Here is a 57671-nt window from a genome sequence, read left to right on the forward strand (position 1 = left end):
CGCATCGGTATTCCGTAGGGCTTGCCGTCGACGACCGCGCTGTTGAACACCGACGGCAGGAACTTGTCCTTCAGGCCGGGGTCCTGCTTGATGAAGTCGTCCAGCGGCGTCAGCAGGCCCGCCTTGACGAACGGCTGGATGGAGCCGCCGCCCCAGTTGAAGAAGATGTCCGGCGCCTGGGGGGTGTTGATGATCGTCTGCAGCTTCTGCTGGTAGTCCGCGCCGGGGATGGTGTCGAGGACGGCCTTCACGTCCGACGTCTTGTTGAAGGTGTCGACGATCTGCTTCTCGACCTTGTTGCTGGCGTCCCCGTAGACCAGCACATGGATCCTGCCGTCGTTCGCCGATCCCCCGCCGCTGCCGTTTCCGCAGGCCGCGACGGTGCCCACCAGGGCGAGCGTCGCGGCGCAGGCGAGCGTCCGCGCCATCCGTGTACGCATGGTCCTCTGCCTTCCGAAAGTTTCGACGTACATGCCGAAAGTCATGCGGCTGGACAGTAGGGCGGAAGGGAGGACGTGGTCAACGGTCGTGCACGCGCGCAGCCAAACCGTTACCGCGAACGAGGGGCTCTTCTGCGGCGCGCGGCGCCAAGGGAAGCCGGGCCACCTCTGCGGCCGGAGCGGGGAAGGTCGTCACCCAGGAGTCCGACTGTTTCGACGCAGATCAACGGTCGTTCGAAGGCTTCCGCGGGTTCCGTCGGGCGTAGCGACGGGCGATCGGCTCGGCGCTCAGCCCGTGGAGGACGATGCTGGCGAGGACGGTCATCACCATCGCCGGGGAGATGAACTCCGCCTGCCGCGCGGGCAGCTCGACGACCGCGAGCGCCCCGAACACGATCGAAGTCACCCCGCGTGGCCCCATCCACCCCAGGAACAGCCTGTCGGCGAACCCGATGTCGGTGCCCGTCAGGGAGAGCAGCACGGGCACCAGGCGCACCAGCACCACGGCGACGAGTCCGTAGAGCACCACGGCGACGGGCACGTCGCCCCCGAACACCTCGTTGACGATCTGCCCGAAGACGAACCACAGCGCGAGGGAGAGCAGGGTGACCAGGTCGTCGGTCATCTCCACGGCGGTCTCGGGCAGGTGCCGCATCGCCGGGGCGAAGCTGACACCGGCCACGAACGAGGCCACGAACCCGTTGCCGCCCACGGCGCCGGACAGGGTGTACGCGGCGACGGGCACGGCGAACACGCCCAGCCGCACCGCGGTCGGGCGGGTCCACCCGTGCCGCCAGGACCTGCCCAGCAGCCATCCGCTCGTCCCGCCCACCACGACCCCGGTGGCGAGGGCCCACGCCGACGCGACGACCGCCGTCAGCAGCGCGTCGACATAGTCGGTGTGCGTTCCGTGTGCCTCGACGCCCAGAGTGATGCACAGCAGGAACACCGGGGAGAGGATGCCGTCGTTGAGCCCTCCCTCGACGTTCAGCACCTCCCGCAGCCGGCCGGGGATCCGGCGGTCGCGGACGACGGACGCGGTCGGCGCGAGGTCGAGTGGCACGACGACGGTCGCCAGGACGGCGAGCAGCCACAGGGGCTGGGCGGGGAAGAACAGGTACCCGACCGCGAAGGCCGCGCCGAGGGTGAGCGGCAGGGCGATGCCCAGCAGCCGTACGAACAGGCCCCGGTCCCGTCTGATGACCGACAGGGGGACCTCAACGGCGTCGACGAACAGCAGCAGCGCGAGCACGACCTCGACGGCGTGCTCGAACGCCTTCGTGTCGAAGTCGAAGTGCAGCGGCGGATCCGACCCGGCGGTCAGCGCGACGCCGGCCCCGATCATGGCGATGGGCGCGGTGATGCTCCACCGGGAGAGCCGGTGCGCGAGCAGCGACCAGACGAACAGGATTCCCGCGATGACCGCTACGGCGAGCACGGCGCCCCGCCTTCCCAGACTGCACGCTCCGATTCCGCGCAGAGCCTAGGACACGTGATCCACTTCCCGGCCCCGCCACTGCCCGGCACGCACGGAAAACCGCCCGGGCAGTGGCGTCACGACGGGCGCGAGCGGCTCAGGTGGTGGTGCCGGGGTCGGTGCGGGTGGCCGCGTCCAGCCGCCCGACCAGGTCGCGCAGGACGGGGCCGTACTCGGGGTGGGCCAGTGCGTGGGCCATCTGGGCGACGAGGTAGTCGGCCGGGTTCCCGGTGTCGTACCAGGTGCCCCGGATGACCTGCCCGTAGACGGCGCGGTCCGCGGCGTAGGCGTTGATCGCGTCGGTCAGGTAGACCTCGCCGACCGGGCGGCCGCCGTCCCGGGCCTCGTACCAGCGGCGGGTCTGCTCGCGCAGTTCGTCCACGATGCCCGGGGTGACCACGTAGCCGCCGATGGCCGCGAACGCCGAGGGGGCGTCGGCCGGCTCGGGCTTCTCCACCAGGCCGGTGATGCGCACCTGGCCCTGGCCCAGGTCCTCCTTGACGATGGGCACGCCGTAGCGCCGTGAGTCGGCGGGGGCCATGGGCATGAGCGCCAGGACCGGGCAGCCGGTCTGCTCGTAGGCGCGGATCAGCTGCTGGGCGCGCGGCACCTCGGCGACGAACACGTCGTCGGGCCACAGGACGAGGACCGGCTCGTCACCGAAGGCACGGGCGGCGTTGAGGACGGGGGTGCCGTTGCCGTACGGGCCGTGCTGGTCGAGGTAGGTGATGTGGCCCTCGCGGGCCAGCTCGGCGACCTCCTCGACCGCGTCGGCGTACGCCGTCTTGCCGTCGGCCCGCAGCTGCCGCACCAGGGCCGGATTGGGCCGGAAGTGGTCCTGGATCAGGGACTTTCCGCCGGAGACGACGATGGTGATGTCGGTGATCCCGGAGTCCACCAGCTCCCGCACCGTGTGCTCGATGACCGGCTTGTCGCCGACCGGGAGCATCTCCTTGGGGATGGCTTTGGTCAGGGGCAGCAGGCGGGAGCCGAGCCCGGCGGCGGGGATCACGGCCCTGCGGATCGTCGGGGGCATCAGGTCTTCCTCGGTCGGTCGGACGACGCGCCGCGCCGGCCGGCACGGTACATCCCGACGCTACGCCGGAACCGCCCCCGTTTCACCGAACCGGCACCCCCGGCGAGAGATGAGCCGCGACACGCCGGATCGTCCCGGGGTTGCCCTCGCAGAGGTGGGCCCGCGTCCCCGCCCCCGGCTCAGAACCAGTGCACGCAGTGCGGGGGGTGCTCGGTGCGGAAGAGGGTGTCGGCGTGGGTGGGCGCGGCCGGGTGGTGGGCCCGGATGTGGCCGGCGCGTATGAGGGTGCTCGGGGTGGTGCCGCCCAGGTAGAGGGAGCCCAAGTCGGCCACGTCCAGGGTGAGGTCGGGCTCCCGGTCCGTCGGGACGCAGTCGGCCTTGCCGTCCCGGACGGTCAGCAGATGGCGGCCGTGCTCGCCGAGGAACGGGTCCTCCACGTCGAGGACGAGCTCACCGTCGGTGAGCCAGCCGCGTGCGGTCAGCGCGCGCGGGACGTCCAGCAGCCGCACCCAGAGCCAGTCGGTGTCGCCGCTCACCTCGCCGGCCCGGAAGTCCGCGAGCTGCCAGCGCAGCGGGTGGCCGGGCGGGAAGTGCTTGAACACGACCTCGGTGACCAGGTCGTGCGCGAGCAGGAACCGGGCCAGGGCGGTGAAGACGGCGTCGTCGGTGGCGATGGTCTCGTCGACGGTCAGGGTGGCGGGCTCGCCGAGCGCGTAGCTGGCGTAGCCGTCCGGTACGCCGTCGGCGTCGCGGTGCACGGCGACGTAGCGCTGCGCCGGGGACACCGGCGGCTGACCCGCGCCCGACTCCCACCAGCGGTGCGGCCGGGACAGCGCGCCGGGCCGGCTGCGGCGGTACCGGTCGTAGACCTCCTCCAGGAGATCACCGCACTCGGCGCGCCTCAGCACCTCGACCCGGCCGGCGTCCGCGCCGTCGGCCGTCCCTCGCGCCCGGGGCGCGGCGAGGGCGGCCCGGTGACGCGGCACCGTCAGCCGCTGGGTGTAGGTCGCCGGTCCGTACCCGAACCGGCCGTAGATGGGCGCCTCGGAGGCCAGCAGCACGGACAGGAACTCCCCTCGGGCCCGCAGCTCGGCGAGCTGGTGCCGCATCATCGCGCTGAGCACGCCCCGGCGTCGGTGCGAGGGCACCACCCCGACGGCCGTCACCCCGGCGGCGGAGACGACGAAGCCACCGGGCAGGGTGAGCTCGAAGGAGTACGCACCGGCGGTGCCGACGGGCCGCCCGTCCGCCTCCACGGCGAGCAGGTTGCGGTCCATCTCGAGCGCCGACCACCACACGCCGCGGCCCTCTACCGGTGTCTCCGGGAATCGCGCGAAGGCGGCATGGAGCGTGTCGACGAAGACGTCCTGGTCCTGATCGGTCGTGGGACGAATCTCCACAGCTGCCGCGCCCTCCCCCGGGATTTTGGGCACCACGGCTCGTCGTGCCCCGCCACAGTGCAGCGTCGACCCGTGACAGGGGTCAAGCGAATTACGGCCCGTCGCCGGTGGTGGGGCACCGCGGCGCATGCCCCGCCCGCCGGTCACGGCTCCCGGTGCACGGCGCGGAAGGTCTCCAGCACCTGGAGCAGCGTGCGGGTGTCCTCGCGTCGCGTGCCCGGGGCGACCGTGGCCAGCAGGTCACCGACCGGCACCGGCTCGCGTCCGGACAGCGCGTCGGCCAGGCGGCGCACCTCGTGGTGGTCGAGAGGGGTGCGGGTCTCGTGACCGTTCGCCGCGCAGAGGGTGCCGGCGGGCGCGTCCGGGGCCCACCGGATGCGCGCGTGCCGGTCGCCGCGCACCCGGTCGGCGTCCGTGAGGGCGCGGGGGGTGGCGGCGGGCGGTACGGGTTCGAAGCCTCCCGCGGTCCAGCGGCGCAGGGAGAGCACGGTGACGCGGCGGCCCATCGCCACGGGGCCGGCGAACGCGTGCAGGGCGTGCACGGCGGTGGTGAACGCCTCGGGAAGCGCGGGCGCGAGCAAGCCGCCGCGGCCGGGGCCGGGCGCGGTCAGGGCGGCGTCCGGCGTGGCCGCCAGCGTGTCCAGGCCGCCGTGGCCCGCGAGCCGGGCCGGGTCGAGGTCGGCGAGCAGGTCCTCGACTTCGTAGCCCGTGTGGTGCTCGTCCCGGGGCACGCCGACGTTCACGCTGGTCGCGGGGGCGGCTCCGGCGCTCTCGCCGACGTGGTAGTAGTCGGCCGGCCAGTACAGCAGCTCGCCGGGGCCGACGTCGGCGTACAGCGACGCGGCGGTGTGGCGGGCGTAGTCGGTCTTCGTGGACACGGCCTCGTCCCACGGCCTGCCCGGCCAGAACCGCATCCGCTTGCGGCCGCGCAGGCCGAACATGAAGGTGGCGAAGCGGTCCTTGTGCACGCCGACCGGGCTGTGCTCGTACGTGCCGTGGAACAGGGTGGTGATCGCGCCGGTCAACGGCAGGCCGACGGCCCGCCAGAGGGGGTCGAAAAAGGCGCGCTCGCGGCACCACAGCGCGGGGTCGAAGGCGTGGAATCCGTTGACGACCAGGGCGTGCCGGCGGCCGTCCAGACGGGCGGCGAGCCGCGCGTCGTACGCGTCGAAGGAGCCGTCCTCGGCGGTCGGCAACACCCCGTCGGGGGCGTCGCGTTGGACCTGTTCGACGGTGAACTGCACATTGGGCGGCATACGGCCGTCGACGCGCGCCGGACGGCTGCCGGCCACGGCGGCCCGGAACACCTCCGACGCGTCGAAGGGCGCCGGAGTCACGGAACGGAACAGCACCGGGCGCCGGTCCCAGTACCGCTCGACGAGGGTGTCCCAGGAGAACTCCGCCTCGACCGCCAGGATCGCTTCCTCACTCATGCCGTGTCCGTCCTCCCGGCCGTGTCCACGCCCCGCAGGGTGTGCAGTTTCTCCAGCAGGGCGAGGACCTGGTGCTCGCGCCCGGGCCCCGCTGCGGCGCACAGGTCCGCCACCGTGCGGGTGCCGTGCTCCCGCAGCAGGTCCAGGACCCGTTCGCCGAGCGCGCCGCGCAGGGAGAAGGCGTGGCCGTCGACGGCCCAGACGCAGCCCTGGCCCTCGTCGAGGGCCATGCGCACGACGGGCGAGGCGGGCCGCAGACGGTCGCCGGGAGCGAGGCGGACCGGGGGCCGTGGCGCGGGGGCGGGTTCCAGGGCGGCGGCGCTGACCCTGCGGGCCCACAGGACACGCAGGACGACCCCGAGCCGGTCCTCGCCGGTCACCTCGCGCAGAGCGGCCCCCGTCTCCCCCAGTTCGGGCACCTCGGGCGCCCGCGCCTCGTCATCGGAGGGCGGATACGGCAGGTAGGGCACCCGGTCGTGGCCGCGCCGCTCGTGCAGCATCCCGGCGACGACGTCCTTCACGGCCTCGGTCAGCAGACGGGCGTCGGACGGCACCAGCAGCCGCAGCGCCAGGGTCCGCGGACCGTAGCGCAGGGCGTGCGGTCGTCCCGCCGGCCAGTGCAGCAGCTCCCCGGCCCGGGCTGTCGTCGTGGGTCCGTCCTGGTCGCCGGCCGGGACGGCGGTGACGCTGCCGCGCAGCACCCAGACCAGAGCCGCGTGCACCGGCTCCCGCCGCAGGCCGTCGCCGTCCGTGATGCCCTGGCCCAGGGCGAGTTCGGTGACGACCGGCAGCACGGGGTGCCCGATCCGCTCCCACAGGGGTACGACCAGCTCGCGCACCTGGGTCCACAGGGTGTGGTCGAGCAGGAGCGGCTGCTCGACGGCGAGCAGCCGGCCGGTGCCGTTCAGGCGGGCGTCGAGGCGCTCGGCGTACTGCTCGGCCGTGCCGTCCTCGGGGCCGGGCAGCAGGTCGCCCGGGGCCCGGATGCGCCCGCCCTCGACGAGGAACCGCACGTCGGGCAGGGCCCGGAACCGGGTGCCGGCCCGGAACGGGTGCGCCGCCTCGACCATGACCCCGTACGCGCGGTCGGCGCCGAGGGCCCGCGGCCCGCCCGGCGCGGGCAGCACGGCGGGTGCCCGCAGCCAGTGCCGGGCGGCGAAGTCGTCCCAGGCGGCGGTCAACCGCTCGGGGGCAGGTAGCGGCGACGCAGGCGCGCGGCGTAGCGGGCGAGCGGTTCCATCCCCAGGCTGCGGCGCAGTTCGTCCACCCGGTCGGGCTGTTCGATGGGACACGGCTCCAACTGCCCTTCAGCCATGCGGAACTTGGTCCCGTACACCTGCGGCCTGCCTTCACCGACGCGGAGCGCGTCGGTGACGTACGCGACCTGACGCCACGGCAGGTCACCGTCCACGGCGGCCTGTTCGACGAGGTCCAGGCACGCGTGCTGAAAGGCCGACGGCCCTTCCGCGTGCTGGACGAGCCGGCAGGCGGCGGCCGCGGCCGCCGGGCCGACGAGGGCATGTCCCGGCCAGCCGTGCGTCGCCACGACGTCCGCCAGCCAGCGCATGCCCGCCTCGGTCAGGGCACGCAGCCGCTTCTCCGTCTCCTCGTCGGCGAAGCCGGAGGCGACCCAGCGTTCGCGCAGGGCCGCGTCCGTCCGGTCGGTGCGCAGCAGCCGGCGCCGCACCTCCGGCACCGGAGCGGGACGGACGAAGGGCTCCGTGCGGATCCGTACCGTGTCGCCGGCCCAGCTGTACACGATCCGCCGCCCCGCTGCCGCCCAGGTGAAGCGGACCTCGCCGGTGTGGCGGTCGGTGACCTGGACGCGGACGCCGTCGCCGTGGAACGTGCCGGGCCCTGCGGTGTCATGGGCGTAGGCGACGGCGTCGCGCAGTGCCACACCCAGCCCGGCCAGGTCGCGGCCGCGGTCGTCCGCGACGGCCGGGGACGGCGGCCAGGCGGGGTGCGGGTCGCCGGGCAGGGGAAGGTGTGTCGTCTCCTCGGTGCGGAGCAGGGGGCCGCCGTGCGCGGAGCGGAAGAAGTAGGGGACGTCCCCGGCGTCGAGCTGGGTGCTCTCGGCCGGGCCGAATCCGGTGGCGGATCCGGGAGCGGTCGCGGTGAGCCGGTCGGCGAGGGCCTCCGTGTACGCCGCCGTCGGCTTGAGCAGCACGCGCACATACGTGTCCGCCGGGGCCTGGCGGAGGAAGGCGCGGACGCGGTCGTGGTGGCGCGACATCAGCGTCCACGCGTCGAACATGCCGCGCAGGAAGGAGGGCAGGTACGGCCCGTAGCCGGTGCGGCCCCACCTGTCGGACACGACGGTGCGGGAGCCGGCGCGGGTGCAGGGCCGGCGTCGCCGTACGAGCCGCAGGCCTGCGTCGGCGGTCTCGGTGAAGCAGGCCACCGGTCCGTCGACCGTGCACCAGCGGGCTCTGTCCTCCAGTCCGGGGTGATGGTGGTCCCCGGCGGCGGTGTCGGCGACGAGCCCGGTGTCGTACAGGCGCGGCAGCGGCGTGAGGAAGATCTCCAGGTCGACCGGGTGGAACAGGGGCTCGGGGTCCTCCGGCCGGGTCCCGGCCAGGAGGTTGCCCTCGCCGAGGTCGGCGATGCCGAAGCGGAACGCGGCGGCGGCGAGGGAGCCCGCCCGGTGCCAGAACCGTTCCGCCTGCCGGCGTCCGAGGCGGGTGCCGTACAGCCGCCGGGTGGGCACCGAGCGGATCACGCCCCACTGCGCGGGCGGCTCGATCCACTCCTGCCAGGTGTAGTGCCGTCCGTCGGGGCCGGTGCCCGGTGTGCAGCGCAGCACGGGCAGGCGGACGGGGCCGGACGCGGGCGGGAGGCTGTTGAGGAGGGCGAACACGGACGTGTCCGGGGTGAGGAACAGGACTTCGCCGCCTGCCGGGCGTGGCTTGTAGGCGATGCTGCCGCCGCCGCTCAGACGCACCCGCAGCACCCGGCGCCGGCCGTTGTGGGTCTCTCCGTCCTGTGCTTCGATGCCCGTCACCGGCAGCCGCAGCGAAGGCCGGCCGAACCAGGAGGTGCCGGTGGACGGGTCGCCGGAGAGGCCGATGTCCCGGGCGAGGCGCTCCAGGAACCGGTCCAGAAAAGCCGTCCAGCGGGCGCACTCCTCCTCGGCCGGGTAGGCGGCACCCGCGGCGCACGCGGTGAACGCCTCGCTCACCAGCGGCCCGAACAGCGCGCCGGCGGTGACGTCGAGGACGCCCGGGGCGAGCAGCCCGGCGGTGCGGTCCGCGGTACGGGCGGTGGTGCGGCGGCACCAGGCGTCAAGGGTGTCCAGCAGCGTGCCGAGCGGGGCGAAACGGGGCGTGGCGAGCGCCGCCGCCAGCAGTTCGGCGTCCCTCTCACCGGCCGGGAAGCGGTCGTGGGCGAGCAAGCCGTCCTCGAGCGGCCGCAGCACCGGCGGGAACAAGGGGCCGGCGGTGCCCGCCCGCACGGCCTCGATCACCTTGCGGACGGCGGTGCCGTGCACCGGGGCGCTTCCCCGACCGGTCGGCGCGACGGACTCCCACAGGACCTCGGTCATGGCGTCCTTCCTGCGAGGTGCCGTCCCGCCGGAAGCGGGACGGCACCCGGTTGCCGTGCCGTGGCGGCCGGTGTCCCGGCCGCGGCCGGCGTCAGATGCAGTAGACGCGGATACAGGTGCCGGGCGTCGCTCCGGAGCGGGCCGGGATCTCCTGCTCCAGCTCGCCGATGACGAGGTCGAGCTCCTCCTCGGCGGAGGCGAGGGCTTCGGTGCGGGACTGGCCTTCGTGGGTGGTGGCCTGGTTCACGGTGGTCCTCCTGGATCGTCAAGAGACACTCGGTGATGCCGCGACAACCCGGCCGAGCTTAGGCAGCCGCAGACGCGGGAAACAGAGGCGGAAGCGATGACTTCTCGCCAATTACCGACCGTGCGGAAAACAAGAAAAAGGGGGGACAGGTTCCGCTCGAAGGGGCGGACCGAGTTCCGCTCACTGCCCTTGCGGCGCCCCTGCGGGAGCGGTCTGGCCGAGGCCACGGGCCGAGGGCGTGCCGGCGCCTCTCAGCCCACCCACTCGCGCAGCAGGCGCTCCCGCTCCGCCCGGCCGGGCGAGCCGCCTTCCCAGGCGCGACCCCACTGCGACATCGCCGCCAGCGTGGTGGCCATCGTCGCGGCGCCCTCGGTGAGGCGGGCCAGCAGGGCGCGCGAGAGGTCGGCCTCCGCCGGGGAGTAGCCGACGGCCGCGGCGGTGTACGCCGTCAGCTCGTGGTCGCCGCCGGGTGTTCCCACGCGCAGAGTCATCACCGGCGGGGTGTCGTCCGTCAGCGCCGGACCCATGGGCATGGCCAGGTTCGCGACCGTGTCCACGGCGAAGTCCCGCACCGCGCCGATCTGCCGCTTCAGGGTCTTCACCGGCACGTCCGCCACGGTCAGGGCACGCACGTCCTCCCACAGGAAGAAGCCGGACTGCCGGTCGCCGAGGGCCACCACGCCCTCCGGGGTCAGACGCACCCCGGGCGCCAGACCGGAGGGCTTCGCGCCCAGGTACACGTCGCCCTCGGCGATCCAGAACAGGCCCACCATGGCCATGGCTTGCTCACTTCCCCCCGAACGGCGAGGCGCCGTCGTGTCACACAGCAAAGGATCAGGTCGTCCTCAGCAACGTGCCGACGACCCGGGAAGTTCCCCTGGCCGTCGCCGGCTCACACCGGTTCGGGCTGCGGCTCCGGTTGCCGCACGGGAACGGCCGCCGGTTCCCAGAGTCTGGTGGTGCGGACGTAGCCGTAGATCACCGAGCCCATGGCCAGGAGGAGAAGCGGCCCGAACAGAGCCGCGTGCCCGGCCAGTTCCCGCGGCAGAAAGCGGTACGACAGCAGCAGCGCGGTGAAGACCGTGGCGCCGTGGGCGACCAGTCCGATGCCCGGGCGGTCCCAGCCGCGGTCGAAAGCGCGCAGTCCCCCTTCGACGGTGAGCGCGAACACCACGCCGGCGACGAGGTCCACGCCGTAGTGATAGCCGAAGCCCAGCGTGGCGCAGAGGGTGGCGACGAGCCAGAACGCTCCCGCGTGACGCAGGAGCCGTGGGCCCTTCCGGGAATGGATGAAGATCGCGGTCGCCCACGCCGTGTGCAGGCTGGGCATGCAGTTGCGGGGGGTGAGGTCGTCGTAGGGCACCGGGTGCAGGGCGGTGATCTGCGGCGGTGTGTGGGGCCACAGGTTGGCCACCGCCCACTGCACGCCGCCGGTGCCGGAGGCGCCCGGGCCGTAGGCGAAGACCGGGCCGACCACGGGGAAGATCATGTACACGGCCGGGCCGAGGAGGCCGATCAGCAGGAAGGTGCGCACCAGGTGATGACGGGGGAAGCGGCGCTCGGCCGCCACGTTCCGCAGCTGGTACAGCGCGACGACGATCGCGGCCACCGCCAGCTGCGCGTAGACGACGGCGAGGAGATGGGTGCCGATCGGACCGGTGGCCTCCAGGAGCCGCCCGGCCAGCCACGACGGGTTGCCCAGTGCGTGATCGGCGGTCGCCACGTACGGGTCGAGCACCGTCGGATGGGCCTTCGCCGTGACCAGCAGCCAGGTGTCGCCCGTCTTGCGGCCGGCCACCAGGAGCAGCCCCAGCCCGACGCCCTTCAGCAGAAGGACGCGTTCGGCGCCGGTGCGGCGGGTGACGGCGATGACCGCACAGCCCAGCATCACCCACAGCGCGCCGTTGCCGAAGGTGTGCCCGTCGGTCATCTTGACGCCGGCCGCCCACCGCACGAGCACGAAGACGATGTCGATGCCGATCGCGACACCGGCCGCGATGAAGCGCTGCCGCCAGGTGAGCACCACCATCATCAGCGCCAGCCCGCCGTACAGCGGCCCCGGTTTCGGCGCGAATACCATGCCGTTCAGCTGGTCGGTGATCGGTCCCGGCTGGCCGTAGTGGCGCGCGGCGACCTCCAGCGCGACGAGGAGTCCCAGAGCCGCCAGAGCCGCCGCGGCCCACAGCATCACTCGCCGTTGACGCCCCGCGGTCAACGAACTGCTGTCGTCTGTGCGCGGAAGTTTCCGCAACTCTTCGGATATCAATCTATTTGGCCAATTTGTTCGTTATGGATTCACTGGGTGGGGGCGATGAGTTCCCTCACCGCGAGTCCGGACATGGTATGGGAGGGCTGCGGGGGGCTTTTCTCCGGTCGGGGATCACGGGCGGCTTCTCGACGGTCGGGGATCACGGGCGGCTTCTCGACGGTCAGGGATGCGGGTGGGAGCTGGTCCGGTACCGGCTGCGGAATTCGGCCAGCAGCTCGTCGGTCACCTCGGCTCCGGCGCTGACCGCGGCGTGCACGTCGCGGAAGTAGTTCTCGTAGCCGGCGGGCGTGTACAGGCACAGGGCGCGGGCGGTGACCGGGCCCGCGTTGCGGAAGCCGTGGGGGGTGCCGCGCGTCGCGGCCAGCAGGTCCCCGGGACCGGCGGTGACCTCCCCGTCCCCGGTGTGGAGCGTCAACTCGCCCTCGAGCACGTAGAAGTACTCGTCGTGCCCCTCGTGCACGTGCGGTCTGGCGCCGACGGTTCCGGGCGCGAGGCTGAACTCCTCGAAGGCGAAGTGCCCGCCCGTGTGCTCACCGGTCAGACGGAAGAAGTGCGCGACACCGGCGACGTCGATGAGCTCGCCCTCCGTGGGGCGGCGCAGCAGCGGGCGGGCCGCGGCCCGGGAGTGATCATCTGTCATGCGCGCATTGTGGCCCAGTACCGTGTCCCGCGTCCCCGAGTGGCCTGACCCCGCCCCCCGGCAGGCCGGCCACGGTCGGGAGCACCGCCGCGTACCGGCCGGCCACGCCCCTCCCGCACCGTGACGCCCGCGGGGCCGCCGCGTCGCACGGCTCACCCCGCGGGCGTCTCCGTCACGGCTCACGCCGCGGGGTGGAGGCACGGCTCACGCCCGGTGGACGTCGGCACGGCTCACTCCGTGTGGACCTCCAGTGCCGCGCGCACCGCCGACTCCAGCGCTCCCTCGATCCAGGCCGGTTTGACCGAGGTGTGGTCGCCCGCGAAGTGCAGCGGCCCCTCGGGTGCCGGAATGGAGGGGAGCAGTTCCGTGTGCTGCCCCGGCAGGAGGACGGACGCCTCGCCGTAGGCGTACGGGTCGCGCAGCCAGCTCTGGGTGCGGCCCGCGCCCGTGTAGAAGACCTCGATCCGCTGGCCGTACACCTCCTGCAGGCCGCACAGGGCGTGCGGATAGCGGGCGTCGTCGTCGAGGGAGTCCCAGCGCAGCGCGTCGTCCGCCCAGCTGTAGGAGGCCAGCACCACCCCGCCCTCGCTGCCGGGAACCGGGTGGGAGGGGTGGTACATGAAGCGGTTGGCGTTGTCCGACACCGAGCCGCCGCCGATGACGTCGGCCGCTTCGGGCTGGTCGCGTGTGACGGCTCGGTTGGCGGCGTAGTGGACGCGCTGGCCGGGGGTGATGTGGCCGCGCGGGACGGAGGGGTGGGCGCCGAGCAGTCTGCCGTCGCCGGGCGTCCGTCCGGTGCGGTAGGCGTCGTGGAGTCCGGGCTCGACGCGGTCCAGCTCCCGCTTCCAGTCGGCCTCGTCGAACTCCCACCAGCGGCGGCTGAACTCCAGCAGCACCTTGGTCGCGCAGTCGTAGTGGAGTTCGGTGATCGCACGGCGCTTGGTGTACGACATCAGCGGGCTGATCTGCACGTGCCGGAGGCCGGAGAAGGGCACGGTCACCACGGCGGCGTCGGCCGTGAACTGCTCGCGCACGACAGGGCCCCCTCGCCCTTCGGAGACGGTGTCCACCCACACGTGGGGCCCCTTGCCGTGGACGTGCGGGGTGTCGCCGCCGGCGCGGTCGGGGTCGTAGTACTCGATCCGGGTCACCCGCCGGTCGAACCTGACCTCCTCGCGGACCTGGGCCAGCAGGGCGTCCGGCAGTACGGCCGTGCCGCCCTCCAGTTCCCAGAACGCCGTGTCCGGGCTGATCAGGGAGGAGCCGATGAAGTTGTGGATGAAGGACAGCGGCAGCCGTGACGTGAGGTTCTCGACGGTGCCGATGAGGTCGACCGTCCGCTCGTCCAGGCCCGCGTGCTCGGTCAGGAAGCGGAACATCGACCAGTCGCCGAAGCGCTGGATCACCCTGGCCCAGCCCCGCACCCGCTCCGGCAGCGGCTTGTCGACGCGCTTGCCGTCGGGGCCCACCGTGCTGAACTCGTCACGCACCGGGTCCAGCACCGAGCGCAGGATGACCGCCGCCGGGGTGTCCCAGTGGGCGCGCGGAACGCCGAACGAACGGTTGACGCGCCGGGGTGCGCGAGCGTAGTCGGCGCGCCGCATGCGGACGCCGTTGACATGGATCCAGGTGTGGGAGACGGGGCGTCCCTCCGCGTCCACGTCGACGTAGTAGAAGGGCCGCTTCCTGAGGCCGAGCCGGCCGATGAGGTCCATCACCAGGGGGTGGCTGCCGGGCAGGCGCATCGCGCCCGCCTCGGCGTACTGGTGGGGGTCGGCGAACGGCTGTGCCGCCCGCTCGTGGCCGCCGCGGCGGAAGGTCTTGATGCGTCCGCCCACCCGGTTGCCGTTGGCCTCCAGGACCCTCACCCGGTGCCCGGCCCGTTTCAGCAGCCACGCCGTCACGAGGCCGGCCGGTCCCGCCCCGACGACGAGGACGTTCTTCGGCCCGCCGGCCCGCCCACGGGGAAGGCCGTTGTTCAGGACGTCCCGGTAGCCGGGGACGAGGGGCCGGTCAGCGGAGTCGACGACGAGCAGGGCCCGTGCGACGGCGAGGCAGCGGTCGAAGTCCGCGCCGCGCGGCGTGGGTTCAGCGGCGGGTGCGGGCGCCCGTGCGGGCCGGGCCGCAGCGCCGCCCGCGCCGAGGAGGGTGGCCGCGGCTGCGGTGCCGGCCGCGGTCGTGAGCGTACGCCTGGTCAGGCCGCCGTTGCCGGCGCCCTGGTGATCTTCGGTCATGGGCGTACTTCTACCGGCACGGCGGAACGGCGCGCCCCGGTTCGCGCCGCCCTTGCCACGGACGAGGGAAAGGCGCATTTCAAACCGGTGGTGCGGGGGTGTGCGGAGGCACGCCGAGCGGGGCCCTGCCCCGGGTTACGGCGAAGGGATGAATCGGCGCGGAGAGGCCCCTGGCGGGGGTTCCCGGTCAGGACACTGCCCGGTACGAGCGGGCCGCGCGGAGGGCGCCGAGGCCGGGAGCCGGGAGCCGGGAGCGGCGGCCGGGGCCGGTGCGTCGCGGGCCGGACGGCGCGGCGCGGCAAGGAGGGGGGGCAGGGTGGAACATCGGCGTCCTCGGGCGGGTGCCCGAGCGCGGTACTGGTTCGACACGACCCTGGCGCGGGGGACGCCCGCCCTGGTCGGCTGGTTGGTGCTGGTCGTCCTGGCCGCCGTCGTCCCCGCGAGCGCGGTCCTGGTGTGGACGAGTCCCCACGCCCCCGCCTCCCTCGCGGGCAGGCTGGCCGCGGTGTGGCGGCTGACCGGGGAGACGCTGCGGCTGGGCGGGGCCACGGGCACGCCGTTGCAGGTCCTGTTGTCGGTCCTGCTGGCGCTGGTCGCCCTGTTGTACGTCTCCACGCTCGTGGGGCTCATCACCACCGGGCTGACCGAGCGGCTCATCGCCCTGCGCCGCGGGCGCTCCATGCTGGTGGAGCGCGGTCATGTGGTGGTGCTGGGCTGGTCGGAGCAGGTGTTCACGGTGGTGAGCGAGCTGGTCGCGGCCAACGCCAACCAGCGCGGTTCGGCCGTCGCCGTCCTGGCCGTGCGGGACAAGACGGCCATGGAGGAGGCGCTGCACGCCAAAGTGGGGTCCACCGGCCGGACACGGCTGATCTGCCGGAGCGGTCCGACGACCGATCCGGCCGTGCTGGCGCTGACCAGTCCGGGCACGGCCGACGCGGTGCTGGTGCTGCCGCCGGACGACGGGCGGAGCGACGCGGAGGTGGTCAAGACCCTGCTGGCCCTGCGGGCGGCGGCGGGCGGGGACGAGGGCGGCGCGCCCGTCGTGGCCGCGGTCCGCGACAGCCGCTATCTGACGGCGGCGCGCCTGGCGGCGGGAGAGCGGGGCGTGGTCGTGGAGAGCGAGACCCTCACCGCCCGGCTCATCGCGCAGGCGGCGCGCCGCCCGGGGCTGTCCCTCGTCCATCGCGAGCTCCTGGACTTCGCGGGCGACGAGTTCTATCTGACCGCGCATCCCTCACTGGCCGGCCGGGACTTCGGTCACGCGCTGCTCTCCTACGCCAACGCGAGCGCCGTAGGGCTGGTCCGTGACGGAAGGCCGTGGCTGAACCCGCCCCCGCGGACCGTGATCCGGCCGGACGACCGGCTCATCGTCATCGCCGCCGACGACGACACGGCCGAACTCGCCGACTGCGCCGGGGCGGTGGAGGCCGAGGCGGTGGCGAGTCCCCGGCCGTCGCCCGCGCGGCCCGAGCGCGTGCTGCTGCTCGGCTGGAACCGCCGGGCACCGCTCGTGCTGCGGGAGTGGGGACGCAACGCGGCGCCCGGGTCCGTGGCCGACGTGGTGGCGGACGAGGACGAGGCCGTGATGCGCGCCGCGGACGACACCGGTGGGCAGGCGTGCGCGCGGGTGTACCGCAGGGGTGACGCGACCTGTCCGAAGACGCTGCGCGGCCTGGACATCGCCGGTTACGACAGCGTCGTCGTGCTCGGGCACGACCCGCGCCCCGGCGAACCGCCGGAGGAACCGGACAACCGCACCCTGGTGACACTGCTCGTGCTGCGCCACCTCGAGCAGGAGATCGGACGGGAGTTGCCGGTGGTCACCGAACTGGCCGACGACGGCAACCGTCCCCTCGCGCCGCTCGGACCGGGAGCGGACGTGATCATCAGCGGCAAGCTCATCGGGCTGCTCATGGCGCAGATCTCGCAGAACCGTCATCTGGCGGCCGTGTTCGACGAGCTCTTCTCGGCCGGCGGTACGCAGATCCACCTGCGGCCGGCCGCCGAGTACGTCCTGGCGGACCGTGAGGCGTCCTTCGCCACCGTCGTCGCCGCGGCACGCGAGCGTGGCGAGTGCGCCATCGGCTACCGCGGCCACGCCGGGGCCGACCGAGGTCCCGCATACGGGCTGCGCATCAACCCGCCCAAGACCGAGCGCCGCCGCTGGACCACCGGGGACGAGGTCGTCGTCATCGCGGGCAGCCGCGACGGCGCCGTACCGCACAGCCGCGGCGCCGGGCACGAACGGGCAGCGGGACGCGGCCTTGAGGAAGGAGCCGAACAGCCCCGCGACGCCCCCGAGCCGCCGACGCGGTGACACCCGCCGGGTCCGGCACGCCCCCGCCGGCCGCGCCGGCCGCGCCCGCGACATGCGCGGGGGCGACCTCCGGGTCTCTCGCACGGGCAGGAGGCCGTGGCACAGTGGCCCTATGTGCGGCCGCTTCGTCTCCACCCGCAGTCCGCAGGACCTGAGCCACCTCTTCGACGTCACCGAGTGGCGCCCCGACGAGACCCTGGCGCCCAGCTGGAACGTCGCCCCGACCGACGACGTCTACGGCGTCCTGGAGCGCGCTCCGCGCACGGAGGGCTCCGGCGCACCCCCGCGCAGGGAGCTGCGGCCGCTGCGCTGGGGACTGGTGCCGTCCTGGGCCAAGGACCCGTCCGTCGGCTCCCGGATGATCAACGCGCGCGTGGAGACGGTGCACGAGAAGCCCGCCTACCGCCGCGCCTTCGCCCGGCACCGCTGTCTGCTCCCCGCCGACGGTTTCTACGAGTGGACCGAGGTCGAGGACCCCGCCACCGGCAAGAAGCGCAAGCAGCCGTACTTCATCCACCCCGCCGACGGTGGGATCATGGCGCTCGCCGGCCTGTACGCGTACTGGCGCGATCCCGGGGCCGGCCACGACGACGACCCCGCCGCCTGGCTCACGACCTGCACCATCATCACCACCGAGGCCACCGACGCGGCCGGCCGGGTCCACCCCCGCATGCCGCTCGCCCTCACCCCGGACCACTACGCCGCCTGGCTCGACCCCCGGCACGACGACGCCGACGAACTGCGCGCCCTGCTCACCCAGCCCGCCGGCGGCCACCTCGACGCCCGCCCCGTCTCCCCCGCCGTGAACAACACCCGCAACAACGGCCCTCAGCTCCTGGACGAGGCCACGCCGTAGCCGCGCCCGCGACCGGCGATGTCGTCGGCCGGCCCGAGGCGGTGGCCCGCCGGCTCGCCGATCCGGACGGCGCGCCGCACGGCGGTGAGTCCGTGCACGACCGCCTCCCCCGGCGTGATCTTCCTCTCGGGCCCCGGCCGGAGGCGGGGGTGGGCGCGCCGGGACGGGACTAGGGTGGGCGTAGGGGCGAGCGAGGCGGGGTGTGCGGATGGACTGGCGGGAGTACGCCGAGCAGATGGCCCAGCTGGCCAGGGATCTGCTGGCCGAGGACTCGGTGCAGGGGACACTGGACCGGATCGCGGAATCCGCGGTACGGCTGGTGGAGGGCTGCGACGCGGCCGGCATCCTGGCGGTGCGCAAGGGCAAGGCGATGACGCTGGCCGCGTGCGGCGACATGGTCGAGGAGTCCGACCGGTTGCAGGCCGAGCTGGGTGAGGGGCCCTGCTTCGACCTGGCCCGCCGCCGGGGCAGCGGGGAGCGCGTGTTCCGCATCGCGGACATGACCACTCCGTCGCCGTCCTGGCCCCGGTACTCCGAGGCGGCCCGGGAGCTCGGCGTCGGCAGCATGACCGGCGTCCTGCTGTACACCGAGGACGAGGATTTCGGCGCGCTGAACCTGTACTCGCGCCGCCCCGGCGCCTTCACCGAGGAGTTCGAGACCGCCGGCTGGCTGCTGGCCTCCCACGCGGCCGTCGTCCTGTCGAGCACCCGCACCATCGACCAGCTGGAACAGGCGGTGGAGACCCGGCACGCCATCGGCGAGGCGATGGGCATCCTCATGGAACGCCACCACCTCAGCGAGGAGGACGCCTTCGGCGTGCTGCGGCGTCTGTCGCAGCACCACAACGTCAAGCTCCGCGACGTCGCCCAGCAGGTCCGCGCCCCGCGCCCCCGGGCCGACTGAGCCGCGTACCGGCCCGGGCGACGGTCACCGCCGCGCCGCCGTGACCGCACGATGCGTCCGGAGACGCGGTGTCGTCGCCGTCCGGGACCGGTCAGGCGGCCTTCTGCGAGGCCGCGGCGTCCGGATGAAGATCATCGAGGGTGAGCTGGTGCGCCGGGGGTTCCGGCAGGACGACCCGGTGGGAAGTGTGCAGGTCGGGGCCGACGTGGAGCAGTTCGCCGGATTCCATCGGGCGCCAGTGCGGGTTGTCGTCCATGCGCTCGCTGGCGACGACGACGGCGGGGTGATCGGCGAGGGGCTCGGAGTGGACGCGCATGCGGCCGCCGCTGCCGCTGTGGTCGAGGTGCCTGCTGCCGTGCTCGCCGCCCGCCTGGCGCTGGAGGACGTACAGGTCGTGGGTGTCCGGGTAGCGCAGCGCCCACAGTTCCTGCGGGGTGACGAGGATCAGGTTCATGGCGTAGACGGGCAGATGTGCGGCGATCCAGCGGGCGGCCTGCCGGATGCCGGTGGTCACATCGCCGTCGTGCCGCCGGGTCTCCCGGGTGATCAGCGCGAAGAAGCGCTCGGAGTCGGTGTCGCCCCGGACGAGCGAGCGGTCCTCCCCCAGGTGCTCGTCGAGCGCGTCGAGGCCCTCGATCACGCCGTTGTGCGCGAAGAGCCGCCCCTCCTGCTCGAAGGGGTGGGTGTTGCGGAGGTCCAGGCTGCCGGTGGAGGCGAAGCGCACATGGGCGATGAAGGTCGCCGACTCCTCCCGCCGGGCCTCCCGTGCGAAGGCGCGGTCGCGGTAGGCCGCGATGGGCGCCTTGTCGACGCGGGGGGTGCCGTCTGCGGCGAAGTGGCCGAGGCCGGTGCCGTCGGGGTCGCGGTGACTCTGCCGGCTGAGGCTGTCGGGGGCGTCCAGGAGCCAGAAGGTGGCGTGCGTACGGCGCGGAGCGCTGCTGAGGCCGAACAGGCGGCACACGGGAACCTCCTCCATCAGGGCCCTTCACGGCGTGCGGGGCGGGCGAGGGTCCTCGGCCGAGTGCCCCCGCCCGCCCCGGGTACGCGTCAGGCCCAGGGCGCGGTCACGGCCCAGCTGGTGTCGTCGGCCCAGAGTGCGGCCGCGTCCCAGGCGTGGGATCCTCCGTCACCGGCGATGTAGGCAGCGTGTTCGTAGTGGCGCACGAAGTCACCGGGGTAGTTGGCGGACCGGAGCGAGACGCCCTGCCCCGTGTGGCCGGCCTGCGGGCAGAAGGTGGCGTCCTGCCGGGACACCGCGCTGTTGTCGATGGTGTCCAGGCGCAGCCGGAAGTCGTAGTGGCGCAGGTACTGGCGCGGCTTGTCGGCGGACTCGAAGGAGACGCAGGAGGCGTCGCCCAGGCCCGCGCGTACGATCCAGGTGGCCGCGCCCTTGTCGGCGGACGAACTGGCCGAGGAGACGGCCGAGATGGCCGCGTTGCTGTCGGCCGTGTCGTGCCGGAGGTACTCACCGGTGCAGCAGGACGTGGTGGCGCGCAGCGAGACCCTGGCGCCCGGCGTGAGGCCGCCGACCGGGGCGGGCGCGGTGTAGCCGACCGCGTTGATGTTGGCCTGCACCGCGTTCTCGGTCGCGTCCGACGGGTAGCCGGACGTCATCACACCTTCGTAGAAGGTGCCGGCGGAGCCGTTGCTGTTGTCGCCGCCGATGCCGAGGATGATGGCGCCCTCCTTCTTCATCGGGTTGTAGCCGGCGGCGTTGGGGCGCGGTCCGCTGTAGTAGGTGGACAGGCCCCCCGACTGGGCGTTGCCGGCCCGGATCGCCCACTGGCCGGGGCCGCCCTTGACGATCGCGGTCAGGAACCGGTGGCTGACGCTCGGATCGTTGGCGTTGTATCCCGGGTTGACGCCCGAGAACAGGCCGTTCTCCAGGTCGGCCATGACCCAGGGCCCGTTGCCCGTTCCGTAGCCCCAGACCTTGATGTTGCCGAAGTAGACGGCCTCCATCGTGCCGTTGCCGTTGTCCCGGCTGTTGGTCTCGGCGTTGCCGTAGTCGAAGCAGCAACCGCCGTTGTGGTGGCTGCCGTCGAGGATCGCGTACATGCCTTCCGGCTGGTCCCCGGTCGCGATGCCGCTGGTGTGGTTGTTGCGGTAGCCGGTGCCGGGAGCGATGAAGACGCCGTACGCCTTGTGGCCGCCGACGGTGACCGGCGCGGCGGACGCTTCGGCGAGGTTGTCGTATCCGCCGGCGGCGGGCCCGGAGAACCCTCCGGGCGGTGCCTGGGTGAGGTGGTTGCCGCGGCCGGACTGGTCGTAGACGACGGTGATGAGGCAGCTGGTGCCGGCGCAGAAGGAGTCCTGCGCGCCGGCGTCGGCGTAGCCGCCCGCGCCGAGCGCGCCGATGTCCCGGGTGGCGCCGTCCGAGGCGCGTTTGACCTGGTAGAGGCGGCCGCTGTAGGTGGAGTACAGCGCGCGGGTCGTACTGTGCGCGGCCACGCAGGGCGTGCCCCCGGAGGCGTAGAGGTCGCAGGGGAGGGTGCCGGCGGCCGCGGTGTGGGGGTCGGCGGAGGCCGGGCCGCCGAGCAGGGCGGTGGCCAGGGCCAGCGCGAGGGCCGGCAGGGCGAGTGAGGCGGCCCGCAGTGAGCGGGTCGGGCTGAACGGCATGCACGGTCTCCTGGGGTGAGCGGGGGGCGGGGTCAACCGCCGAGGACGTGCGAGCGGTCATGCACCTGACACATTGCTGCTCGATATATCGAACGTTGGTCGTGGTTGCGGACAACGAATGATGATAGGAAGCCGCCCCCGGCTGTCAACACGTTGCGCACAGGCCGTGGTCGACCGGCGCCCGGGCGGCCGACCACGGCCTGTGGGGGCGACTGATCCCGGATTCGCCCGACCCCCGCCCCGGCAGCCGTCTACTGTTCGGTCACGGCGCACCTGCCCACCGAGGTCACACGAGGAGGAAGTCCCGTGCCGTCACCCTGCGACCCCCTCAACGCCCCCGCCGGCGATGTGAGCGCGGCGCTCATGATGGTCGACTCCCGGCTCAAGGCCGTCTACGACCGCCGGACCCGGACCGACCCCGAACAGCAGGCGCTCGTCGACCAGTTCGCCGCGTCCCTGGGCCCCGGCGGCGTCAACGACCTGCTGGACGGCGCCTGCACCCTCATCTACATGTTCATGCAGTGGCTGCGGATGGCCTACGAGGACCACGACAAGGACGTCATCGAGTGCGTGGTGCCCAACCTGGTCGCCTCCATGCGCATGATGACCAGGAGCGTCCGCCCCGAGGCCATCCCCACCATGGCCGGCCTGGTCGTCGCCGCGGGCACCGGCCTGAGCCCCAGCCTGTGGCGCAGACAGTACGGCTACTGGACCGAGCCGGAGCTGACGCCCCTGGAAGCCACCGCCTTCCTGCTCGCGGAGCACATCAACCGCATCACCGACGACCAGGACTTCGCCACCCGCATGATCACGGAAGCTCTGTCCCAGGCGGCCGAGGACTGACGTGCCCGGCCCGTCGCACAGCGGCGCCGGGCAGGCAGGCATCAGGCGAACGGCGCTCATACGCGCAGGTCAAGGGCGCGCGCGGACCTCCATAAGCGGATTGTCATGTTCAGGGGGGCCCGCGTCCACGGTCGCCGGGCCGTGGGGCAAGATCGCCGGCATGAAGAACACCAGCAGACGCACCGTCCTCGCTTCCGTCGCCGCCGTCGCCGCCGCCGTGCCGACGCTCAACGCCGTGGTGGGCAACGGCGCCACGCCGGCCGCCGCGGCCGACCAGTACAGCTCCAACACCAACCTCTACACCCTCACCGCGGACAAGGAGGGCACCGACTGGATGCGCCGCTTCCGCATCGGCGCCCCGGCTCAGATCACCGACAACGCCCGCACCACCAGCAACCCCGTCAACAGCACCGCGGTGATCGCGCCGCACGGCGGCGGGATCGAGGCGGGTACCAGCGAACTCTGCATGGCCATCGCGGGCTACACGCCGTTCGACTACAACACCGACCCGTCCACCGCGGCGGTGCCCGGTGAGACGCAGCGGGACTACTGGATGTTCGAGGCGCTGGCCAACTCCTCCTCGCAGCACGTGACGTCCACCCACTGCGACGACCCGGCCGCCCTCGCCGTCACCACGGCCAACCTGTACGCCGTGTCCCTGCACGGCTTCGACGACACCACCGTGAAGAAGATCAACATCGGTGGCCGGGACGAGCGGCTCAAGCGGAACCTGAAGGCCGCCTTCACGAAGTACGGCCTGACCAGCAACACGGGCAACGCCGACTGGGAGGTGACCGTCGTCTTCGCCGGTGCCACCGACCCGATCAACGGCGACGACCCGGCCAACATCGTCAACCGCACCCGTACCGGCGCCGGCGCCCAGCTGGAGATGTCCACCGCCCTGCGCAAGGCCATGTTCGGCGACTTCTCCGGCGCCTCCAAGCGCCGGACGACGGCCGGCGTGCCGAGCACCGACAGCCCCTACGCCGACCGCTTCTGGAACGGTTTCGTGGGCGCGGTGCGCGAGGCGATCAAGAACCACGAGCTCGGTCTCGACTCGCCTCAGGCCTGATCCCCCGCCCCGGCGCCTCCCCGAGGCGCCGGGCCGTCGCGGTGGCGGGCGGTGTCGGCGGCAGGCGGTCTCAGTGGCAGGCGGTCTCGGCGGCAGGCGATCTCGCCGGCAGGCGGTCTCGGTGGCGGGTCGTCGCGGTCGCGGACCGGCTCGGTCGCGGAGCGGCTCGGTCGCGGAGCGGCTCGGGTACCGCGGGCCGACGCGCGGGCCGTTGGGAAGGGCCGTTGCGAGGGGCCTCCACCGGCTCGCGAGCGGTCAGGCCCCGTCGGCCGCGCTGTCCTGCAGAGCGATACGGGCGGTGACCCGTTTGCCGACCGGCTGCCGTTGCACTTCGAACGCCCGCGCGACGGCCCGTACGATCTCGAGGCCGTGCTGCCCCACCCTGGCCGCGTCCGCCGTACGGGGCTCGGGCAGGGTGGGATCGGAGTCCTGCACGGTCACCTCGACCAGGTCGTCGACGATCCTCAGGTCCATCGTGACCGGCCCCGGCGCGTACTTCTGCGCGTTGGTGACCAACTCGCTCACCACCAGCTGGGTCAGGTCCAGCGCCCGCTGCGAGACGGGCACCCCGTGGTCCTCCCGCATCCGCTCGAGAAACGCCGCCGCCCAGTGCCGGGCCTGGGCGATACGCGCGCTGTCCCCGCCCAGGGTCACCGTGGTCCGCAAACTCCGCGCATCCACTATCACACCGACGTCACCCCACGGGACCGAATCCACCCTGACCGCCTTCACTCCGTGCCTCACACCCCACCGCGTACCCCCGCATGCCCGAACAGCCCCTCATACCCCTCTCCCGGCCCACAGACCCGACTCTCCCGGCTCCGGGCCCGGACCCGCGGCCCCGCCGCCGGACCAGGCGTTTCCGCCGGGGCGCGGGTATGCCAGTATCGCCCGCATGGCAGAGGAGAGACGTGCGCACCCCGGAGACGACGGCGAACACGGTACGCCCGGACAGCCTCGGAGCGGTCTGTCGGTCGAGTCGTCGACCGCCGCGGACATCCAGGTGCTGACCGTGGCGGGCGAGATCGATCACGACACGGGCAGGCAGTTGAGGCAGGCGCTGGACACGGCACGCGCCGCTCACGCCAGAGTGGTCGTGGATCTCGCGCGGGTGACGTTCATGGACTCGACCGGCATCAACATCCTTCTCACCGCTCACAACGCGCTCACCGAGGCCGGTGGCTGGCTGCGTCTGGCGGCGCCGACGGGGCCCGTCCTGCGCACCCTGCAACTGGTCGCCATCGACACGGTCATCGCCTGCCGTCCCACGGTGGACGCGGCGCTCGCCTGACGGAGCGCAGAACCGGACGGCACCCGGGTCCTGGCCGGGCACCGCGGCAGGGGGCCCGGCGTCGTACCGGCGCCGGGCCCCCTGCTCCGTCAGATGCGCCCGCCCGTCAGGCGGGTGAGCGGCCCCTGCGGGCCTCGCGAGGAGCGGCGGCCCAGGGCGTAGGACGCAGCGCTGAGCGCCGTCGCACCGGCACCGACCCCCACCGCGACGAGCTTGCGCCGGGCAATGACCGTCCATGCCGTCTTCGCCACCGTCCCCACCTGCCCGGAAGCGGTGACGACCGCACGCCGGCCCGCGTCGAGCCCCTTGGCCGCGACGTTCACGGCACCGGCCGCCTCGTCGGCGGCCCGGCCCGCTCCGGTCCTCGCGGTCGACACTCCGTCACCCGCCTTGGCCTCCGCCTTCTTGAGGCCGCGGGAAGCCGCCGACGCGGCCCGCTTGCCGGCGGCGCCACGCGACCGCGCGGCGGACGCCGGCTTCGTGGTGTCTGACTTCTGATCCGTTCCCTTGTTCGCTTGACTCATGGAGTTTCGGCTTGCCCCGGACCACGCGCACAAACCCGGTCCGCGGCACCCGGATCTGCCCCACCGAGCGGGTGCCCCTCCCGGCGTTGCAGACCGCTCCCCGCCCCGATCGTGCATACGGTGCTCTGCAGGTGACCGGTCTCGCGGTGGACGAAAGAGGCATGCGGCGTGGTGGCGGAATCGGGTCGCGGGGCGGCCGGCGAGGAGCGCGGGGACCGCGCGGGCGGCCGTGCGGCGCTGGGCAGCCGCCCCGGGTACTCGGTACGGCTTCCCACGCGCCGCGCGCGCGGCGCGGCCGCTGCCACGACCGATCACACCGGTCCCTGGCTGCGTTCCGCCGCCGCCCACGCCTGGCGGCTGATCCTCGTCGGCATCGTCGTCTACGGCGTCTTCACGGTGCTGGGCCGCTTCCAGATCATCGCCGTGGCCCTGTTCCTCGCCCTGGTCATCACGGCGGTGCTGCGTCCTGCCACCGATCTGCTCGACCGCTGGCTGCCGCGGCCGCTCGCCGTCGCGCTGGCGCTGGTCGGCAGCATCGTGGTGCTGCTCGGACTGCTCGCCCTGGTGGGCGACGCGGTCGCGAACGAGTCCTCGAAGCTGGCCGACGAGTTCCGCGACGGCGTGCACCGGATCGAGGTGTGGCTGCAGCGCCCCCCGTTCCGGCTGAGCAAGAGCAAACTGTCCGACCTCCAGGACCAGATCGTCCACTACCTCTCCGCTCACCGGGCGGGGCTTCTCAGCAGCGCCCTGAGCGGCATCGGACGTGCCGTGGAGTTCGTCACCGGGGGCGCTCTCGCGCTCTTCGCCTCGGTTTTCTTCCTGCATTCAGGCGAACGGCTGTGGAGCTGGTCGCGGGACGAGGTGGTGCCCGGCCGCGCCCGGTCGGCGTGGGACAAGGCGGGGCGGGCGGCCTGGCGGGCCTTCGCCGGGTACACGCGGGGCATCATCATCGTGGCCGCCACCAACGCCGTACTGGTCGGGATCGCGCTGCTGGCACTCGAGGTGCCGTTGGCGCTGCCGCTGGCGCTGCTGGAGTTCTTCGCCGCCTTCGTACCGCTGGTCGGCTCGCCGTTCGCGCTCGGCGTGGCCACGGTGGTGGCGCTGGCCGGGCGCGGGCCGGTCATCGCGCTCGTCGTACTGGCGCTCATCGTGATCGTCGGCCAGCTGGAGGGGCACGTCCTGCATCCCCTGGTGATGAGCTGGGCGGTCCGCCTCCACCCGCTCGTCGTGGCCGTCTCCGTCCTCGCGGGCGGCACCGTGGCGGGGGTGATCGGCGCGGTCGTGGCGGTGCCCTTCATCTCGGTCGCCTGGGCGGTGTTCCGGGCACTGAGACCGGGGCCTCCGGCACGCTGACGGGGGCGCGCCCCTACGGCAGGCGGAGGGGCGCGCCGCTCCCGCTTGCAGAGGGCACCACAACGCGGCGACGTGCGCCCCTGACCAGGCACGGCGGCTCCCCGCGCGGCGGGAGGCGACAGCTCTCCCCCGGCCAGGGCACTCGCCCGACGAGCCCGGCCCGATCGTCTCGCCGCGCGCCCCGCCCCCTCGGGCGATGCCGAGGGACTGGTCGGCGGGACGCACCGGCGGCAGCCGGTTTCCGTACCCTGGCGGCATGCGCATGCGCCCGACACTGAGCTGGACCCCGCCCCAGGACCTCCCGCCAGGCACCACCGACCCCCAGCCGGTCGCCGACGCGCTGGGCGCCGGCCGTGTGCTGGTGCTCAGCGGGGCGGGCATCTCGACCGAGTCGGGCATCCCCGACTACCGGGGCGAGGGCGGCAGCCTCAGCCGGCACACGCCGATGACCTACCAGGATTTCACCGCCAGTGAGCAGGCCCGGCGCCGCTACTGGGCACGCAGTCACCTCGGATGGCGCGTCTTCGGCCGTGCCCGCCCCAACGCCGGGCACCGGGCCGTCGCCGCGTTCGGACGGCAGGGCCTGCTGGCCGGCGTGATCACCCAGAACGTCGACGGGCTGCACCAGGCCGCAGGCAGCGAGGGCGTCGTGGAGCTCCACGGCAGCCTCGACCGGGTCGTCTGCCTGTCCTGCGGCGCCCTCAGCCCCAGGCGCGAACTCGCCCGGCGCCTGGAGGAGGCGAATGCGGGCTTCGCCCCGGTGGCCGCCGGCATCAACCCCGACGGTGACGCCGACCTCACCGACGCGCAGGTCGGGGACTTCCAGGTGGTGCCCTGCACGCTCTGCGGCGGGATCCTCAAGCCCGACGTGGTGTTCTTCGGCGAGAATGTCCCGCCGCGACGGGTCGAGCAGTGCCGCACGCTGGTCCACGAGGCGGCCTCGCTGCTGGTCCTGGGCTCCTCACTGACCGTGATGTCGGGGCTGCGTTTCGTCCGCCAGGCCGCCCAGGCCGGGACACCCGTACTGATCGTCAACCGCGACCCGACCCGCGGTGACCTTCACGCCGTCACCCGCGTCGCGCTCCCCCTGGGAGCGGCCCTGACCCAGGTCGCGGACCACCTGGGGATCCCTGTCGAGCCGGACGCGGCGGCCGGGCTGGAGTCGCCTCTCCTGTGACGCGCCCTGCCGCTTCGGACGCGGGACCACGTTTGGGACGTGGCGGGCAAGGCACTCTTCAGCCACGGCCCCACGCAGTCGGCACGCACCGGTCACGACCGGTGCCGGGGCCCGGACCATCGCACCGCCGCGAGGCGGTGCCGGGCGGTTGGGGTACGACTGATGACAACCGTCGGTGTGGAAGAGGAGTACTTCCTGGTCGACGCCGCCACAGGACGGCTGAGCGCGTACGGCGAGAAGGTACGGGCCGCGGCCGGCCTGGGACAGTTCGTGGCCGCCGAGGAGATCCAGCTGGAGCTGTTGCAGGCGCAGGTGGAAGTTGCCACTCCGGTCTGTCACACGCTGGAGGAGGTCGGCGGGCACCTGCTGCGCCTGCGGCACGCGGTGGCGGAAGCGGCCGAGAGGTTCGGCTGCCGTGTCCTCGCCAGCGGCACCTCTCCGATGGTGCACGACGCTCCCGTGCAGGTCACGGACAAGGCCCGCTACAAGGCCATGCTGCGCCAGGCACCGCAACTCGTGGCCGAGCAGATGGTCAACGGCATGCACGTGCATGTGGCCGTGCCGAGCCGGCACAGGGGCGTGGAGGTCCTGAACCGTATGCGGCCGTGGCTGCCGACGCTGACCGCCATGGGGGCGAACTCCCCGTTGTGGGACGGTGACGACACCGGGTTCGCCAGTTGGCGCACCCTCGTCTTCGACCGGTGGCCGGTCAGCGGCATCCCGCCGTATTTCGCCGACGACGCGGACTACGACCTGCGCGTCCAGCGCCTGCTGGCCACCGGTGTGATCGCCGACCGGGGGCAGCTGTACTGGCAGGTGCGGCTGTGCGAGCGCTATCCCACGGTCGAGGTGCGCTGTGTGGACGTCCAGCCGCGAACGGACGACGCCGTGCTGTTCGCGGGACTGGTCCGCGGCCTCGCCCTGACCGCCATGCGCGAGGTCGCGGAGGGCCGTACGACGCCTGACGCGGAGCTGCTGAAGGCGGCGATGTGGCAGGCCGCGCGGCACGGTCTGAGTCAGGAGCTGATCGACCCGGACGGCAGGCGCTGTCGCGCCGGTGACGTGGTGTACCAGCTCCTTGAACATGTCGAGCCGGCCCTCGCCGAAGCGGGTGACGCGCGCCAGGTCACCGCGCTCGTGCACCGGCTGCTGCAGCAGGGGACGGGAGCGGACCGGCAGCGCATGGCGTGGGCGCGGGGCGGGCTGCCCGCGGTGATGGACATGCTCGCCGAGGCGACCGTGCTGCCGTGACGCGGCCGCGGTCGGACGTCGGCGACCGGACACGGGAACAGGATCGGAGCGGGACATGGACCAGGTGGGCGACAAGCCGGAGGAGGTGCGCAAGCACCTCGAGCGGGAACAGGCCGAGACCGGGACGAAGCAGCCGTCGAAGGAGGCCCGGCGCGAAAGCGAGGACTCGGACGGCTCGGCGGAACAGAGCGGGCAGTAGGACCCCGGCCGCGGTTGGCCGGAACCGCGGCGCGCACCGGTGCGCGGACCGTCCGCCGCCGCACCCTGTACGGTTCAACGGTCGTCGTTTCCGCCATCGTTCCCACCGTACGGTGCGACACAGGAGGTCCGTCGCCGTGGTCGATCTGTGTCTGGGGCCGCTGCTGAGGTACACCGACAGCTCGTGCGCGACGGTATGGGTGGAGACGAGCCGGCCGTGTGTCGCGCAGGTGCGCTGTTCGAACGGCGCGGGCGGCTCGGCACCGACCTTCCAGGTCGCCGGCCATCACTACGCGCTCGTCACGGTGACCGGGCTGCGGCCCGGTACCGCGCCGTCGTACGAGGTGTTCCTGGACGGCACCCCGGTGTGGCCCCTGCCGGACTCCCGCTTCCCGGCCTCCGTCATCCGGGTACGGGCCCCAGGGGACGATGTCCGCGTCACCTTCGGCTCCTGTCGCTGGGCCGCTCCCCCGGCCGACGGCAAGGATCCCGTCGGTGCCGACGCGCTCGACTCGCTGGCCGAGCGGCTGTCGGCCGACCCCGACGCGGAGCGCCCCGACGTCCTGCTGCTGCTCGGCGACCAGGTGTACGCCGACGAGACCAGCGAGGCGACGCGGAGCTGGCTGGCCGGCCGCCGGGACCTCCAGACGCCGCCGGGCAGTCAGGTCGCGGACTACGAGGAGTACTGCCGCCTCTACCACGAGTCCTGGCTCGACCCGGAGGTCCGCTGGCTGCTGTCCACCGTACCCAGCTTCATGATCTTCGACGACCACGACATCGTCGACGACTGGAACACCTCCGCCGCCTGGCTCGCCGACATGCGCGCCACCGACTGGTGGCAGAAACGGCTGCTGAGCGGCCTGATGTCCTACTGGGTGCACCAGCACCTGGGCAACCTCTCCCCCGCCGAACTGGCCGAGGACCCCACCTGGGCCGCCGTGCGCGCCACGCGGGACGGCACGGACGCGGTGCGCTCCCTCGCCGAGAAGGCCGATGCCGACCCCGCCTCGGTCCGGTTCAGTTACCGGCGCGACGTCGGCCGGGTCCGGGTGGCGATGGTGGACTCGCGGGCGGCGCGGGTCCTGAAGGAGGACGGCCGTGCCATGCTCGACCCGGGTACGGCCGACTGGCTGCGCGAGCAGGTGCTGGACGACGTGGGGTCGTACGACCACCTGCTGATCGGTACCTCGCTGCCCTGGCTGCTTCCCCATCTCGTGCATGACGCCGAGGCCTGGGACGCCGCGCTGTGCGCCGGAGAACGCGGACAGCGCTGGGCACGGTGGGGTGAACGTCTGCGCCGGGCGGCCGACTTGGAGCACTGGGCCGCCTTCCCCCGCTCGTTCGCCGACCTCGCCGACCTGATCGCCGAGGTCGGCTCACGGCCCGGGGCTCCCGCGACGGTGTGTGTGCTGTCCGGGGACGTGCACCACGGTTATCTCGCCCAGGCCTCGTGGCGCTCCGGCGGTCCCGCCCTCCCCGTCGTCCAGCTCACCTGCTCCCCGGTGCACAACTCCGTTCCGCTGTCGATGCGGTTCGGTTTCCGCTTCGGATGGAGCGCGCCGGCGCGTCTTCTGGGGCGCGTCCTCGCCCGGCACGGCCGATGCGCCCGGCCGCCGGTGAGATGGCGCAAGAAGGGCGGGCCGTGGTTCGGCAACCAGCTCATGACCCTGACGCTGCGCGGGCGCTCGGCCCGGCTGCGACTGGAACGCACCGGGGCGGACAGCTCCCTGCACACGGTGGACGCGCGCTCCCTCACCTGACGCCCGAGCCCCCGCCGTGGCAGGGCAGGTCGCTTACGGTGCGCGGCTTCGGATACCGGCGGGGTGTGACGGCGCCGCACGACGAGCAGGCCGGACGGACGCCGATCAGGCCGGAGGGACGCCGATCAGGCCGGAGGGCCGGCTGCTCGTGGCAGCCGGCCCTCTCTGTTCACCGCGCGTGTCCGCTGCGCCGGGTGCCCGTCGGGCGGCGCCGGCGCGGTCGAACACCGCTCAGCCCTTACGGCGGTACAGCAGCCAGATCCCGGTCGCGGCGGCGGCCGCCAGCAGCAGCCCCCGGTTGTCCCGGGCGAGCCGGCCGCCCCGGGCCGTCGTGCTCCGTACCGGCTCGGGCGCCTTGTCCTGCCACAGCCGCCCCGCCCTGGCCACTGTGCCGCGCGCCTGATCCGCGGCCTGGGCGGCCTTGTCCTTCACCGGATCGGGCAGCTTGTCCTGCACCCGGGCCGCTGCCTCGGCGGCCTTGGCCTTCACCTCACCGGCCTTGAGCGCCGCCTGCTCCTTGACCTCGGCCGCCTTCAGCGCCGCCTGCTCCTTCACCTCGCCGGCCTTGAGCGCCGCCTGTTCCTTCAGTTCGCCTGCCTTCGCGGTGGTCTGCTCCTTGACCTCGGCGGCCTTCTCCTGCGCGCGAGCCTTGACGTCCGTCATGGCCGCCAAGGCCTCCACGGTCTCCCCGAGTTCCTGGCGGGTCCGCGCCACCTGCTCGCGCAGTTCCTCGGGGCTCGCGGCGGTCGGCTCGTCGTGCGGGGGCTGGGTCATCGGTGGGCACTCTCCTTGATCTCGGCCACGTCGGCCTTCACGTTCTCGATGGTCTGCTGGGGTGTCGGGGGTGCGGCCCGGTCGACCTGCTTCTTCCCGGTGAGCGCCATCACCGCGGCGATCACCCCCAGGCAGGCGGTGACGATGAGGGCCGCGGCCCACACCGGGAGCGGCACCGCCAGGGCGGCGATCGCGGTGGCCACCAGGGCCTGGAGCATCAGGAACCCGACGAGGCCGGCTCCGCCGAACAGCCCGCCGCCCTTGCCGTACCGCTTCCCCTTCTCCTTCATCTCCGCCTGCGCCAGCCGCAGCTCGCCGCGTACCAGTTCGGTCAGCTGCTGCGAGGCCCGCTGCACCAGTTCGGCCACCGGCTCACCACTCGATGTGTGCTGCCCGGGGCCGGTAGGGGGTTGCGTACTCGGCACGACGATCACCTCCCGTCTCTCGCTTCGTCTGCCACCGGACGGTGCCGCGACACGGCCCGGTTCGCGCGCGAGTACCCGCACACGGCGAGTTCAGGGGGCCTGTCTCGAAACCCGGGCAGATCCCGGAACGCCGGCGGCCCGCCGCGCAGCGGTCCGGCGCGGAAGGGGCCGCCCGCTCATCCGCCGAGGACGGCCATCGCGGCGTTGTGGCCGGGGATGCCGCTCACCCCGCCGCCGCGCACGGCACCGGCGCCGCACAGCAGCACGTTGGGGTACGCGGTCTCCACGCCCCACCGCCCGGTCTCCTCGGTCGCGTACGGGAAAGCCAGCGCGCGGTGGAAGATGTTGCCGCCGGGCAGCCGCAGCTCCTTCTCCAGATCGAGGGGTGTCTTGGCCTCGACACAGGGACGCCCCTCCGCGTCGACGGCGAGGCAGTCGGCGATCGGCTCGTCGAGCACCGCGTCCAGCTCGGCCAGGGCCGCCTTGGTCAGCGCCTCGCGGGCACCCTCGTTGTCCTCGGTGAACAGCCTCGCCGGGGCGTGCAGCCCGAACATCGTCAGCGTGTGCCAGCCCCGTGCGGCCGGCTCGGGACCGAGGATGGTGGGGTCGGTCAGCGAGTGGCAGTAGATCTCCGACGGCGGGGCGGACGGGAGCCGGCCGCCGTCGGCCTCCCGGTAGGCGCGCGCCAACTGGTCGTAGCTCTCGGAGATGTGGAACGTCCCGGCGAAGGCCTCCTCGGGGGCGACGGCGGTGTCCCGCAGCCGCGGCAGGCGGCGCAGCAGCATGTTCACCTTGAGCTGGGCGCCCTCGGCGGCTTCGGCGGCGGTGTCGCCGAGCAGCGCGGCCAGGGCCTCGGGCGAGGCGTTGACGAGGACCTTGCGGGCGCCGACGGTGGCCTCGCCGGACCCGTCGTCGTACGTCACCGAGCTGAGGCGCTCGTCGGGCTCGATCCGGACGACCTCGTGCCCGGTGACCAGCTCGGCACCTGCTTCCCGGGCGACCCGGGCCAGCTCGCCGGTGAAGGCGCCCATGCCGCCGACCGGCACGTCCCAGTCGCCGGTCCCCCCTCCGATGACGTGGTAGAGGAAGCAGACGTTCTGGGCCAGCCCGGGGTCGTGCGCGTCCGCGAAGGTGCCGATGAGACCGTCGGTGAGGACGACACCGCGCACGACGTCGTCCCTGAAGCGGTCCTCGATGGCCACACCGAGCGGCTCCTCGAACAGCGTCCGCCAGGCGTCGTCGTCGCCGATACGGGCCCGCAGCTCCTCGCGGCCCGGCAGCGGCTCGGTGAGCGTCGGGAACACGCGCTGCGCGACCCGCGCGGTCATGCCGTAGAAGTCCCGCCAGGCGGCGTATTCGGCGTCGGAGCCGGTGAACTCCCGGAACGCCGCCCGGGTCCGCTCCTCGCCTCCGCCGACCAGCAGCCCGGTGGCACGCCCCGCACGCACGGCCGGGGTGTACGACGAGATGGACCGCTTGCGCACCTCGAAGCGTAGCCCGAGGTCGTTCACGATCTTCGCGGGGAGCAGGGAGACGAGGTAGGAATAGCGCGACAGCCGGGCGTCCACCCCCGCGAAGGCGCGGGTGGAGACGGCCGCGCCGCCCGTGGTGCCGAGCCGCTCCAGCAGGAGGACCGAGCGCCCGGCACGGGCCAGGTAGGAGGCGGCGACCAGGCCGTTGTGGCCACCGCCGACGATGACGACGTCGTAGACGTCCCTTGAGATCGCGGGGTTGCGAGGCATGTCTCTTGCTAACACGCGCGGAGCACGGCAACAAGAGCGTGAGCGAGGGGCCTCGTCGCAGCTCACAGCGCGGCGAGGAGGCTCCGGCTGACTGTCCGGTCAATCAGCTGTGCGGCGGGCGGACCCACCGCCGCTGGAGCCCCGAGACACCGTCACCCTCTCCGGGTCACGCCTTGACCGTGCGGATCTCGGCGCTGGGGAAGCCCTTGGTCCACCAGTGGCCGTAGTAGCCGTAGACCGCCGGATCGCGTGCGGTGAGCAGCGCGGCCAGTCTCTCCGCCTCCTCGGTGAGGCCGCGCCAGGCGACCCTGCCGAGCCGGTGGAAGGCGGTCAGCTCCAGCCCGCCGTCGTGTGCGCGCCATACTCCGGCGACCTGCCCGTCGACCAGGAGGCACGGGAGCGTGTCGCCGTTGCGCCGGGCGACCAGTGGCCGGTACTCCTCGGGGACGAGCCGTCCGGGGCCGGCATGGGCCAGGAGGGCGCTGTCCCACATGGGCAGCAGCCGCGGCGGCGCCGGGGTGTCCTCGGCCGGCACGGTGGCGTCCGGCACGTCGAGCAGGGGGGTGCGGCCGGGACCTGCCACGCGCACGAGCCGGTCGCCGAGCTCGTGCACGGCCTGTGTGATCACCGGGCTCGTCAGCAGGGTGAAGCGGGCGAAGTCCCGTGCCGACGCCGGGCCGAACGCCCGCAGGTAGGCGAGCAGCAGCTGCCGTACGCCGGCGGCCGCCTCCTGCGGATCGGCGTCGAAGGCGGCGGAATCGGCAGGAGCGGCGAGGTAGGCGTTCCGCTGCCGGAACGACCACGGGCCGCCGGTGGGCGCGTGGTGCACGGGCCCATAGGTGCGCAGCGCCCACCACACGCGCTGTGCGTGCTCGCCGAACCGTGCGGTGATCTCCTCCTCCATCTCGGCGCCGGTGCGGGGGCGGGCCAGGAACCCGGCGAGCTCGGGCAGCAGCGCGTCCGCGTCGGCGGGCGTCAACCCCGTCGCGGTGAACCGGCGGTCGTGGAGCCGGGCCCCGCGCAGTGTGCTCAGCATGGCCGCGCGGAAGGGGGCCCAGTCGTCGGCGTGCACGGCGTGCAGGGTGATCCGCATGAGCGTCGCCTTCACGATCCGGCGGTCCGCGAACGCCGCGTCGAGATCGTCGGGCGCGAAGTCCCGCACGCGGTTCCACAGCGCCAGGTACGGCGACGCCGGTGACTGCGCCTGGAGGGCGCAGACCCGGCGGACCGCCTCGACGACGTCGAGGTGCCGGCGTTCGAGCAGGAACTGACGGTCCAGGGTGGCCAGGGCGAGTCGGCGCGCGGTGAGTCTCACCCTCGGATTGTGCCGCGCCGGCCCGGGGACCACTGCGCACACCCGGAAACGGGGTGCTTCGCGACGGGCGTTGCCAGTGGCGGCGGATGGCGTGCGCGATCAACTGGTGTCGGACGGTGGGGAGTCCTTCGGCGCGCCCTCAGGTGCGCTGATGGACTCCCCGGGCCCGGGCAGCGGACGCTGCTCAGTGCCGCACCCCGGGCGGACGGGGTGGCCGGCGAGGACCGCCGTCACCTGCTGATGTCGGTGCGGCAACCGAACTGACCCGCAGGGACGACCGGTTCTCGGACGACGTCATCGCGCGACGCCGGCGGCCGGTGGCGTGGTGGCGTGGGCCAGGGCGAGCAGCACGAAGACGTCCGCCAGGACCGGTACGTCGAACAGCAGGGGCCGGGGGCCCGCCTGGTCGGGGCGGCTGCGGTAGCCGCCGTCGGGCTGCTGCCGGGCCACGAGGTGGGCGAGCGCCCGGTCGCGTGCGGGGCGATGGCCGGGCAGGCTGCTGAGGGCGATGACGGCGTAGGCCGTGGTGACCGGGTCACTGCTGTCGCCGCGGGTGTGTCCCCAGCCGCCGTCCTGGTGCTGCGTGGCGGTCAGGTGGCGCAGCGCCCGCTCGGCCGCCGCCGTGAAGGCCGGCGTCTCGGGGTGGTGCGGGTCCGTGCAGCGCAGGGCGAGCACCGCGCGGAAGATCGCGTTCGTGGCGCTGCGGCTCCAGCTGCGTTCGAACGTGCCGTCGGCCTGCTGACGCCGTGCGACGTGGCGGACGGCCGCGTGTACCGCTTCCCGGTGGGCCGGGTTGGGGGCCAGCGCGGTGGCCGCGGCCGCCGTCATGGCGATCTCGGAGCTGGTGCCGCGGGCGAAGGTGGGGAAGCCGCCGTCGGGGTTGCGGACGCCGAGCAGATACGCCTCCGCCGCGCCGATGGCCGCCCGGTGCCGCTCGGGTGCCGCCCGGCGCAGGAACTCCAGCGCGTAGCAGGTGTCGTCGACGTCGCTCTGCCGGACGCCGGGGTGGAAGCCGAATCCGCCGTCCGCGTTGCGGCGGACGGCCAGCGCGTCGGCCATGGCCGGCACTTCGGCGGCGGTCGGACGGATGCGGCACAGGGCGAGTCCGGCGACCGCGGTGGCGAAGAGGTCCAGGCCGTCGACGAAGGGCACCCCGCCGTCCGGGCGCAGCCGGCCGGCGATGTGCTTGAGGGTGTCGCCGAGGGCGGCACGGTGACGCGGGCAGTGGCGCAGGGCGAGCAGGGCGACCAGTTGCGCGAAGTTGTTGCGTTCCCAGGCGGGCCCGGGCTGAAGGGCCGGCAGGAGGGCGTGCCAGTCCGCGTCGCTCACCGTGGCGGTGCGGTGGGTGCCGTGGGCGGTGAGCACCTTCAGCGCCGTCATCTCCATCCGCAGCCAGCTCTGCTGGCCCGTCGCGTCGTACGCCTCCCAGGGGGCGGCGGGGTACTCGGCCGCTCCGAGTGCGGCGAGCAGGGTCTGGAACATCAGCCGCTTGCGGTCGGCGGTGAAGTGGTCGAAGGCACCGAGCCCGTCGCGCAGCGCTCCTTCCGCGTCGCAGTCCCGGCCGAGCGCGGCGTGGGCGACGGCGCGCTGCAGCGGGTCCGGCGGATCGTTGCGCAGCGCGGTGAGCAGGAAGGCGGTGAGGCGGCGGGCCGCTTCCGGTTCGGCGTGTTCCGCGTTCAGCAGGGCGAGGGCGAGTGCGGATTCCAGGACCCGGCCGGCGCACGGCGCGGGCAGCAGGCCGTCCGGTCCTACGGCGGCGGCGATCCGCCGGGCCAGCCGGTCACGGCAGCGGGTGACGGCGGCGTCGAGGTGAGCGGGCGTCGTGCCCGTGGGCGTCGGAGATGCGGTCACGGTGTCTTTCTCGCGTCGGGCGGGTGGGGGTACCCGGACAGGGGGGACAGGGTCTGCGCCGTGGCCCGGGTCAGGCGAACAGGCGGGTCAGGACGCGGTGTCCTTCGGGGACGAAGGGGCTCGGCGTCCGTGCGAGCAGCCGGCGCGGCGCAACGAAGAAGTGCTCGGCGATCTCCCGCGGGTCGACACGCAGAGCGGTCGGGATCTCCGCCAGATGCACGGCGAGCCAGCAGTCGCCGACCGGGGAGGCGCACCGGGTGCGCAGCACCTGGCGTGGTGCGGCCCGCACGCCCAGTTCCTCGCGCAGTTCACGGGCGGCCGCCGCCCGGTAGCTCTCCCCGGGCCGGGGACAGCCACCGATCAGGATGTCGTGGTGGGCGGGGTAGACCGGGGCTCGCGGGGATCTGCGGTAGACCAGGAGACGTCCCGCCCGGTCCAGGCACACGGTCGCGGCGACCCGGTAGCACAGTCCGCGGGCGGCGGCGCCTCCGCGTGGACCGCATGCCACGGGGCGGTCGTCCGCGTCCACGTAGTCCACGGTTTCCAGTGCCGTCACGCCGGTGTCCTCAACTGCCGTTGGCCGTTCTGCCTGCGGATACTACTGCACGTGATGATCAAGATCCGCAGGGTAATATTCTGGCCTGTCGCCGCGGTGCCGTCGTACGGGTACCGCCGGGCCGTCCCACTCAGGAGCGCCATGACCCTCGACGAGACCAGGAGCACGCCCGTGCGGGCTCCGCACGACCTGATCGAGCTGCTGCGGGAGGCCGCAGGGGCCGGCCCGGTCGCCGCCGTCCAGGTCGGCGGCCGGCCCTGCGTCCTGGTCACCGGACCCGAGCAGACGCAGCAGGTCCTGGCCAGGCGCCCGGACGTCTACGTCAAGCGGGGGCACCGCGCCCGGCTACTGCTCGGCGACGGTCTGATCTCCGCCACGGGTGAGGCCTGGAAACAACAACGCAGGCTGCTGCAGGCGCAGTTCACCCTCGCCGGGACCAGGCGCTGGGCGCAGCACATCACCGCGGCCGCAGAACGCGTCGCCGACGGCTGGGAGGCGGCCGTCGCCGCCGCCACGCCCGTGGACGTCGGGCAGGACATGCGGCTCTTCGCTCTCGACACCATCTGGCGTTCGCTGACCGGCACCGCCCTGGACGACGTGACGCGGCGCGAACTCGACGCCGTGGACACGGTGGTCGCCTCGCTGCCCACCACCGCCGGCGGCGCGCCCGAGCCGTCGCCCGCCGTCGACGCCGCTCTGCGGCAGATCGACACCACCGCCCACCGCGCCATCGCGGCCGCCCGGGCCGACCGCGCCCGGGACACCTCCGGCCCCTCCCTCACGTTGCTCGGCCTGCTCCTCGACGCGTCCGGGACCGACCCGCGCTACACGGACGCGCTCATCCGCGACGAGCTCGTGACGCTGCTCGTCGCCGGTCACGAGACCACGGCGCAGACGCTGTGCTGGCTCTTCGTCCTCCTCGACCAGCACCCGGACGTCCACGAGCGGTTCCTCACCGCCTACGCCGGTACACCGGACCCGGCCCGGCGCGACGCCCTGATCTGCGCCCTGGTCCAGGAGACGCTCCGGCTGTATCCGGCGGTCTGGCTCGTCCCGCGGCAGGCCGCGCGGGACGACGTCCTCGACGGGCATCCGGTGCCCGCCGGAACGAGCGTGCTGGTCTGCCCGTATCTCACCCACCGCAGCCCGGTCCTGTGGCCGGACCCCGAACGCTTCGACCCGTCCCGCTTCCTGCCGGGGGGCGAGCGGCCCGGCCACCCCGCCGCCTACCTGCCGTTCGGCAGCGGGGCCCGGGCCTGCCTCGGACAGCACTTCGCGCTCCAGGAGATGGTCACGCTGCTGCGCCTGCTGCTCCCCGTCCACCGGCCGCACCTGGCCCCCGCACCCCGCACGGCCGTCTTCGGCGCGAACCTGCGGCCCCAGGGGTCGCTGAGGGCGACGCTCGGCAGGGTGCGGTACGCCGGCTAGGCGAGGACGCGGAACTGGGGGCCGTACGTGCCCCGTGTGCCGGGGATCTCGGTCTCCATCAGCCGCACGGCGGGCTCCTCCAGCCCCCGCATCGCGTGGACGGCCGCGCCCAGGGTGCGGGGGCCGCCGCCCGCCCAGGTCTCGTCGAGGGTGTCCAGCAGCGTGGTGTAGACGGTGTCGAAGCGGTGCAGGAGCTGCTGCACCGGCGCCGCCGGCCGGGACCAGCCGCCCGCCGGGACGCGGGCCATCGGGCGCGCGTCGGGGAAGGGCACGGGTGGGCCGGTGAACTTCCAGCCGTTGTCCGTCTCCCTCAGTTGCCGGCCGTGGTAGATCTCGCTGAAGGCGTAGTAGTGCGCCGGGTGGTCGTCCTCGAAGGAGTCGGCGGGCGACCGGCTCGTGCCCTCGCCCTGCTCCCTGATGATGTCGAGGGAGCGCTCGACGTCGAGGAGGGTCTCGACCGGCCTGAGTTCGTCGGCGCCGATGTGCGCGGACAGCTGCCCCCGCGTCGACAGCTCCGGCGCCACGGCCCAGAAGCCGTTCAGCAGGTGGCCGTAGAAGGTGCCGACGGTGGGTGAGCTGCTCCCCGTCCGGGCGAGTGCTTCCTCCGGGGCTTCGACGGCCATCATCACGTCGTGGAGGAAGGGCTTGGTGAGGCCCGACAGGTACAGGGTCACCCCGGTGCGTACGCCGCCGGGCAGCGGGCCGGGGTAGGCGGCCGCCGCCGCCTTGATCCGGGGCCGGCCGCCCACCGCCACGAGCAGGTTGCACACCACGCCCAGGTGGTACATCTCGTCGTCGACGATGCGGCGGATCAGGCGCGCCGCCTCGCTGCCGCGGTTCTTCACGGACCACCAGGCGCACAGATACGGCGGGATGACGCAGAGTTCCAGCTCCACGGCGACCTGAAGAGCCGCCCTGAGCCATTCGACGCCGCGTCCCGCCTCGGGCACGGACAGCAGACGGGCCACGGAACCGGGATTCGACGGTTCGGGCGCGCTGCCGGGCGGTGCGGCGGCTGACGCGGGGCCGGCGACCGCGGTGGTCGACGCGCCGGCCGCCACAGCGGCGGACGCCAGGAAACTCCTGCGCTTGAACGGAGCCACAGCCGGCCTCTCCGCGTCTTCCCTCACACCCGCCACCCTCGCCTCGGCTCACAGTCGTGGCCCCGCCGCGCTGGAGGCGTCCGGGGCCCTCGGAACAGCTCGCGAAGCTAGCAGGGATCACCGCGGCCGAGAGGATCGACGGGCGCGAGCGGCGGCTCCACCACCCTGTCGGGCCAACCCGGCGGGGGGCGGAAGGCGGTCCGTTCCCCCCGTCAGCCGTCCTGCCGGGACGCCGGCCGGAAGCAGGCGATGACGCTCTTGCCGTGCGGGCAGGACTTGGCCGCCCAGTGGTCGGCCAGCGCGTCCATGAGCAGGATGCCGCGGCCCCCCGGCTGCAGCGCGTCGGGCCGGCGGGGGGCCGGCAGGACGGGTGAGGAGTCGTGCACGGCGACGTGCAGGCACTGGCCGTCCCAGGACATCACCAGCTGGGCGGAGCTGTGCCCGTGCACGTGCGCGTTGGTCACCAGTTCCGACACGACCAGCAGGACGTCGTCCGCCGTATCGGGTGCGCTGCTGGTCCAGCCGAGTTCGTCGAGATGGGCCCGCGCCCAGTCGCGTGCCGTCTTCACCTGACTGCTGAGCGGCAATGAGCGTGCCCAGCCCACCGCTCGAAGCGAACGTCCGTCCACGTTTTCCCTGCCTGTGCCGATGTCACGGGGTCGATGTGCGGCTACCCGCGCAGGGCGCGGGTAGCCATTCCACTTCGGGGTGGTCGGGGGTTCGCTTGTTCGGGCGGTGCGGCGGTCCGTCCTGGCGGCCCGGTCAGGACGGGCGCGTCGTCGCAGGTGAGGCGTCCGCGCGGCGCGCCACCGCCACACCGATGACACCGACGACGAGCAGGAGGGCGACGGTGCCGAGGGTGAAGGCCTCGAAAGCGGTGCGGGAGACGCCCCAGACGTCGCGGAAGACGTAGTCGATGCCGAAGAGCTGTTCCAGGACGCCGGGGAAGAGAGCCGACCACGAACCGATCAGGATCCACGCGTAGACGAGCGCCGCGCAGAGCAGGAAGCCGCGGTCGCCGAAGGGGACCCGGTACGGCCGCGGGACTTCCGGCCGGCGGACGCGGAGCAGGACCAGCGCGGGGACGACGACCAGGTAGGACAGCAGCAAGGTGGTCACGGCGACCGTGAGGACCACGGCGAACACGTCGGCCGCGTCACCGCCGGCGAAGCGCATCGCGGCGAGCATGAACAGCGTGGCCACGGCTCCGGAGAGCAGGTTGGTGCGCACCGGTGTGCCGAGGCGGGGGTGGAAGGCGCCCAGGGCGCGGGTGAAGAATCCGCCGTCGGCCGCCGCCATGGCCTGCATGCGGTCGCTGACGATCATCCAGGCGCTGCCCTGGGTCAGCAGGGCGAAGACGAACATCACGGCGGTGACCTTCAGCAGCGGGCCTGCGGCGCCGCCGTAGACGGTGAAGACGAGGCGGGCGCCTTCCATGAAGCCGCCGATGCCGGTGACCTGGTGGGCGGGCACGACGGCCAGGAGGGCGAGGACGGGCAGCAGGTAGCAGCAGGCGGCGACGGCGGCGGAACGGCCGAGTGCGGCGGGCACGTCGCGCTGCGGGTCGTGCATCTCCTCACCGGCGGCGTTCGGCGCCTCGAAGCCCACGTAGGCGAACAGCAGGATCGGCACCAGGGCGAGGAAACCGGCGGTGGTCGGCGCGAAGCCGGTGCCGGTCAGGCCGTGGAAGCCGTGCCGCACGCCGTAGAAGAGCGCGGTGAGGGTGAACCCGGCGAGGGCGAGGACCTTCGTCGCCGCGCCCGCCGTGGTGATCCACTTGCCGCGGCGCAGGGAGACGACCGCGGTGAGGATGGCGGCCCAGACGAACAGCAGCTTGAAGGTGTAGTCGGCCACGGTGCCCGAGCCCAGGTGGAAGACGAAGCCGTCCCAGGTCTGCGCGGCGAGGAAGACCAGGGAGCCGCCCAGCCAGATGGGGTTGGTCACCCAGTACATCAGCGTGGTGAGCGCGGCCGCCGGCCGGCCGAGGGCGAGTTTGACCCAGACGTAGGGGCCGCCCTCCTGGGGGAACGCCGCGCCGGTCTCGGCGAACAGCAGGGCGTAGGGGACGAGGAAGAGCAGGGCGATGGCCGCGGTCCAGGTGGCGGCCTCGCCGCCCCCGGTGGCGATCTGCCCGACGGTGTCGAAGGAGATGACCGCGGCGATGGCCATGGCGGTGATGTCGAAGCGTTTGAGGCTGCGTTGCAGATGGCCGTCCGCGGCCTGGGACGCGCGGGGGCGGGGCGTGGAGAGCTTGGAGGACACGGGCAGTTCCTAGGAGGGGAGGGAAGAGACTGCGGGGGCGCGTGCGCAGCGCCGCTACGGTGTGGGGTCCGTGTCGGGTGGTGGCGGTTGCGAGGGCCCGGCCGGCGCGGCCGGGCCCTCGGGAGTGCGGGTGTCAGACGGGGCGGATCTCGCCGGTCGGCTCGGTGCGCTCCAGGACGCTGCGCAGCGCGGACGCCGCTTCCTTCGCCTCGGCCTCGGTCATGATCAGCGGCGGGGACAGCACCAGGCTGTGCGCGGAGTCGCGGACGATGACGCCGGTCTCGCGGCGGATGACGTCGTGCGGCATGCGGTCGGGGTCCAGGGGCAGGGGTGCGCGGGTGGCGCGGTCGGCGACCAGTTCGACGGCGAGCATCATGCCGACCGAGCGGATCTCGCCGACGATCGGCAAGTCGCCGAGCTGTGACTGGAGTTCGCCGTGGAGGGCGGCGCCGAGGCCGGTCGCGCGGGCGAGGAGGCCCTCCTGCTCGATGATGTCCAGGTTGGCGGTGGCCACCGCCGTGGCGACGGGGTGGCCGTTGTAGGTGTAGCCCATGGGGAAGCCGTGGTCGCGCAGGAGGACCTCGGCGACGTGGTCGCCGACGAGCAGCGCGCCGAGCGGCACATAGCCGGAGGTGATGCCCTTCGCGGTGACGATGATGTCCGGGGTGACCCCGAAGTACTGGGCGGCGAACCACTCGCCGACGCGGCCGTAGGCGGTGACGACCTCGTCGAAGATCAGCAGGATGCCGTGCCGGTCGAGGACCTCGCGCACCCGGGGCCAGTAGTCGGCCGGCGGGACGAGCATGCCGCCGACGCCCATGATGGGCTCGCCGATCATCGCGGCGATGTTCTGCGGGCCGATCTCCGCGATGCGCTCCTCCAGCTCCCGGATGAGGAAGTCGGCCGGGTCCTGGCCGTCGTACAGCTCCGAGCGGTAGGGCCACGGGGGCGTGAGGTGGGAGACGTGCGGCATCATCGGGGCGAAGCCCTCGTGGTAGACGGGGAAGCCGGTGGCCGAGCCGCCGCCGTAGCCGATGCCGTGGTAGGCCTTGCTGCGGGCGAGGATCCAGGTGCGGCTGCTCTCGCCGCGCCGGTGGTGGTAGTAGCGGGCCATCTTGATGGCCGCCTCGTTGCCCTCGGAGCCGCCGGAGGTGAAGTAGACGTGGTTCAGCGGGTCGGGGGCGAGGGAGGCGAGGCGCGCGGCGAGTTCGATCGCCCGCTCGTTGGAGAACTCCCAGAAGCTGGTGAAGTATTCAAGCTTCGTCATCTGCTGGTGGGCCACGTCGGCCAGTTCCGTGCGGCCGTGGCCGACCTGGGCGAGCCAGAGGCCGCCGGTGGCGTCGAGGTAGCTGCGGCCCTCGGTGTCGGTGAGGCGGCAGCCGGAGCCGGAGGTCATGACGACGCGTTCGGTGGCGCTGCCCGGCAGGTAGGGGTGGATGATGTGCGCGCGGTCCAGGCGGATGAGGTCTGCGGCGTCGGGCGTCATGGGTGGGTGCGTCCTTTGCTTCGGTGGTGATGGGTGGGTGGCCGGTGTGCGGCCGTCGGGTCCGCGCGGTCAGCCGTACGCGATCCAGGTCGTCTTGCGGCCCGTGTACTTGTCGAAGGAGTGCAGGGAGAGGTCGCGGCCGTGGCCGGACTGCTTGAAGCCGCCGAAGGGGGTGGCCGGGCTGAGCGCGTCGACGGTGTTCACGGACACGGTGCCCGCGTGGAGGGCGTCGGCGACGCGGTGGGCCCGGGCGAGGTCCCGCGTCCACACGGACGCGGCCAGTCCGTAGGCGGAGTCGTTGGCGAGGCGGACGGCCTCGGTCTCGTCGCGGAAGGGCAGCACGGTCAGCACCGGGCCGAACAGCTCCTCGCGCCACAGCGGTGCGTCGGGGCCGAGGCCGGTGACGACGGTGGGGTCGAGGTAGGAGCCGTCGCGGTCGGGGCGGGTGCCGCCGCACACGAGGGTGCCGTCCGATGACGCGAGGGCGGCGAGGACGCGGTCCACCTGGGCCTCGTCGACGAGCGGTCCGAGGCGGGTGGCCGGGTCGAGCGGGTCGCCCGGCCGCCAGGTGCGGGCGTGTGCGGCGACCCGGGCGGTGAACTCCTCGGCCACCGTGGCCTCGACGAGCAGACGGGTGTTCGCGGAGCACACCTGCCCCGCGTTGTAGGCGAAGCCCCAGGCGGCGCGTTCCGCGGCGGCTTCGAGGTCGGCGTCGGCGAAGACCAGGTTGGGGCTCTTGCCGCCGGCTTCGGGCCAGACCTGCTTCATGTTGGACTGGGCGGCGTAGGCGAGGAAGCGCTTGGCCACGGCGGTGGAGCCGGTGAAGACCAGCGTGTCGACGTCCGGGTGAAGGCCGAGCGCCCGCCCGGTGCTCTCCCCCGGGCCGGGAACGACGTTCAGCACGCCGTCCGGCAGACCGGCCCGCGCGGCGAGCTCGGCCAGCAGCAGCGCCGACAGCGGGGACTGCTCGGCCGGCTTCAGTACGACGCTGTTGCCGGCCGCCAGGGCGGGCGCCAGCTTCCAACTCGCGATGTCCAGCGGGAAGTTCCACGGCACCACGGCGCCGACGACACCCAGCGGGGCGCGGCGCACGAGGGCCAGGTTGCCGGGCGGGGCCGGGGCGATCTCGTCGTACAGCTTGTCGACGGCCTCCGCGTACCAGGCGAAGACGCCGGCCGCGCCCGGCACGTCGGTGCCGTGCGACTCGGCGATGGGCTTGCCCATGTCGAGGGTGTCGCAGAGGGCGAGTTCCTCGCCGTGTTCCTCGATGAGGCGGGCGAGGGCGAGCAGGACCCGCCGGCGCTCCGCCGGTGCGGTGCGTGACCAGCGGCCGTCCTCGAAGGACGCGCGGGCGGCGGCCACGGCCCGGTCGACGTCGGCGGCGGAGCCGGCCGCCACGTGGGCGGTGGCCTTGCCGGTCGCCGGGTTGACGGTCGGGAACCAGTGGTCGTCGGCGGGGTCGGCCCACGCTCCGTCGATGAACAGGCGGGTGCGGGGGGCGAGGTCGGCGGCGCGCTGCCGCCAGTGGGCGTACGTCTGCATGCGGTGGCCTTCGATTGCGTCGTCGGGCGTGGCGTCTCGGGGGCGCCTCGAAGCGGCGGGCGCGGCGAGGGCGGGGCCGGTGACGGGGCACCCGCAACCATTCTTTGAGTTGAGATTCAAACAATGGAGGGACTGCCCGTCAATGGGAAGGGCAGTAACTCTTCATCGGAATTGACGGGAACAGCAAAAAACCGGCCCGCTCTGCGAAAGCAGGGCGGGCCGGCTGGTCATGAGGCGGCGATCTCCGGCCGCTCGGGCCTCGGCGGGCCGGGGGCGGCGATCCCGCGCGCTCAGGACTCGGCGGGCCGGGCGGCGGCGATCTCCCGCAGGAGGTCCATCACCGCTCGGGCGCGGGCGGTCTGGGTCATGCCGTCCACCGAGGCGAGTTTGACCTCGAGCGGGGGGCCGCCGTCCCGCAGCCGGAGTTCGGCGACCTCGCCGCCGCCGTAGGTCTGGCTGGTGGCGGGCCGCTGGTTGAGCACCGAGTAGCCGAGCCCCTGGGCCACGAGGGAGCGCACGGTCTCGTAGCTGCGGGTGCGGTAGCGGACGTCGGGCGCGGTGCCGGTGGCGGCCACCAGCGAGCGGAAGTAGTCACGGCTGTGGGCGAGGTCCAGCAGGACGAGCGGTTCCCCGGCCAGGTCGGTCAGCTCCACGCTGTCCTGGCCGGCCAGCGGGTGATCGGCGGCGACGATGACGTAGGCCGGGGCGCGGGCGATGGTCTCGCCGCGCAGGCCGGGCTGGGCGGACAGCCCGAGGTCGTAGGTGAGGGCGAAGTCGACGCGCCCCGCTGCCAGGGCCTCGACGAGCTGGTCCGTCTCGGCCTCCAGCACGTCGATCTCGATACCGGGATGGCGCCGGGTGCACTCGCTGAACAGGGGCGGCAGATAGGAGGGGGCCAGGGTCACGAAGCAGCCGACGGTCACGGGGCCGGAGATCGTCTCGCCGTCGCCGCGGGCCTCCCGTGCGACCTCGCGGGCCCGGGCCAGCAGGTCGCGGGCCTGCTGCTGGAGCCGCTCGCCGGCGGGGGTGAGCGTCAGGCCCCGGCCCCGCCGGCGGATGAACAGCTGCACCCGCAGGTCCCGCTCGAGGTTGTAGATGGCCGCGGACACGGCGGACTGCGCGATGTGCAGTTCCGCCGACGCCTCCGTCATCGAACCCCGCTCGGCCGCGACGAGGAAGTAACGCAGCTGAACGAGCGTGAAACCCACTGGTGACGACATACATGAACCTCGCGCCTGGTGACCTTGTCGGGGACGACCTTATGCGGCTCCCGCCCGGTCGGCGGCCCCCGGGAGCCGGCCGGCGCCGCCCGGGCGCGCGCCGGCTAGCGGGTCCCGGGCGCGCACCGGCTAGCGGGTCCCGGGGGCGGTCGGCGCCCCGGGCAGGTCCCGCGGGGCCGGCGGCCTGCGCACCTCCTGGCCCGCGGTCGTGCCCTCGGCGCCGTCCTCGGGGCGCAGCAGCGCCGACCCGGCGGTCTCCCGCAGGGACAGCGCGGCGACGAGCCCGCCGGCGGCGAACACCATCAGGTACGGGCCGGGCACCAGGGTGCTGCCGGTCGCGGAGATGAGCACCGTCATCAGGTACGGCACCGTGCCGGCGAACAGCGCGGCGGTGAGGTTGTACGCGACGGACAGACCGCTCTGCCGGGTGCGGGTGGGGAAGATCTCCGCCGACCACACCGCGTACGTGCCGAGGATCGCCGCCAGGATCACACCGAGCAGCAGCCCCGCGACCCAGGTGCCGGTGAGCCCGGTGCGCATCAGCCAGAAGGCCGGGGTGGAGACCACCAGGAGGGCCGCCGTCGCGCCGACGAACACCGGCTTGCGCCCCACCCGGTCGGAGAGCAGCCCGAACACCGGCACCAGGACCAGTCCGAGCAGCGAGATCACCGTGGACAGCAGGGCGGCGCCGTCGGCGGAGTGGCCCAGGTGGTCGGTCTCGTAGGTGACGAGGTACGTCAGCACGGCGTAGAAGGGCACATGCATCGCCGCCATCAGGCCCGCCGCCTGGAGCAGTTGCCGCTTGTGGGAGCGCAGCAGTTCCCGTGCGGGGCTGCGCGGGACCGAGCCGCCCGCCTCGAGCATCCGGTACTCGGGCGTGTCCTCGATCTTGTTGCGGATGACGTAGCCGATGACGCCGAGCGGCGCGGCGACGAGGAAGGGGATGCGCCAGCCCCAGGACGTCAGCTGCGCGTCGTCGAGTCCGGTGGACAGCAGCAGGAACGCGAACGAGCCGGCGAGGAAGCCCAGCAGGGAGCCGACCTCCAGCCAGCTGACGCCGCATCCGCGCCGGCGCCGGGGCGCGGATTCGGCGAGGAAGCTCGCCGCGCTGCCGAACTCGCCGCCCGCGGCGAATCCCTGGATCAGGCGCAGGACGACCAGGAGCACCGGGGCGGCGGTGCCGATCGAGGCGTAGCCGGGCAGCAGTCCGATCGTCAGGGTCGCGCCGGACGTCAGGAAGATGACCAGCGACAGGGTGCGCTTGCGGCCGATCCGGTCGCCGAGCGGCCCGAACACCAGGGCCCCGACCGGCCGGATGCCGAACGACACGGCGAACACGCCGAAGACGGCGAGCAACCCCGTCGTGCTGTTCTCGGCCGGGAAGAACACCGTGGCGACGGTGCCGGCGAGATAGGCGTAGGCGGCCCAGTCGAACCAGTGCACGAACACGCCGACGGCACCGGCGGCGACGTTTCTGCGCAGGGCGACCGCGTCGGCGGTCACCGCGGCCTCGGCCGGCGGGACGCCGATGTCTCTGGTGCGCATGCGCACCTCCTTGGGGATGGGATGGGGAAGCCGGAGCCGAGCGGGGGCTTGCGGCGCGGTGTCCTCAGTGCGCCGCGGGCCGGCCTGACAGGGCGGCGGGGCTGGTGAGGGCGCGCAGTTCCGCCTCGGTGAGCAGTGCGCGCTCACGGACCAGGTCCAGCGCGGGCCGGCCGGTGTGGTGCGCCTCCAGTGCGAGGGCGCACGCGGTCTCGTAACCGAGTGCCGGGCTGAGCGCGGTGACCACACCGGTGGAGGCGGCGACGGTCCGGGCGAGCCGGTCCCGGTCGGCGGTGATGCCGCGGACGCAGGCCTCGGTGAGGACGCCGATCCCCGCGGTGAGGTGGTCGAGGCCGGCGCTCAGGGACCGGTAGATCACCGGCTCGAAGGCGTTCAGCTGGAGCTGGCCGCCCTCGGCGGCGAGGGTGACGGTCACGTCGTTGCCGATGACCTCGAACGCGATCTGGTTGACCGCCTCGGGGATCACGGGGTTGACCTTGCCGGGCATGATGGACGAACCGGCCTGGCGCGGCGGCAGGCTGATCTCGCCGAGGCCGGCCTGCGGCCCCGAGGACAGCAGGCGCAGGTCGTTGCAGATCTTGGACAGCTTCACGGCGATGCGCTTGAGCGCACCGGACAGCTGGACGAAGACGCCGACGTCCTGGGTGGCCTCGATGAGGTCGGGCGAGGACACCAGGGTCGGTGTGCCGGTCAGCCGGCGCAGGTGCTCCAGCGCCCGCTCACGGTACCCGGGGCGGGCGTTGAGACCGGTGCCGATCGCCGTGCCGCCGAGATTCAGCTCGTGCAGCAGCAGCCGGGCCTCCGCCAGCCGCTGCTCGTCCTCGGCGAGGGTCGCGGCGAACGCCCCGAACTCCTGGCCCAGCGTCATGGGGACGGCGTCCTGCAACTGGGTGCGGCCCATTTTCAGCACGTCCGCGAACTCGGCGGCCTTGGCGGCGAACGCCTCGCGCAACCCGGCCAGCGCGGCCAGGAGTTGCGCGATGTGCGCGTCCAGCGCGAGTTTCACGGCGGTCGGATAGACGTCGTTGGTGCTCTGCCCGAGGTTGACGTGGTCGAGGGGGTGCAGGGCCGTGTACTCCCCGCGGGGCCGGCCCAGCAGCTCCAGGGCCCGGTTGGCGACGACCTCGTTGGCGTTCATGTTGGTCGAGGTGCCCGCGCCGCCCTGGATGAGGTCGACGACGAACTGCTCGCGCAGCGCGCCACCCCGGATTTCGGCGCAGGCCTCCTCGATCGCCGAGGCCCGTGTGCCGTCCAGGGCGCCGACCTCGGCGTTGGCGCGCGCCGCGGCCTGCTTCACCGCCGCCAGGGCGCCGATCAGGTACGGCCGGGCGGCGAGCGTCTCCCCGGTGAGGGGGAAGTTGGCCACCGCCCGGACGGTGTGCGCGCCGTAGTAGGCGTGCGCCGGCACGTCCACCTCGCCGAGCATGTCGTGCTCGACGCGGTGCCGCTGCTGTGGCGGGGCGGGGCGCTGGGGGCCGGACGTCAGGGACATCGGTGTCCTCCGGGTCGTGGGAAAACGGGGGTCACGGCGGCGGCTGCGCGGCGGCTCCGAGCGGCCGGGCAGGCCGCCGTCCGCGTCACGTCCTTCCTCCGCCGCCCGCCATGGCGCGGTCCACGCCGGTCCAGGCCAGCGCGACCGCCCCGTCGAGCAGGGCCCGCTCGGCCGGCCCGCCCACGCAGTGCGCGGCGAACTCGTGCTGGTGGTTGGTCGCGGGCAGGGAACCGATACCGATGTAGGGGTGGATGGCCGGCACCACCTGCGAGACGTTGCCCATGTCGGTGGAAGCGCGGTTCATCCGGGCGGCCTGGCCGGGCGGCGCGAACTCCCGCCCCAGGGCAAGGGCGTTGGCGCGGTAGTGCCCGAGGGCGCTGCCGTCCGTGCGGAACTCCGCGTACGGCTTGCTCTCCGGCTCGATCTCCAGCGCGCAGCCGGTCGCGAGGGCACCGGCCTCGAAGGCCCGCATCACCCGGGGCTCCAGCTCGGCCAGTTCGGCGAGGGTCTGCGCGCGCACGTACCAACGGCCCGTGGCGCGTTCCGGGATGGCGTTCGGGGCGTCCCCGGCGTGCGTGACCACGCCGTGCACGCGGGCCGAGGCCGGCAGCTGCTGGCGCAGCAGGCCGATCGCGACCTGGGCCACGGTGAAGGCGTCGGCCGCGTTGACTCCGGCCTCCGGATAGGCCGCGGCGTGCGCGGACCTGCCGGTGTAGGAGATCCTGGAGTGGCTGACGGCGAACGGGCGGGCCTCGGCGACGTCGACCGGGGCCGGATGCACCATCATCGCGAGGTCCACTCCGGCGAAGGCTCCTTGGTCCAGCATCTCGATCTTGCCGCCGCCGCCCTCCTCGGCGGGGGTGCCGTACACCTCGACGGTCAGGCCGGCGTCGTCGGCGACGGCGGCCAGGCCGAGGGCGGCACCGACCGAGGACGCCGCGATCAGGTTGTGCCCGCACGCGTGGCCGAGGCCGGGGAGCGCGTCGTACTCCGCGCACAGCGCGATCCGCAGGGGCCCGCTGCCGAACCGGGCGTGGAACGCCGTGTCCAGGCCCAGGTAGGAGGAGGTGACGTCGAAGCCGGCGCGGCCGAGGAGTTCCGGTACGGCGGCAGCGGCGCGGTGCTCTTCCCAGGCGGTCTCCGGGTCGGCGTGCAGCCGCTCGGACAGGCCGATCAGTCCCTCGGCGTGACGGTCCACCGCCTGCCGAGCGGCCTCCTTCAGCGCGCCCACGGCCGCCTTCCCGGGCGCGCCCACGCCTGTCTTCACCGGCGCACCCACGGCCGTCTCCGCCGACGCCCGCGCGGCCGTCCGCTTCGGCGCACCCTTGGCCGCCGTCTCCCTCGGCGCGCTCATCACAGGTCGCCCGGGACGCCGTACGACGGCGCGGAGGCCGGGTCGAGGCCGCGCCGCACGTAGTCGTCGCGCTGCGGCAGCCAGACCTCGACGAGTGCGGCGAGCCGCTCCACGGGATCGTCGGCCCAGTCCACCCGCAGGTCGCTCACCCGCCAGTCCACGTCCGCGACGACCGCCAGACCGGCGGAGTGCACCGGCCCCTCCTCGCCGCCGGCGGCGACGGCGGCCCGCAGCGCGGTGAGCAGCCGCTCCTCCAGCTCACCGGTGGCGGAGGCGTACGCGTCGAGGAGGACGCCGGGGATGTGCGTGCCGGAGAGCATGTTGCCCGCCGCCACCGCCCCGTCCGCGGTGACCGCGGCGTGCGTGCCGAGCGTTCGCGCGCCGCTGTGGGCGAATCCGGGGCCGGTGCGGCCCAGCACGGTCAGCTGCCGGTACTCGATCGTCTTCGCGGTGTCCGGCGCGCCGGTGACGTCGGCCAGGGCGCGCTCGGCGTCGCCGTGGCGGGCCAGTGCGTCGAGCAGGCGCGTGCCGAGGGTGGGGTCGGTGACGTTCTGCGACGCGGCGGCGCCCACCCCGGGCCGCAGATGGGCGACGCGGGCGGCGACCGCCGGGCTCGACGAGCTCGCCACGACGCCGAACCGGTCACCGTCGCGTACCACCAGGGAGAGGGTCATGCCCGGTCCTCCTCGGGGATCACGGCGACGGCGTCGATCTCGCACAGCCACTCCGGGCGGGCGAGGGCGGAGACGACCAGGCCGGTGGAGATGGGGTGCACGCCCTTGGTCCAGCGGCCCACGGTGCGGTACACCGCCTCGCGGTAGCGCGGGTCGATCAGGTAGATGGTCAGCTTGACCAGGTGCTCCATCCGGCTGCCCGCTTCCTCGAGCAGCATCTTGATGTTGGCCATGGCCCGCTCGGCCTGCGCCTCGGCGTCGCCGATGCCCACGGACTCGCTGGTGTCGAGGTCCTGGCCGATCTGACCCCGGACGTACACGGTGGCGCCGGCGACGACGGCCTGGCAGAGGTCGTTGTCCAGGCTCTGCTCGGGATAGGTGTCGCGGGTGTTGAACGGACGGATGCGGGTGTGACCGCCGCTGACGATCGGGGGGTTCACCCGGCGGCCCTCGCTCGTGGACGTCATCGTCTTCTCCTCAGTTCCCGGCGGTCGCCGGCGCGGCGCCGGACCGTTCGGTGGTGCCGTACGCGAGGTAGCCCCGCTGGATGGTGATGTGGTCGGCGATGTGGCGGGCGTCGTGCCACACGCCCCACAGGAAGCTGGACCCGCGGCGGGACAGCCAGGGCAGGCCCAGGAAGTAGACGCCGGGCTCGCGGGACACTCCCCGCCGGTGGCTGGGGCGGCCCTTGTCGTCGAACGCGTCGACCTGGAGCCAGCCGTAGTCGGTGGCGAAACCCGTCGCCCAGACGATCGAGGTGACGCCGGCCCCGGCCAGGTCGAGTTCCAGGCGCGGTGTGCGCACGCAGTCGGGGTCCGGCCCGAGGAGGCGGGCTTCGGGTTCCTCGGGGAGGTCGAGCCCGTTGCGCTCGACGTAGGCGTCGGCCTCCGCCAGGAAGGCGAGGTACTTGGCGTCGCCGTCCGCGATGTTCGTGGCGAGATCGGGCGCGAAGCGCAGGACGCCGTTGCCGTACGAGGCGGTCAGGCCGACGAGTTCGACACCGCGGGCGGCCAGGGCGCGGAAGTCCACGGTGTGGCCGCCGCGGGCGCCGCTGACCGCGATGGTGACGTGCTCGGCCCCCTGGGGAGGCGTCTGAGCGTCCCAGATCCCGAGGACGCCGAGCCACCAGCAGAAGTCCCGTCCGCGGTACCGGCGGGGAGGGCGGTCGTGGGGCCCCACGGAGAGCAGGACCCGGCGGCCGGAGCGGCGCAGTTCGTCGGCGATCTGCACGCCCGAGGAACCGGCTCCGACCACGAGAACCGCGCCCTCGGGCAACTGCTCCGGGTTGCGGTAGCCGCTGGAGTGCAGCTGCACGGGGACGGCGCCGTCCGGGACGATGGGCGGGATCACCGGCCGCTGGAAGGGTCCGGTCGCGGCCACGACGAACCGCGCGTCGACGGTGCCCTGTGAGGTCTCGACCCGGAAACCGGGCCGGCCGGTGTGCCGGCGCACCGACGTCACCTCGACGCCGCACCGGACGGGGGCGCCGATCTTCTCGGCGTACGCGGCCAGGTAGTCGGCGACCTGCTCCTTCGAGGCGAACCCGTCGGGGTGGACGTCGGGGAATTCCAGGCCCGGGAAGCGGTCGTGCCACGCGGGTCCGTTCGCGACGAGGGAGTCCCACCGCTCCGAGCGCCACCGCTCGGCGACCCGGTGCCGTTCCAGGACCATGTGCGGTATGCCATGGGCTCCCAGGTGCTCGCTCATCGCCACGCCGGCCTGACCGGCCCCGACGACGACTACTTCGGTCTCTTCACTCGGCATGTCAGCCTCCACTCAGGCGGTAGCCCATCCCGGTGTCGCGTTGACTGTGCTACCGCGTGCACCATCCTGTGGGCCGCCCGGAAAGCTGTCCAACAGATGTTTCCGGGGAAGGCGATCGGATTTGCCGATGTGGGTCGGGTGCGGAACGCGCCGGTGTGGACCCGTGCGGAAAATCGCCGGGAAAAAATGTCGGCGGGGATGTCGAGAACCCGTGACGTGCTCCGTCCCCGGGGTGAACGCGACCACAATGGGTCGCAATCGCACCAAGGAGACGCACCATGGCCAAGTACCTGCTGCTGAAGCACTACCGCGGAGCCCCTGAACCGCTGAACTGCGCGCCCATGGATCAGTGGACGCCCGAGGAGGTCTCCGCCCACATCCAGTACATGCAGGACTTCGCGGCGCGGCTGGAGAAGACGGGCGAGTTCGTCGACGGCCAGGCGCTCGCGCCCGAGGGCGCCTGGGTCCGCTACGACGGTGAGGGGCGCCCGCCGGTCACCGACGGCCCGTTCGCCGAGACGAAGGACCTCATCGCCGGCTGGATGGTGATCGACGTCGACAGCTACGACCGCGCCGTGGAGCTGGCCGGGGAACTGTCCGCCGCACCCGGTGCCGGGGGCAAGCCGATCCACGAGTGGCTGGAGGTGCGCCCGTTCCTGGCGGCGCCCCCCACCGTCCCGGAGTGCCCGCACGGATGAACGAGTCCCTGCTGCGCAGCCTCACCCCGAGCGTGCTCGCCGTCCTCGTCCGCCGCGGAGCCGATTTCGCGGCGGCCGAGGACGCCGTACAGGAAGCCCTGGTCGAGGCGGTCCGCGTGTGGCCCGCCGACCCTCCGCGGGACGCGAAGGGCTGGCTGGTCACCGTGGCCTGGCGCAAGTTCCTGGACGCGGCCCGCTCGGACGCTGCCCGCCGCCGGCGTGAGGACGCCGTCGACGGCGAGCCGGCGCCCGGGCCGGCGCCGGCGGTGGACGACACGCTCCAGCTGTACTTCCTGTGCGCCCACCCGTCGCTGACTCCCGCGTCCGCCGTCGCGCTCACGCTGCGCGCCGTCGGCGGACTGACCACCCGTCAGATCGCCCAGGCGTACCTGGTGCCCGAGGCGACCATGGCGCAGCGGATCAGCCGCGCGAAGCGGACCGTGTCCGGCGTGCGGTTCGACCAGCCCGGCGACGTGGCCACCGTGCTGCGGGTGCTCTACCTGGTCTTCAACGAGGGCTACTCCGGCGATGTCGACCTGGCCGCCGAGGCGATCCGGCTCACCCGGCAGCTCGCCGCCCATGTCGACCATCCCGAGGTGGCGGGTCTGCTCGCCCTCATGCTGCTGCACCACGCCCGGCGCGCCGCGCGGACCGCGCCCGACGGCAGCCTGGTCCCGCTCGCCGAGCAGGACCGCTCGCGCTGGGACACCGCGTCGATCGCCGAAGGGGTGGCGATCCTGCAGGCGGCGCTCGCGCGCGACCGGCTGGGCGAGTTCCAGGCCCAGGCCGCCATCGCCGCGCTGCACGCCGACGCGCCCACCGCCGAGGAGACCGACTGGGTGCAGATCGTCGAGTGGTACGACGAGTTGGTGCGGCTGACGGACAGCCCGCTGGTGCGCCTCAACCGCGCCGTCGCCGTCGGTGAGGCCGACGGGCCCCGCGCGGGCCTCGCGGCGCTCGCGGAACTGGACCCGGCGCTGCCCCGCCACACCGCGGTCGCCGCCCACCTCCACGAGCGCGACGGCGACCTCGCGACAGCGGCGCGGCTGTACGCCGAGGCCGCCCGCGCGGCACCCAACCTCGCCGAACGCGACCACCTCACCCGCCAGGCCGCCCGGCTCAACTCCCGGCTGCGCGCCTGACGTGCGGGGCCGCGCCCCGGTGGCGGCGAGGTGCGCGACGGCCGTCAGGGCGGCAGGTCGCGCGCGTCCCCTCAGACGATCTCCTTCTGCGAGGCGACGACGACCCCGTAGAGGTCGGCGATGGTGGCGAGGGCCGCCCGGTGGACCTGCTCGGCGTCCAGGTCGGTGCCGGCGAGGGGCAGGGAGCGGGTCGCGGTGGCGTCGGCGACGACCGTCGGGCGGTTGCCGCGCAGGAAGGCACCCTCGGCGGTGAACGCCACGCACATGTGCGTCATCCAGCCGGCGAGGATGACGTCCTGCCCTTCGGGGACGTGCGTGCCCAGGTCGGTGCCGTGGAACGCGTTCGGGACCTGCTTGACGACGACGGCCTCGCCGTCCACGGGTGCGAGGCGGGGGTGGATCCGGCCGATCTCGGCCCGGATGTCGTACGGTGTGCCCTCGCCGCCGTCGTTGACGACGTGCACGACCCTGGTCCCCGCGGCACGGGCGCGCCCGAGCAGTTGCTCGGCGGCGTCGAGGGACGCCTCCCAGCCGTCCAGCTCCATCACGCCCCGTGTGTAGGTGTTCTGGAAGTCGATCAGGATGAGCGTGGAGCCGTCGAGGGTCGCGGGCGTCTCGTCGAAGCCGTTGAGCTGCCGCAGCGTCGTCCTGGACATGGGTGTGCCCCCTGGTGGTGTCGGGTGGGATGCGCGGCCCGAGCGGTGCGCCGGGCCGCGTCCCTCACGCTATGCAGCCGCACACATGTCGGCAATGACGGCTAACCTGCAGATACGGACACGCCGTTCACGTGGGGGGATTCGTGCCGCAGAGCATCGGACGACTCGTCGTCATCGTCGTCTTCGAGGGTGTCGACCTGCTCGACGTCACCGGGCCGCCGGAGGTGTTCGCGCTGGCCCGGCGCGAGACACCGGAGGCGGCGGGCTACGAAGTCGTGCTGGCCGCCGAGTCGTCGGAGCCCGTCGTCACGGGTGCGGGCGTCCGGGTGCTCCCCGACGCCACGTTCGAGCAGGTCGGGGGGCGCCGTATCGACACCCTCATCGTGCCCGGGGCGGTGGAGGTGGACCGTGAGCGCCGGGTGCACCCGCTGGTCGACGCCGGTCTCGTGCGCCGGGTGAGGCAGCTCGCCGCCTCCAGCCGGCGGATCACGTCGGTGTGCGTCGGCGCGCACCTCCTCGCCGCCGCGGGCCTGCTGGACGGCAGGCGGGCCACCACGCACTGGTCCACCGCACAGCGTCTCGCCGCCGACCACCCGGAGGTCGAGGTCGACGCCGATCCCATCTTCGTCCGGGACGGCGACGTCTGGACCGGGGCGGGGATCAGCGCCTGCCTCGACCTGTCGCTCGCCCTCATCGCCGAGGACCTCGGCGAGGCGGTGGCGCTGCGGGTGGCCCGGCAGCTGGTGATGTACCTCAAACGGCCGGGCGGGCAGAGCCAGTTCAGCGTTCCGCTGGAGCAGGTCTCCACCACGCGCCGTATCGAGGACCTCCGCCACCACATCATGCGCAACATCGGCGGGCCGCTGACCATCGCGGACATCGCCGCCCACGCACATGTCAGCGAGCGGCATCTGACCAGGCTCTTCAAGAGCGAGCTGGGCATGACGCCGCACGCCTACGTCGAGTCCGTCCGCGTCGAGAGGGCGCGCGGAGAACTGGAGTCCACCGACGCCACGTTGGACCGCATCGCGTCCCTCACCGGGTTCGGCACGACGGACACCCTGGTCCGGGCGTTCCGCCGCCGCCTGAACACCACGCCGACGGAGTACCGGCGCAGGTTCAGGACGCCGCGGACGGCCTGAGGCCCCGCAGGGCCGTGGGAGCGGGCCGGGTGGGGCCGGGTCAGGCGACCGTGAGGACGATCTTGCCGGTCGTGCGGCCCTGCTCGCCGATCTCGTGCGCCTTCGCGGCCTGTTCGAGCGGCAGGACCGTCTCGACCACCGGCTTCAGCGCGCCCCGCTCGGCCAGGGCGGCGATCTCGCGCAGCCCCAGGTGGTCGGGTTCGACCAGCACCCAGGCCGCCCGCACCCCGTCGTGAGCGGCCGGGACGTCGTCGGGACCGGGCAGGGTGATCAGCCGGCCGCCGTCCCGGAGCACCGCGAGGGAGCGCTCGGCGGTCTCCCCGCCCAGGCCGTCCAGGACGACGTCGACATCGCTCACGACGTCCTCGAAGCGCACCGCGCGGTAGTCGACCACCTCGTCCGCGCCCAGCCGCCGCACCAGGTCGTGCTTGGCGGCGCTGGCCGTGCCGATGACGTGGGCGCCGCGGGCCTTGGCGATCTGCACGGCGAAGTGGCCGACCCCGCCGGCCGCCGCGTGCACCAGCACCCGCTCGCCGGGACGCACGTCCGCCGTGTCCACCAGGGCCTGCCAGGCGGTCAGCGCGGCCAGCGGCAGCG

The 57671-nt window shown here is 73.4% G+C and carries 51 protein-coding genes (2 of these 51 running past the window's edge); 15 read left to right on the plus strand and 36 right to left on the minus strand.

Annotated features, from left to right (window positions below; all coding sequences use genetic code 11):
- The 12 genes from AB0E88_RS05145 to AB0E88_RS05200 all read right to left on the minus strand — a co-directional run.
- Positions 1-428: the start of an extracellular solute-binding protein gene (locus tag AB0E88_RS05145; RefSeq protein ID WP_361624367.1), read on the minus strand. Its footprint begins 859 nt before the window's first position; the window shows 428 of its 1287 coding nt (coding positions 1-428); it begins with the start codon at positions 426-428; its stop codon lies beyond the left edge, outside the window.
- A gap of 235 nt (positions 429-663) precedes the next feature.
- A complete protein-coding gene (locus tag AB0E88_RS05150) occupies positions 664-1878 on the minus strand; it encodes a cation:proton antiporter (protein WP_361623987.1) in 1215 nt (404 codons plus the stop codon).
- A gap of 136 nt (positions 1879-2014) precedes the next feature.
- On the minus strand, positions 2015-2953 hold the full coding sequence (locus tag AB0E88_RS05155; protein ID WP_361623990.1) for a UTP--glucose-1-phosphate uridylyltransferase: 939 nt from the start codon (positions 2951-2953) through the stop codon (positions 2015-2017).
- 179 nt (positions 2954-3132) lie between these two features.
- A complete protein-coding gene (locus tag AB0E88_RS05160; protein WP_361623993.1) occupies positions 3133-4353 on the minus strand; it encodes a GNAT family N-acetyltransferase in 1221 nt (406 codons plus the stop codon).
- Positions 4354-4496: 143 nt separating this feature from the next.
- Positions 4497-5786: a cupin gene (locus tag AB0E88_RS05165; RefSeq protein WP_361623996.1), complete on the minus strand. Its 1290-nt coding sequence runs from the start codon at positions 5784-5786 to the stop codon at positions 4497-4499.
- Positions 5783-6967 carry a hypothetical protein gene (locus tag AB0E88_RS05170; protein ID WP_361623999.1) on the minus strand — a complete coding sequence of 395 codons (1185 nt, stop codon included), beginning with the start codon at positions 6965-6967 and terminating at the stop codon, positions 5783-5785. Before AB0E88_RS05170 ends, AB0E88_RS05165 begins: the two co-directional genes overlap by 4 nt.
- Positions 6964-9330 (minus strand): DUF4135 domain-containing protein, encoded by a 2367-nt coding sequence (locus AB0E88_RS05175; protein WP_361624002.1) that lies wholly within the window; start codon positions 9328-9330, stop codon positions 6964-6966. Before AB0E88_RS05175 ends, AB0E88_RS05170 begins: the two co-directional genes overlap by 4 nt.
- Positions 9331-9421: 91 nt before the next feature.
- Positions 9422-9577 carry a hypothetical protein gene (locus AB0E88_RS05180; protein ID WP_361624005.1) on the minus strand — a complete coding sequence of 52 codons (156 nt, stop codon included), beginning with the start codon at positions 9575-9577 and terminating at the stop codon, positions 9422-9424.
- A 251-nt stretch (positions 9578-9828) separates the two neighbouring features.
- Positions 9829-10356, minus strand: a complete 528-nt coding sequence (locus tag AB0E88_RS05185) for a hypothetical protein (protein WP_361624008.1) — start codon at positions 10354-10356, stop codon at positions 9829-9831.
- Positions 10357-10469: 113 nt separating this feature from the next.
- Positions 10470-11765: a phosphatase PAP2 family protein gene (locus AB0E88_RS05190; RefSeq protein ID WP_361624011.1), complete on the minus strand. Its 1296-nt coding sequence runs from the start codon at positions 11763-11765 to the stop codon at positions 10470-10472.
- A 241-nt stretch (positions 11766-12006) separates the two neighbouring features.
- Complete coding sequence (locus AB0E88_RS05195; RefSeq protein WP_361624014.1) at positions 12007-12486, minus strand: cupin domain-containing protein; 480 nt, start codon at positions 12484-12486, stop codon at positions 12007-12009.
- Positions 12487-12716: 230 nt separating this feature from the next.
- A complete protein-coding gene (locus AB0E88_RS05200; RefSeq protein WP_361624017.1) occupies positions 12717-14720 on the minus strand; it encodes an FAD-dependent oxidoreductase in 2004 nt (667 codons plus the stop codon).
- A 316-nt stretch (positions 14721-15036) separates the two neighbouring features.
- Between AB0E88_RS05200 and AB0E88_RS05205 the strand changes: the two genes are divergently transcribed.
- From AB0E88_RS05205 to AB0E88_RS05215, 3 genes are all read left to right on the plus strand, one after another.
- A complete protein-coding gene (locus AB0E88_RS05205) occupies positions 15037-17037 on the plus strand; it encodes an NAD-binding lipoprotein (protein WP_361624020.1) in 2001 nt (666 codons plus the stop codon).
- A 112-nt stretch (positions 17038-17149) separates the two neighbouring features.
- A complete protein-coding gene (locus AB0E88_RS05210; protein WP_361624023.1) occupies positions 17150-17893 on the plus strand; it encodes an SOS response-associated peptidase in 744 nt (247 codons plus the stop codon).
- A 208-nt stretch (positions 17894-18101) separates the two neighbouring features.
- Positions 18102-18797, plus strand: coding sequence for a GAF and ANTAR domain-containing protein (locus AB0E88_RS05215; RefSeq protein WP_361624026.1), 696 nt, complete (start codon positions 18102-18104; stop codon positions 18795-18797).
- A gap of 91 nt (positions 18798-18888) precedes the next feature.
- On the opposite strand, the gene AB0E88_RS05220 is transcribed toward AB0E88_RS05215, so the two are convergent.
- On the minus strand, positions 18889-19758 hold the full coding sequence (locus tag AB0E88_RS05220) for a class II glutamine amidotransferase (RefSeq protein ID WP_361624370.1): 870 nt from the start codon (positions 19756-19758) through the stop codon (positions 18889-18891).
- Positions 19759-19844: 86 nt separating this feature from the next.
- Positions 19845-21416, minus strand: a complete 1572-nt coding sequence (locus tag AB0E88_RS05225; protein ID WP_361624029.1) for an alpha-L-arabinofuranosidase B — start codon at positions 21414-21416, stop codon at positions 19845-19847.
- 306 nt (positions 21417-21722) lie between these two features.
- Between AB0E88_RS05225 and AB0E88_RS05230 the strand changes: the two genes are divergently transcribed.
- Together AB0E88_RS05230 and AB0E88_RS05235 are read left to right on the plus strand one after the other, a co-directional pair.
- Entirely contained in the window at positions 21723-22259 is a 537-nt protein-coding gene (locus AB0E88_RS05230) for a hypothetical protein (RefSeq protein ID WP_361624032.1), read from the plus strand.
- A 160-nt stretch (positions 22260-22419) separates the two neighbouring features.
- Complete coding sequence (locus AB0E88_RS05235; RefSeq protein WP_361624035.1) at positions 22420-23331, plus strand: poly-gamma-glutamate hydrolase family protein; 912 nt, start codon at positions 22420-22422, stop codon at positions 23329-23331.
- Between the two features lie 255 nt (positions 23332-23586).
- On the opposite strand, the gene AB0E88_RS05240 is transcribed toward AB0E88_RS05235, so the two are convergent.
- Positions 23587-23997, minus strand: coding sequence for an ATP-binding protein (locus AB0E88_RS05240; protein ID WP_361624038.1), 411 nt, complete (start codon positions 23995-23997; stop codon positions 23587-23589).
- Positions 23998-24226: 229 nt separating this feature from the next.
- On the opposite strand from AB0E88_RS05240, the gene AB0E88_RS05245 reads away from it, so the two are divergent.
- Positions 24227-24622, plus strand: a complete 396-nt coding sequence (locus tag AB0E88_RS05245; protein WP_361624041.1) for an STAS domain-containing protein — start codon at positions 24227-24229, stop codon at positions 24620-24622.
- Between the two features lie 89 nt (positions 24623-24711).
- Here AB0E88_RS05245 and AB0E88_RS05250 read toward each other — a convergent pair whose 3' ends face one another.
- A complete protein-coding gene (locus AB0E88_RS05250) occupies positions 24712-25146 on the minus strand; it encodes a hypothetical protein (protein WP_361624044.1) in 435 nt (144 codons plus the stop codon).
- Between the two features lie 171 nt (positions 25147-25317).
- On the opposite strand from AB0E88_RS05250, the gene AB0E88_RS05255 reads away from it, so the two are divergent.
- From AB0E88_RS05255 to AB0E88_RS05275, 5 genes are all read left to right on the plus strand, one after another.
- Entirely contained in the window at positions 25318-26499 is a 1182-nt protein-coding gene (locus AB0E88_RS05255) for an AI-2E family transporter (RefSeq protein ID WP_361624373.1), read from the plus strand.
- Between the two features lie 256 nt (positions 26500-26755).
- The gene (locus AB0E88_RS05260) at positions 26756-27676 is read left to right on the plus strand and encodes an NAD-dependent protein deacetylase (RefSeq protein WP_361624047.1); all 921 of its coding nucleotides are present in this window, start codon (positions 26756-26758) and stop codon (positions 27674-27676) included.
- 162 nt (positions 27677-27838) lie between these two features.
- Positions 27839-28927: a glutamate--cysteine ligase gene (locus AB0E88_RS05265; RefSeq protein WP_361624050.1), complete on the plus strand. Its 1089-nt coding sequence runs from the start codon at positions 27839-27841 to the stop codon at positions 28925-28927.
- Positions 28928-28982: 55 nt separating this feature from the next.
- On the plus strand, positions 28983-29126 hold the full coding sequence (locus AB0E88_RS05270; protein ID WP_361624053.1) for a hypothetical protein: 144 nt from the start codon (positions 28983-28985) through the stop codon (positions 29124-29126).
- A 136-nt stretch (positions 29127-29262) separates the two neighbouring features.
- The gene (locus tag AB0E88_RS05275) at positions 29263-30885 is read left to right on the plus strand and encodes an alkaline phosphatase D family protein (protein ID WP_361624056.1); all 1623 of its coding nucleotides are present in this window, start codon (positions 29263-29265) and stop codon (positions 30883-30885) included.
- Between the two features lie 231 nt (positions 30886-31116).
- On the opposite strand, the gene AB0E88_RS05280 is transcribed toward AB0E88_RS05275, so the two are convergent.
- The 6 genes from AB0E88_RS05280 to AB0E88_RS05305 form a co-directional block, all read right to left on the minus strand.
- Positions 31117-31659, minus strand: a complete 543-nt coding sequence (locus AB0E88_RS05280) for a DUF3618 domain-containing protein (RefSeq protein WP_361624059.1) — start codon at positions 31657-31659, stop codon at positions 31117-31119.
- Positions 31656-32027, minus strand: a complete 372-nt coding sequence (locus tag AB0E88_RS05285) for a phage holin family protein (protein ID WP_361624062.1) — start codon at positions 32025-32027, stop codon at positions 31656-31658. Before AB0E88_RS05285 ends, AB0E88_RS05280 begins: the two co-directional genes overlap by 4 nt.
- A gap of 233 nt (positions 32028-32260) precedes the next feature.
- Positions 32261-33826, minus strand: a complete 1566-nt coding sequence (locus tag AB0E88_RS05290; protein ID WP_361624065.1) for an NAD(P)/FAD-dependent oxidoreductase — start codon at positions 33824-33826, stop codon at positions 32261-32263.
- A gap of 166 nt (positions 33827-33992) precedes the next feature.
- Positions 33993-35141, minus strand: a complete 1149-nt coding sequence (locus tag AB0E88_RS05295; protein WP_361624068.1) for a winged helix DNA-binding domain-containing protein — start codon at positions 35139-35141, stop codon at positions 33993-33995.
- A 294-nt stretch (positions 35142-35435) separates the two neighbouring features.
- Positions 35436-36992: a prenyltransferase/squalene oxidase repeat-containing protein gene (locus AB0E88_RS05300; protein ID WP_361624071.1), complete on the minus strand. Its 1557-nt coding sequence runs from the start codon at positions 36990-36992 to the stop codon at positions 35436-35438.
- 70 nt (positions 36993-37062) lie between these two features.
- Positions 37063-37548 carry an NUDIX domain-containing protein gene (locus AB0E88_RS05305; RefSeq protein ID WP_361624074.1) on the minus strand — a complete coding sequence of 162 codons (486 nt, stop codon included), beginning with the start codon at positions 37546-37548 and terminating at the stop codon, positions 37063-37065.
- A gap of 141 nt (positions 37549-37689) precedes the next feature.
- Here AB0E88_RS05305 and AB0E88_RS05310 point away from each other — a divergent pair, with 141 nt between their 5' ends.
- A complete protein-coding gene (locus AB0E88_RS05310; RefSeq protein ID WP_361624077.1) occupies positions 37690-38976 on the plus strand; it encodes a cytochrome P450 in 1287 nt (428 codons plus the stop codon).
- On the opposite strand, the gene AB0E88_RS05315 is transcribed toward AB0E88_RS05310, so the two are convergent.
- The 12 genes from AB0E88_RS05315 to AB0E88_RS05370 form a co-directional block, all read right to left on the minus strand.
- Positions 38973-40079: a ferritin-like protein gene (locus AB0E88_RS05315; protein ID WP_361624080.1), complete on the minus strand. Its 1107-nt coding sequence runs from the start codon at positions 40077-40079 to the stop codon at positions 38973-38975. The genes AB0E88_RS05310 and AB0E88_RS05315 overlap by 4 nt on opposite strands.
- 212 nt (positions 40080-40291) lie before the next feature.
- Entirely contained in the window at positions 40292-40708 is a 417-nt protein-coding gene (locus AB0E88_RS05320) for an ATP-binding protein (RefSeq protein ID WP_361624083.1), read from the minus strand.
- Between the two features lie 133 nt (positions 40709-40841).
- Positions 40842-42341 carry an APC family permease gene (locus tag AB0E88_RS05325; RefSeq protein WP_361624086.1) on the minus strand — a complete coding sequence of 500 codons (1500 nt, stop codon included), beginning with the start codon at positions 42339-42341 and terminating at the stop codon, positions 40842-40844.
- A 133-nt stretch (positions 42342-42474) separates the two neighbouring features.
- On the minus strand, positions 42475-43827 hold the full coding sequence (locus AB0E88_RS05330) for an aspartate aminotransferase family protein (RefSeq protein ID WP_361624089.1): 1353 nt from the start codon (positions 43825-43827) through the stop codon (positions 42475-42477).
- A gap of 69 nt (positions 43828-43896) precedes the next feature.
- The gene (locus tag AB0E88_RS05335) at positions 43897-45369 is read right to left on the minus strand and encodes an aldehyde dehydrogenase family protein (RefSeq protein WP_361624092.1); all 1473 of its coding nucleotides are present in this window, start codon (positions 45367-45369) and stop codon (positions 43897-43899) included.
- Positions 45370-45659: 290 nt separating this feature from the next.
- On the minus strand, positions 45660-46589 hold the full coding sequence (locus tag AB0E88_RS05340) for a LysR substrate-binding domain-containing protein (RefSeq protein WP_361624095.1): 930 nt from the start codon (positions 46587-46589) through the stop codon (positions 45660-45662).
- A 129-nt stretch (positions 46590-46718) separates the two neighbouring features.
- Positions 46719-48134 carry an MFS transporter gene (locus tag AB0E88_RS05345; RefSeq protein ID WP_361624098.1) on the minus strand — a complete coding sequence of 472 codons (1416 nt, stop codon included), beginning with the start codon at positions 48132-48134 and terminating at the stop codon, positions 46719-46721.
- 64 nt (positions 48135-48198) lie between these two features.
- Entirely contained in the window at positions 48199-49644 is a 1446-nt protein-coding gene (locus AB0E88_RS05350) for an aspartate ammonia-lyase (protein WP_361624101.1), read from the minus strand.
- Between the two features lie 85 nt (positions 49645-49729).
- Entirely contained in the window at positions 49730-50998 is a 1269-nt protein-coding gene (locus AB0E88_RS05355; RefSeq protein WP_361624104.1) for a M20 family metallopeptidase, read from the minus strand.
- Complete coding sequence (locus tag AB0E88_RS05360; protein ID WP_361624107.1) at positions 50998-51672, minus strand: DUF1028 domain-containing protein; 675 nt, start codon at positions 51670-51672, stop codon at positions 50998-51000. The genes AB0E88_RS05355 and AB0E88_RS05360 overlap by 1 nt, the downstream gene beginning before the upstream one ends.
- Positions 51669-52139 (minus strand): RidA family protein, encoded by a 471-nt coding sequence (locus AB0E88_RS05365; protein WP_361624110.1) that lies wholly within the window; start codon positions 52137-52139, stop codon positions 51669-51671. Before AB0E88_RS05365 ends, AB0E88_RS05360 begins: the two co-directional genes overlap by 4 nt.
- A gap of 10 nt (positions 52140-52149) precedes the next feature.
- A complete protein-coding gene (locus tag AB0E88_RS05370; RefSeq protein ID WP_361624113.1) occupies positions 52150-53436 on the minus strand; it encodes an NAD(P)/FAD-dependent oxidoreductase in 1287 nt (428 codons plus the stop codon).
- Positions 53437-53714: 278 nt separating this feature from the next.
- On the opposite strand from AB0E88_RS05370, the gene AB0E88_RS05375 reads away from it, so the two are divergent.
- Together AB0E88_RS05375 and AB0E88_RS05380 are read left to right on the plus strand one after the other, a co-directional pair.
- Complete coding sequence (locus tag AB0E88_RS05375; RefSeq protein WP_361624116.1) at positions 53715-54134, plus strand: YciI family protein; 420 nt, start codon at positions 53715-53717, stop codon at positions 54132-54134.
- On the plus strand, positions 54131-55276 hold the full coding sequence (locus tag AB0E88_RS05380; RefSeq protein ID WP_361624119.1) for a DUF6596 domain-containing protein: 1146 nt from the start codon (positions 54131-54133) through the stop codon (positions 55274-55276). Before AB0E88_RS05375 ends, AB0E88_RS05380 begins: the two co-directional genes overlap by 4 nt.
- A 71-nt stretch (positions 55277-55347) precedes the next feature.
- Here the strand turns inward: AB0E88_RS05380 and AB0E88_RS05385 are convergent, their stop codons facing one another.
- A complete protein-coding gene (locus AB0E88_RS05385) occupies positions 55348-55932 on the minus strand; it encodes a cysteine hydrolase family protein (RefSeq protein WP_361624122.1) in 585 nt (194 codons plus the stop codon).
- Between the two features lie 143 nt (positions 55933-56075).
- Here AB0E88_RS05385 and AB0E88_RS05390 point away from each other — a divergent pair, with 143 nt between their 5' ends.
- Positions 56076-57074 carry a helix-turn-helix domain-containing protein gene (locus AB0E88_RS05390; RefSeq protein WP_361624125.1) on the plus strand — a complete coding sequence of 333 codons (999 nt, stop codon included), beginning with the start codon at positions 56076-56078 and terminating at the stop codon, positions 57072-57074.
- A gap of 40 nt (positions 57075-57114) precedes the next feature.
- On the opposite strand, the gene AB0E88_RS05395 is transcribed toward AB0E88_RS05390, so the two are convergent.
- Positions 57115-57671, minus strand: the 3' portion of a protein-coding gene (locus AB0E88_RS05395) for an NADP-dependent oxidoreductase (RefSeq protein WP_361624128.1). It continues 367 nt past the right edge of the window; only the last 557 of its 924 coding nucleotides appear in the window; the start codon falls outside the window, past its right edge; it ends in the stop codon at positions 57115-57117.

The organism is Streptomyces sp. NPDC028635 (assembly GCF_040637635.1).
GTDB lineage: Bacteria > Actinomycetota > Actinomycetes > Streptomycetales > Streptomycetaceae > Streptomyces.

Excerpts from the sequence above, each read along its gene's own strand:
- AB0E88_RS05155 (WP_361623990.1), bottom strand. The coding sequence starts at position 2,953 with ATGCCCCCGACGATCCGCAGGGCCGTGATCCCCGCCGCCGGGCTCGGC.
- AB0E88_RS05165 (WP_361623996.1), bottom strand. The coding sequence starts at position 5,786 with ATGAGTGAGGAAGCGATCCTGGCGGTCGAGGCGGAGTTCTCCTGGGAC.
- AB0E88_RS05175 (WP_361624002.1), bottom strand. The coding sequence starts at position 9,330 with ATGACCGAGGTCCTGTGGGAGTCCGTCGCGCCGACCGGTCGGGGAAGC.
- AB0E88_RS05185 (WP_361624008.1), bottom strand. The coding sequence starts at position 10,356 with ATGGCCATGGTGGGCCTGTTCTGGATCGCCGAGGGCGACGTGTACCTG.
- AB0E88_RS05190 (WP_361624011.1), bottom strand. The coding sequence starts at position 11,765 with ATGCTGTGGGCCGCGGCGGCTCTGGCGGCTCTGGGACTCCTCGTCGCG.
- AB0E88_RS05195 (WP_361624014.1), bottom strand. The coding sequence starts at position 12,486 with ATGACAGATGATCACTCCCGGGCCGCGGCCCGCCCGCTGCTGCGCCGC.
- AB0E88_RS05200 (WP_361624017.1), bottom strand. The coding sequence starts at position 14,720 with ATGACCGAAGATCACCAGGGCGCCGGCAACGGCGGCCTGACCAGGCGT.
- AB0E88_RS05210 (WP_361624023.1), top strand. The coding sequence starts at position 17,150 with ATGTGCGGCCGCTTCGTCTCCACCCGCAGTCCGCAGGACCTGAGCCAC.
- AB0E88_RS05215 (WP_361624026.1), top strand. The coding sequence starts at position 18,102 with ATGGACTGGCGGGAGTACGCCGAGCAGATGGCCCAGCTGGCCAGGGAT.
- AB0E88_RS05225 (WP_361624029.1), bottom strand. The coding sequence starts at position 21,416 with ATGCCGTTCAGCCCGACCCGCTCACTGCGGGCCGCCTCACTCGCCCTG.
- AB0E88_RS05235 (WP_361624035.1), top strand. The coding sequence starts at position 22,420 with ATGAAGAACACCAGCAGACGCACCGTCCTCGCTTCCGTCGCCGCCGTC.
- AB0E88_RS05245 (WP_361624041.1), top strand. The coding sequence starts at position 24,227 with ATGGCAGAGGAGAGACGTGCGCACCCCGGAGACGACGGCGAACACGGT.
- AB0E88_RS05250 (WP_361624044.1), bottom strand. The coding sequence starts at position 25,146 with ATGAGTCAAGCGAACAAGGGAACGGATCAGAAGTCAGACACCACGAAG.
- AB0E88_RS05260 (WP_361624047.1), top strand. The coding sequence starts at position 26,756 with ATGCGCATGCGCCCGACACTGAGCTGGACCCCGCCCCAGGACCTCCCG.
- AB0E88_RS05265 (WP_361624050.1), top strand. The coding sequence starts at position 27,839 with ATGACAACCGTCGGTGTGGAAGAGGAGTACTTCCTGGTCGACGCCGCC.
- AB0E88_RS05270 (WP_361624053.1), top strand. The coding sequence starts at position 28,983 with ATGGACCAGGTGGGCGACAAGCCGGAGGAGGTGCGCAAGCACCTCGAG.
- AB0E88_RS05280 (WP_361624059.1), bottom strand. The coding sequence starts at position 31,659 with ATGACCCAGCCCCCGCACGACGAGCCGACCGCCGCGAGCCCCGAGGAA.
- AB0E88_RS05290 (WP_361624065.1), bottom strand. The coding sequence starts at position 33,826 with ATGCCTCGCAACCCCGCGATCTCAAGGGACGTCTACGACGTCGTCATC.
- AB0E88_RS05310 (WP_361624077.1), top strand. The coding sequence starts at position 37,690 with ATGACCCTCGACGAGACCAGGAGCACGCCCGTGCGGGCTCCGCACGAC.
- AB0E88_RS05330 (WP_361624089.1), bottom strand. The coding sequence starts at position 43,827 with ATGACGCCCGACGCCGCAGACCTCATCCGCCTGGACCGCGCGCACATC.
- AB0E88_RS05335 (WP_361624092.1), bottom strand. The coding sequence starts at position 45,369 with ATGCAGACGTACGCCCACTGGCGGCAGCGCGCCGCCGACCTCGCCCCC.
- AB0E88_RS05340 (WP_361624095.1), bottom strand. The coding sequence starts at position 46,589 with ATGTCGTCACCAGTGGGTTTCACGCTCGTTCAGCTGCGTTACTTCCTC.
- AB0E88_RS05345 (WP_361624098.1), bottom strand. The coding sequence starts at position 48,134 with ATGCGCACCAGAGACATCGGCGTCCCGCCGGCCGAGGCCGCGGTGACC.
- AB0E88_RS05350 (WP_361624101.1), bottom strand. The coding sequence starts at position 49,644 with ATGTCCCTGACGTCCGGCCCCCAGCGCCCCGCCCCGCCACAGCAGCGG.
- AB0E88_RS05355 (WP_361624104.1), bottom strand. The coding sequence starts at position 50,998 with ATGAGCGCGCCGAGGGAGACGGCGGCCAAGGGTGCGCCGAAGCGGACG.
- AB0E88_RS05360 (WP_361624107.1), bottom strand. The coding sequence starts at position 51,672 with ATGACCCTCTCCCTGGTGGTACGCGACGGTGACCGGTTCGGCGTCGTG.
- AB0E88_RS05365 (WP_361624110.1), bottom strand. The coding sequence starts at position 52,139 with ATGACGTCCACGAGCGAGGGCCGCCGGGTGAACCCCCCGATCGTCAGC.
- AB0E88_RS05370 (WP_361624113.1), bottom strand. The coding sequence starts at position 53,436 with ATGCCGAGTGAAGAGACCGAAGTAGTCGTCGTCGGGGCCGGTCAGGCC.
- AB0E88_RS05375 (WP_361624116.1), top strand. The coding sequence starts at position 53,715 with ATGGCCAAGTACCTGCTGCTGAAGCACTACCGCGGAGCCCCTGAACCG.
- AB0E88_RS05380 (WP_361624119.1), top strand. The coding sequence starts at position 54,131 with ATGAACGAGTCCCTGCTGCGCAGCCTCACCCCGAGCGTGCTCGCCGTC.
- AB0E88_RS05385 (WP_361624122.1), bottom strand. The coding sequence starts at position 55,932 with ATGTCCAGGACGACGCTGCGGCAGCTCAACGGCTTCGACGAGACGCCC.